43 protein-coding genes and 1 riboswitch (1 of these 44 running past the window's edge) are annotated in these 57,671 nt (G+C 71.7%); of the genes, 23 read left to right on the top strand and 20 right to left on the bottom strand.

What is annotated here, in order from left to right; genetic code table 11:
- Positions 1-1,531, bottom strand: partial view of a hypothetical protein gene (locus KUM44_RS27915; protein WP_254390207.1) — the 5' portion only. Its footprint begins 326 nt before the window's first position; 1,531 of the gene's 1,857 nt are visible here — the first part of the coding sequence; the start codon lies at positions 1,529-1,531; its stop codon lies beyond the left edge, outside the window.
- Between the two features lie 260 nt (positions 1,532-1,791).
- Between KUM44_RS27915 and KUM44_RS27910 the strand changes: the two genes are divergently transcribed.
- The 4 genes from KUM44_RS27910 to KUM44_RS27895 are packed head-to-tail and all read left to right on the top strand — an operon-like array spanning position 1,792 to position 8,625.
- The gene (locus KUM44_RS27910; protein WP_217212236.1) at positions 1,792-2,178 is read left to right on the top strand and encodes a CU044_2847 family protein; all 387 of its coding nucleotides are present in this window, start codon (positions 1,792-1,794) and stop codon (positions 2,176-2,178) included.
- A gap of 2 nt (positions 2,179-2,180) precedes the next feature.
- Positions 2,181-4,331: a trypsin-like peptidase domain-containing protein gene (locus KUM44_RS27905; protein ID WP_217212234.1), complete on the top strand. Its 2,151-nt coding sequence runs from the start codon at positions 2,181-2,183 to the stop codon at positions 4,329-4,331.
- A complete protein-coding gene (locus KUM44_RS27900) occupies positions 4,328-5,278 on the top strand; it encodes a MoxR family ATPase (protein WP_217212233.1) in 951 nt (316 codons plus the stop codon). Before KUM44_RS27905 ends, KUM44_RS27900 begins: the two co-directional genes overlap by 4 nt.
- Positions 5,279-5,280: 2 nt before the next feature.
- Positions 5,281-8,625, top strand: a complete 3,345-nt coding sequence (locus tag KUM44_RS27895) for an SAV_2336 N-terminal domain-related protein (RefSeq protein ID WP_217212231.1) — start codon at positions 5,281-5,283, stop codon at positions 8,623-8,625.
- A gap of 96 nt (positions 8,626-8,721) precedes the next feature.
- Here KUM44_RS27895 and KUM44_RS27890 read toward each other — a convergent pair whose 3' ends face one another.
- The 5 genes from KUM44_RS27890 to KUM44_RS27870 all read right to left on the bottom strand — a co-directional run bounded on the left by KUM44_RS27890 (position 8,722) and on the right by KUM44_RS27870 (position 13,780).
- The gene (locus tag KUM44_RS27890) at positions 8,722-9,711 is read right to left on the bottom strand and encodes a malate dehydrogenase (protein WP_217212229.1); all 990 of its coding nucleotides are present in this window, start codon (positions 9,709-9,711) and stop codon (positions 8,722-8,724) included.
- A 454-nt stretch (positions 9,712-10,165) separates the two neighbouring features.
- Positions 10,166-11,377, bottom strand: a complete 1,212-nt coding sequence (locus KUM44_RS27885) for an XRE family transcriptional regulator (protein WP_217212227.1) — start codon at positions 11,375-11,377, stop codon at positions 10,166-10,168.
- A 421-nt stretch (positions 11,378-11,798) separates the two neighbouring features.
- A complete protein-coding gene (locus KUM44_RS27880) occupies positions 11,799-12,308 on the bottom strand; it encodes a helix-turn-helix transcriptional regulator (RefSeq protein ID WP_217212225.1) in 510 nt (169 codons plus the stop codon).
- A 142-nt stretch (positions 12,309-12,450) separates the two neighbouring features.
- Positions 12,451-12,936: a DUF3017 domain-containing protein gene (locus KUM44_RS27875; protein ID WP_308402739.1), complete on the bottom strand. Its 486-nt coding sequence runs from the start codon at positions 12,934-12,936 to the stop codon at positions 12,451-12,453.
- Positions 12,926-13,780, bottom strand: coding sequence for a bifunctional methylenetetrahydrofolate dehydrogenase/methenyltetrahydrofolate cyclohydrolase (locus KUM44_RS27870; RefSeq protein WP_217212223.1), 855 nt, complete (start codon positions 13,778-13,780; stop codon positions 12,926-12,928). Before KUM44_RS27870 ends, KUM44_RS27875 begins: the two co-directional genes overlap by 11 nt.
- A gap of 286 nt (positions 13,781-14,066) precedes the next feature.
- Here KUM44_RS27870 and KUM44_RS27865 point away from each other — a divergent pair, with 286 nt between their 5' ends.
- From KUM44_RS27865 to KUM44_RS27845, 5 genes are all read left to right on the top strand, one after another.
- A complete protein-coding gene (locus KUM44_RS27865) occupies positions 14,067-14,678 on the top strand; it encodes a hypothetical protein (protein ID WP_217212221.1) in 612 nt (203 codons plus the stop codon).
- 153 nt (positions 14,679-14,831) lie between these two features.
- Positions 14,832-15,605 carry an FHA domain-containing protein gene (locus tag KUM44_RS27860; protein WP_217212219.1) on the top strand — a complete coding sequence of 258 codons (774 nt, stop codon included), beginning with the start codon at positions 14,832-14,834 and terminating at the stop codon, positions 15,603-15,605.
- Entirely contained in the window at positions 15,602-17,221 is a 1,620-nt protein-coding gene (locus tag KUM44_RS27855; protein WP_217212217.1) for a protein kinase, read from the top strand. Before KUM44_RS27860 ends, KUM44_RS27855 begins: the two co-directional genes overlap by 4 nt.
- 217 nt (positions 17,222-17,438) lie before the next feature.
- Positions 17,439-18,185, top strand: coding sequence for an FHA domain-containing protein (locus tag KUM44_RS27850; protein ID WP_217212215.1), 747 nt, complete (start codon positions 17,439-17,441; stop codon positions 18,183-18,185).
- Positions 18,182-19,525, top strand: a complete 1,344-nt coding sequence (locus KUM44_RS27845; protein ID WP_217212212.1) for a serine/threonine-protein kinase — start codon at positions 18,182-18,184, stop codon at positions 19,523-19,525. Before KUM44_RS27850 ends, KUM44_RS27845 begins: the two co-directional genes overlap by 4 nt.
- Here the strand turns inward: KUM44_RS27845 and KUM44_RS27840 are convergent.
- On the bottom strand, positions 19,522-20,211 hold the full coding sequence (locus KUM44_RS27840; RefSeq protein WP_217212210.1) for a hypothetical protein: 690 nt from the start codon (positions 20,209-20,211) through the stop codon (positions 19,522-19,524). The two genes, KUM44_RS27845 and KUM44_RS27840, sit on opposite strands and share 4 nt — an antisense overlap.
- Before the next feature lie 178 nt (positions 20,212-20,389).
- Between KUM44_RS27840 and KUM44_RS27835 the strand changes: the two genes are divergently transcribed.
- Positions 20,390-20,977 (top strand): ALF repeat-containing protein, encoded by a 588-nt coding sequence (locus KUM44_RS27835; RefSeq protein ID WP_217212208.1) that lies wholly within the window; start codon positions 20,390-20,392, stop codon positions 20,975-20,977.
- A gap of 45 nt (positions 20,978-21,022) precedes the next feature.
- Entirely contained in the window at positions 21,023-21,460 is a 438-nt protein-coding gene (locus KUM44_RS27830) for a hypothetical protein (RefSeq protein ID WP_217212206.1), read from the top strand.
- A gap of 21 nt (positions 21,461-21,481) precedes the next feature.
- Here the strand turns inward: KUM44_RS27830 and KUM44_RS27825 are convergent, their stop codons facing one another.
- Positions 21,482-21,988, bottom strand: coding sequence for a peptidoglycan-binding protein (locus KUM44_RS27825; protein ID WP_217212204.1), 507 nt, complete (start codon positions 21,986-21,988; stop codon positions 21,482-21,484).
- 145 nt (positions 21,989-22,133) lie between these two features.
- Here KUM44_RS27825 and KUM44_RS27820 point away from each other — a divergent pair, with 145 nt between their 5' ends.
- From KUM44_RS27820 to KUM44_RS27800, 5 genes are all read left to right on the top strand, one after another.
- A complete protein-coding gene (locus KUM44_RS27820) occupies positions 22,134-24,320 on the top strand; it encodes a glycoside hydrolase domain-containing protein (RefSeq protein WP_217212202.1) in 2,187 nt (728 codons plus the stop codon).
- 11 nt (positions 24,321-24,331) lie between these two features.
- Complete coding sequence (locus KUM44_RS27815) at positions 24,332-24,898, top strand: hypothetical protein (protein ID WP_217212200.1); 567 nt, start codon at positions 24,332-24,334, stop codon at positions 24,896-24,898.
- On the top strand, positions 24,895-25,206 hold the full coding sequence (locus tag KUM44_RS27810) for an ATP-binding protein (protein WP_374202083.1): 312 nt from the start codon (positions 24,895-24,897) through the stop codon (positions 25,204-25,206). The genes KUM44_RS27815 and KUM44_RS27810 overlap by 4 nt, the downstream gene beginning before the upstream one ends.
- A 50-nt stretch (positions 25,207-25,256) precedes the next feature.
- Positions 25,257-25,721, top strand: a complete 465-nt coding sequence (locus tag KUM44_RS27805; RefSeq protein WP_217212198.1) for a peptidoglycan-binding protein — start codon at positions 25,257-25,259, stop codon at positions 25,719-25,721.
- 472 nt (positions 25,722-26,193) lie between these two features.
- Complete coding sequence (locus tag KUM44_RS27800; RefSeq protein WP_217212196.1) at positions 26,194-27,990, top strand: serine/threonine-protein kinase; 1,797 nt, start codon at positions 26,194-26,196, stop codon at positions 27,988-27,990.
- Positions 27,991-28,054: 64 nt separating this feature from the next.
- On the opposite strand, the gene purH is transcribed toward KUM44_RS27800, so the two are convergent.
- Both purH and purN read right to left on the bottom strand, forming a co-directional pair.
- Positions 28,055-29,620 (bottom strand): bifunctional phosphoribosylaminoimidazolecarboxamide formyltransferase/IMP cyclohydrolase, encoded by a 1,566-nt coding sequence (purH, locus tag KUM44_RS27795; protein ID WP_217212194.1) that lies wholly within the window; start codon positions 29,618-29,620, stop codon positions 28,055-28,057.
- Positions 29,617-30,231, bottom strand: coding sequence for a phosphoribosylglycinamide formyltransferase (gene purN, locus KUM44_RS27790; protein WP_217212192.1), 615 nt, complete (start codon positions 30,229-30,231; stop codon positions 29,617-29,619). The genes purH and purN overlap by 4 nt, the downstream gene beginning before the upstream one ends.
- 273 nt (positions 30,232-30,504) lie before the next feature.
- On the opposite strand from purN, the gene KUM44_RS27785 reads away from it, so the two are divergent.
- Positions 30,505-31,296, top strand: coding sequence for a hypothetical protein (locus KUM44_RS27785; RefSeq protein WP_217212191.1), 792 nt, complete (start codon positions 30,505-30,507; stop codon positions 31,294-31,296).
- Between the two features lie 29 nt (positions 31,297-31,325).
- On the opposite strand, the gene KUM44_RS27780 is transcribed toward KUM44_RS27785, so the two are convergent.
- Positions 31,326-33,221: a DUF6350 family protein gene (locus tag KUM44_RS27780; protein ID WP_217212189.1), complete on the bottom strand. Its 1,896-nt coding sequence runs from the start codon at positions 33,219-33,221 to the stop codon at positions 31,326-31,328.
- 148 nt (positions 33,222-33,369) lie between these two features.
- Between KUM44_RS27780 and KUM44_RS27775 the strand changes: the two genes are divergently transcribed.
- On the top strand, positions 33,370-34,233 hold the full coding sequence (locus tag KUM44_RS27775) for a sigma factor-like helix-turn-helix DNA-binding protein (RefSeq protein WP_374202082.1): 864 nt from the start codon (positions 33,370-33,372) through the stop codon (positions 34,231-34,233).
- Between the two features lie 261 nt (positions 34,234-34,494).
- Here the strand turns inward: KUM44_RS27775 and sucD are convergent, their stop codons facing one another.
- The 7 genes from sucD to KUM44_RS27740 all read right to left on the bottom strand — a co-directional run bounded on the left by sucD (position 34,495) and on the right by KUM44_RS27740 (position 46,055).
- Entirely contained in the window at positions 34,495-35,379 is an 885-nt protein-coding gene (sucD, locus tag KUM44_RS27770; protein ID WP_217212187.1) for a succinate--CoA ligase subunit alpha, read from the bottom strand.
- 27 nt (positions 35,380-35,406) lie between these two features.
- Positions 35,407-36,585 carry an ADP-forming succinate--CoA ligase subunit beta gene (sucC, locus tag KUM44_RS27765; protein ID WP_217212185.1) on the bottom strand — a complete coding sequence of 393 codons (1,179 nt, stop codon included), beginning with the start codon at positions 36,583-36,585 and terminating at the stop codon, positions 35,407-35,409.
- 525 nt (positions 36,586-37,110) lie between these two features.
- Positions 37,111-39,171: a hypothetical protein gene (locus KUM44_RS27760; protein ID WP_217212183.1), complete on the bottom strand. Its 2,061-nt coding sequence runs from the start codon at positions 39,169-39,171 to the stop codon at positions 37,111-37,113.
- 280 nt (positions 39,172-39,451) lie between these two features.
- Positions 39,452-40,480 carry a hypothetical protein gene (locus tag KUM44_RS27755; protein ID WP_217212182.1) on the bottom strand — a complete coding sequence of 343 codons (1,029 nt, stop codon included), beginning with the start codon at positions 40,478-40,480 and terminating at the stop codon, positions 39,452-39,454.
- 259 nt (positions 40,481-40,739) lie between these two features.
- On the bottom strand, positions 40,740-41,903 hold the full coding sequence (locus KUM44_RS27750; RefSeq protein WP_217212180.1) for a VWA domain-containing protein: 1,164 nt from the start codon (positions 41,901-41,903) through the stop codon (positions 40,740-40,742).
- A gap of 148 nt (positions 41,904-42,051) precedes the next feature.
- Positions 42,052-44,727, bottom strand: coding sequence for a DUF5682 family protein (locus tag KUM44_RS27745; RefSeq protein WP_254390210.1), 2,676 nt, complete (start codon positions 44,725-44,727; stop codon positions 42,052-42,054).
- 197 nt (positions 44,728-44,924) lie between these two features.
- The gene (locus KUM44_RS27740; protein ID WP_217212178.1) at positions 44,925-46,055 is read right to left on the bottom strand and encodes an AAA family ATPase; all 1,131 of its coding nucleotides are present in this window, start codon (positions 46,053-46,055) and stop codon (positions 44,925-44,927) included.
- 157 nt (positions 46,056-46,212) lie between these two features.
- Here KUM44_RS27740 and KUM44_RS27735 point away from each other — a divergent pair, with 157 nt between their 5' ends.
- Entirely contained in the window at positions 46,213-47,568 is a 1,356-nt protein-coding gene (locus KUM44_RS27735; RefSeq protein ID WP_217212176.1) for an SWIM zinc finger domain-containing protein, read from the top strand.
- 44 nt (positions 47,569-47,612) lie between these two features.
- Entirely contained in the window at positions 47,613-49,271 is a 1,659-nt protein-coding gene (locus KUM44_RS27730) for a DUF5691 domain-containing protein (protein ID WP_374202081.1), read from the top strand.
- 109 nt (positions 49,272-49,380) lie between these two features.
- Here KUM44_RS27730 and KUM44_RS27725 read toward each other — a convergent pair whose 3' ends face one another.
- Positions 49,381-49,803 (bottom strand): cobalamin B12-binding domain-containing protein, encoded by a 423-nt coding sequence (locus KUM44_RS27725; RefSeq protein WP_217212260.1) that lies wholly within the window; start codon positions 49,801-49,803, stop codon positions 49,381-49,383.
- A gap of 643 nt (positions 49,804-50,446) precedes the next feature.
- Between KUM44_RS27725 and KUM44_RS27720 the strand changes: the two genes are divergently transcribed.
- Entirely contained in the window at positions 50,447-51,307 is an 861-nt protein-coding gene (locus KUM44_RS27720) for an alpha/beta fold hydrolase (RefSeq protein ID WP_217212174.1), read from the top strand.
- 267 nt (positions 51,308-51,574) lie between these two features.
- A complete protein-coding gene (locus tag KUM44_RS27715) occupies positions 51,575-53,083 on the top strand; it encodes a M23 family metallopeptidase (protein WP_374202080.1) in 1,509 nt (502 codons plus the stop codon).
- Between the two features lie 106 nt (positions 53,084-53,189).
- Here KUM44_RS27715 and pcrA read toward each other — a convergent pair whose 3' ends face one another.
- The gene (gene pcrA, locus KUM44_RS27710) at positions 53,190-55,673 is read right to left on the bottom strand and encodes a DNA helicase PcrA (protein WP_217212170.1); all 2,484 of its coding nucleotides are present in this window, start codon (positions 55,671-55,673) and stop codon (positions 53,190-53,192) included.
- A 304-nt stretch (positions 55,674-55,977) separates the two neighbouring features.
- A riboswitch (cyclic di-AMP (ydaO/yuaA leader) is annotated at positions 55,978-56,136 on the top strand.
- Positions 56,137-56,144: 8 nt separating this feature from the next.
- Here pcrA and KUM44_RS27705 point away from each other — a divergent pair.
- Positions 56,145-57,311 (top strand): C40 family peptidase, encoded by a 1,167-nt coding sequence (locus KUM44_RS27705; protein WP_217212168.1) that lies wholly within the window; start codon positions 56,145-56,147, stop codon positions 57,309-57,311.
- Positions 57,312-57,671 lie beyond the last annotated feature (360 nt).

Raw genomic sequence — 57,671 nt, 5'->3', positions numbered from 1 at the left:
GCGTGTCCGCGTGGACGCCGGTGAGCTGCCGCCACTGCTGGGCGAGGGCGCGGACCAGGACACGCAGGGCGTCGCCGGTCACGGCCGGGATGCGCAGCAGGGCGAAGACGTAGCGGCCGAAGCCGCCGCGGTGCAGATGCTCGTGCGCCTTCCTGTCGGCGGTCCCGAACAGCGGGTTGACCGGCGGCAGTACGTGCGGCGCGACCTCGAGCATCAGCATCCCGCCCTGGGTGTGGACGCGGACGAACACGGTGACGACGATCTCCTCGTCCCAGCCGCCGACGCGCACCCGCAGGAAGTGCCGTCGCTGCTCGCCGCCCTCCTCCACGGCGTCGGCACGGTGCATCGCGTACGTGTACGGCGTGTACGGGAAGGCCATCCGGCCCGGCAGCCCCTCCGCGGGCAGGAACACGCACTCGTCCACGACGAGTTCGCGCAGCCGGTCGAGCACGCTGTCGGCCGCCTGGGGGGAGCTGCGCGCCGACGGCTCCCGCAACTGCTCCAGCAGCGGTTTGATCTTCTCCAGCACTGTGGCGTTGTCGAGCGGCTCCGCGGGCGTGGGCGCCGCCCCGGGCTTGGCGAGGGCATCGAGCGGCGAGTCGTCGTGGCCCGTCGCTCGGGGGCGGAGTTCGATCGAGAGGGACCACGGCTCGAACGGCAGCCCCGCGCCGCGGAACGGGTCGGACTTCGCGTAGAGGACCAGCGGCGCGTGCTGCTCCTGGCGGATGCGCCGGCTCAGTTCCAGCAACCGGTGGCCGGGCGCCTCCTCGGCCGGGTCGGCGGTGATGTCCGGGAAACGCTTCTTGGACAGTTCACCCGCGATCGTGCGCGCGAACTGGCCGCGCTGCCACACGCTGAGCAGCGCGAGCAGCAACGGCAGCGCGAGCAGGCACACGGCGGTGAAGCGGTCGGCCTCCGCGACGCTCGCGTCGAGCAGGCCGAAGGGGCCTTCGAGGGCGTCGCCGTCCGACGAGTCGAGGAAGCTGTCACCGGAATCGCCGTAGTAGTCGGAGGCGTACTCGTCGGACTCCTCGGGACCGGCGATGAGCACCCGGAACTGGAAGAGGTACACCCCGACCAGGGTGAGACGGCCGTACCAGCGCAGCACGAACGCGAGAGCGCGCCGGAGCAGGGCGAACTGCCGGAACTGTGCGTCGATGCCGAGGCTGCCGCCCAGCCGGCGGCCCAGCGCGATCAGCAGGATGGGCCAGATCACCATCGTGATCTGCCACTTGGTGAGCGCCGCCACGACCACCCACAGGCCGATCATGCCGGCGGCCCACGCCACTTCCTGTCGGCGGGCGCGCAGGGCGTGGGCGAGGACGCGGGCCGCGTCGAAGCCGTAGGAGGGCGCGGCGAACCGCTCGCGGTGCACGTACAGTTCGTCGATCACCGCGTCCCGGTAGCCGACGTGCAGATACGTCCCCGCGCACAGCAGTCGGCAGGCCTCGCTTCGCGAGGGATCGACCGGACGGCGTGGTCCGGGTCTCGGCACTTCCGCCCGTTGGGACGGAAGCTCGGGCTGGGTCATGGATCGTCCCCCGATGCAGGAACCAGGCATGGCAGATGCGAAAGGTCCTGACGCGGACAACTAGCCTCAGCAGAAGGGGAGTTGGCCCTGGCCAGGATCGACCACCATAGCACTCGTGTGACGTGAGTCACTCACCGTTACGGCCTCGCCCCATCCGCTCACGCTTCCTGCGCAACACCCGCACACCGGCCGGGCTTCTTCGGAACGTCCTGCTCGGTGAACTCTCCCTCTCGCCACAGGAGTTCGGTCACAATGCTGCGGTGTCCACCTTTTTGGAATCAGAGTTCGACGACGGTACGCCCGTAAGGTTCCTGCTCGCTCCCGCGGCGGCCCCGGAGCACCTTCCCCCCGCCCAGGACGACGACCTCCCCGGGGGAATGGGGAGGGCCGTCCCTGTCGCCACGGGCGGCCGGGCGGCGGTCGCCAGCCTCGCGGCCGCCACCCTGCGCGGAGCGCTCAAGCCGCTCGGGCCGCTGCTGCGGGAAGTGCATGACGTCGCCTCGGCCGTACCGGATCCTCCGAGCGAGCTCAGTGTGACGTTCGGCCTCCAGGTCGGCCAGGACCTCAAGTTCGGCATCGTCGGCGGCAACGGACAGGCGCACCTCACCGTCACCGCCAGTTGGAAGCCCGCGCCCGGCGCGGAGTGACCGTGGGGTGGTTCAGACCGGTCGAGGCGGTGCCGGGCGACGAGGCGAGACCCCGCGTCGCGTCCGTGCGCAGGACGGCTGACGGCAAGCCGGCGGGTGCGGGGGTCCTCCTCGACGTCGACGCCGTGCTGACCTGCGCGCATGTCGTCAACGACGCTCTGGGCAGAGCGGTGTTCGAGACCCGGCCGCCCGGCCTCGGCGAGCTGTTCGTCGAGGTGAAGGGGGCACGGAAGACGGAACGGTACCCCGCGCGTGTGGCGCACTGGATCCCCCCGCGCAGGAGCGATGGCACGCCCGTGCGGAACGGCGACGGGGAGTGGCTCGGCGATCTGGCGGTGCTGCGGATCGACGCGCCGCTCGTCGGGTTGCCCGCACCCGATCGCCGTGCGGCCATGGTTCCCGGCCAGAAAGTGCGGGCGTGGCACGGCAGCGGGCGCGGCGCGACGTTCGCCGACCTGCGGGTCGCCGCCCTCGACGGCCCCGTCGCTTACCTCGACGGCAAGGGCACGGGCATGGCGGTGGGACCCGGCTACAGCGGCGGTCCGCTGTGGTGCGAGGAGGATGAAGCCGTCGTAGGACTCGTCGCCGCGCACTTCATGCCGCCGTGCGATCCCGGTGGGGCCGCGCTGCCGCACAGCCCGCAGCACATGATCCGGCGCAGCTGGGCGATTCCCTGGCAGCGGATCGAGGCCGAGCTGCGGCCCCTCGGCGTCCTCGCCGAGAAGGACGGCGAGCCGGACGACCCGGACGACCCCGCCTTCGGCATGCTCGTCACCGCGATCGGGAACGCCCTGCCGTCGCCGTACTCGCTCGGCGACGCCGCCCGCCAGCTGGCGCTAGCGTGCGGCGTCGGACAGGGCAGTCCCGTGAGCCCGCCCTCCATCGAGGAGTTCGCGGCCTTTCTGCTGCACGACCGCCGCGCCGTGGCGGCCTTCACCGAGCTTCTGCGCCCCAGGGACCCGAGGGCGGCCGACCGCGTGCTGGTCGCCGGGCGGCTGTCGGAGATTCCCCTGCTGCTCTCGCCGCGCGAACACCGTCGGCTGCACCAGCTGCTGCGCACCGTCGACCGGTCGGTGCTGGAACGGTTCCCCGAGGTGGTGCGCGAGGCCACCAAGCGGGTCGCCGCCCTGGCCGACGGCGCCTCCCTGGACGTGCTGCTGGACACACTGGAGAAGCTGCCCGGAGACGGCCACTCGGACGACGGCGAGGTACGGGTACCGGCCTTGCTGCGGGTCGTGGAGTACGTCGCCGCGCTGTGCCCGGCGCCCCGGCAGGCGGAGCTGCGGCTGTGGTCGGACAGCGTGGCGGGACGGCTCGGCATCCCGGGCGCGGCCCTCAGGGAGCGGCGCTCGGACGCCCAGGACTGGTTGCGCATGCTGCGCGGCACGGCCCGGCGCAAACGGGTTCTGGTCCAGCTGGGGCGGGCCGGGCAGGGGCGGCACCGGCTGCGCATCTGGTGCGACGAGGGCACCGGGCCCCGGCAGGTGTCGGTGGACAGCGACGTCTCGTACACGGGATCCCAGGCGGCGCGTGAACTGCTGCGCGTCCTTGAGTCCCTCACCCCCTCGGACCGGGACGGCGGGCGGCCGCTGGTGGAGGTGCTCGTGGACCGCGCCGACCTGAACCTGCCGGTCGACGAATGGGCCGCCCAGGTACCCGGCGAAGTCGTGCCGGGAGTGCTCGGCGTGGAGTTCCCGCTGGTCGTGCACTGCCCGGAACTCCTGCGCCGGCACGAGCGTTTCCTTCCCGACTGGCGTGAACGGTGGAAGCACCTCGACTCCGGGGAGACTCTCGTCGTCACCGACCCGTCGCAGGACCCGCATCAGATCTACTACGAGCTGATGGGCCGGCTCGACACGGTCCGGGTGTCCATCGACGTGCCGCCGCGGCCGCGCGACGCGATCGTTCAGATCTGTCTCGCCGTGGGCATACCGGTGGTGGTGTGGGACCGCGGTCGGGACACCCCCTCGCACGTCACCAAGCACATGGCGGATGTCGCCACCCGTGAACTGCCCGACGGGGTACGGGTCTACCGGGCCAACGCCCGGGGCACCCGCGCCCCCGAGTTCCCCGGCCGCCCGGTGCTCGCCTGGGCGGACGCCGACCGTACCGTGCCCCGACTGCATCTGAGCGAACCACAGGAGAGCGCATGACCTCCGCTACCGAGGCCGACTGGCGTCTCTTCCGAGGCGACGGCGTCCCACGCGCCGTCACCCTTCCCTCGGCACCGCCCTGGCGCCGGTTCAGCCCGGCCTCGGCCGGCCGGCCCGAACTGCCGTACCTGATCCAGCCGGAGCACGCCGACGTCGTCAACGCCGCCCTGCATCTGCGCCGTCCGCTGCTGGTCACCGGACCGGCAGGTACCGGCAAGTCGTCGCTGGCCCGGGCGGTCGCCCACGAGCTGCGGCTCGGCGAGCTGCTGCGTTGGTCCATCAACAGCCGGTCGACCGTGCGGGAGGCGCTCTACCAGTACGACGCGATCGGACGTCTGCGCGAAACCACGCTCAGCCGCGACCGGGGCGAACACGAACCATCGATCGGGACGTTCATCCGGCTCGGCCCTCTGGGCACGGCCCTGGTGCCGTCGGCCACCCCGCGGGCGCTGCTCATCGACGAGATGGACAAGGGCGACGTCGACCTGCCCAACGACCTGCTCACCGTCTTCGAGGAGGGCTACTTCGACATCCCCGAACTGACCCGGCTCCCCGAGGACATGGCGGACATCGAGGTGCAGACCGCCGACCACCGCGGCTCGGTGACGGTCCACCAGGGCAGGATGCAGTGCGCCGAGTTCCCGGTCGTCGTCATCACCAGCAACGGTGAGCGCGAGTTTCCGCCGGCCTTCCTGCGCCGCTGTGTGCGCCTCGCCCTGCCGGTCCCCGACGAGGCCCGCTTGCGCGCCATCGTCACGGCGCACCTCGGCGAGGAGGCCCTGCGCGACGCGGACGAGCTCATCGAAGCGTTCCTGCGCCGTCGCGCTCCCGGCGAACTCGCCACCGACCAGCTCCTGAACGCGGTGTTCCTGCGCACCGGCGGCGTCGACCTGGACGCGGAGGGCCTGCTGGACGCCGTACTGCACCAGCTGACCGGGGCATTGTGACGGTGAGTGGTGCGCGTCTCGTCGAGGCACTGCGGGTCCTGGCAGCCTCCGGGGAGGAGCTGGACGCCGATCAGGTGCTCGACGTGCTGTGGCTGGCCCGGCGGCTGCCGAGCGGGGACGGCATGCCACTCGACCGGCCCGCCCGCGCCGCCCAGCCGGCGCAGCAGCCGCCTGCCACCGCCGAGCCGGACGAGACCACGCCCTCCCGGCACACCGAGAAGCCCGATCCCGACGACCCGGAACTGCCCGACCTCACCGCCCCGTCCCTCTTCGCGGCCGCACGGCAGGCACCGCCGGTCATCCCCGGGATACGGCTGCGGCAGGACCCCGAGCCGGGCAAGGCACTGCCCGTACGGGTCCCGGAGGACAAAGCCCTGACCGGCGAGCTCGAACTGGGTCGCGCGCTACGGCCGTTGCGTCGCCGTCAGCCCAGTCCGCACCGGCTGGAGATCGACGAGGAAGGCACCGCCGCCGAACTCGCCGAAACCCTGCTGCCGGACGTGGTGCTGCGGCCCGTGCAGGAGCGCTGGCTCCATCTGGCGCTGCTCGTCGACGACGGCCTGTCGATGCTGCTGTGGCACCGGCTCGGTGCCGAACTGCGCACCCTGCTCGAACGGCTGGGCGCGTTCGCCACCACCCGTGTCCTCGGCCTCGACGCCCGCAGCGTCTCCGAACCCCGCCTGCACGCCCGCCCGTTCCAGCCGGACAGCACCCCGGTCCCGCTGAGCGCGGTGGGCGACCCGTCGGGCCGCACCCTCGTCCTCGTCGTCAGCGACGGCATGGGCGGTTCCTGGCGCAGCGGTGCCCTGCACGACCTGTTGTCCTTCTGGGCCTCCCGCGGTCCGGCCGCCCTGCTGCACACCCTGCCGCACGGCTTGTGGGAGGGGTCGGGCGTCCACGCGGAGCGGTGGCAGGCAACGACGCGGCGGATCGGGGGCGCCAACACCTCCTGGGAGATCACCGACCCCGTACTGCCGCCCGACCTGGCCCGCTTCGACGGTGTGCCGGTGCCGGTCCTGGAGCCGACGGCCGCCTCGCTGCGGGACTGGGCCCACCTCCTCGCCTCGCCCGGCGCCACGGTCGAGCTGCCCCTGCTGGCCCGCCCGCTCCGGTCCCACGCGGTCACCGCACCCCCCGCCGCGGGCAACTTGCAGCACTTCCGGGACGCGGCCACGCCTGAGGCCTACCGGCTCGCCGCCCACCTGGCGGCCGTGTCGCCGCTCACCGTGCCGGTCATGCGGCTCGTCCAGGCGGCCGTCCCGTGGCAGGCGCGCACCTCCCACCTCGCGGAAGTCTTCCTCGGCGGCCTCATGCAGCCGCATCCCGCACCGGTCCCGGGGCCGCTTCCCGCCAAGCACCAGGTGTTCGACTTCTCCGACACCTCGCGTGCGACGCTCCTCGACGCGGTCCCGCAGTCCGAACTCCTGCGGACCAGCCGCAGCATCGGGCGGCGCCTGGAGCGACTCGCGGGCAGCTCGCCCGACTTCCCGGCCTGGCTCGCCCACCCGGACGGCTCCGCCCAACTACCCGGCTCGCACCGTCCCTTCACCAGCGTGGAGCGCAGGCTGCTGACCCGGTTCGGGGTGTCGTTCGACCCAGGGGTGCACGGACTGGAGCGGGAGCCGGGGCAGAGCACCACCACTGCGGACGGCTGGCAGCCGCTGACCGACGACGACCCCCGGGAGCTGGGCCCTTACCGGCTCCACGCCCGACGGCGGCTGCGGCGGACGGTGGAGTACGACGGCACCAACAAGAAGCGCCGCCCGGCCATGGTCCGCATCGCGCGACCCGACCTCGACTTCGACACGTCCGAACTGATCGCGTTGGAGCTTCAGGCGCTGCGCCGGCTGGACGGGCAGTACGCACCCGCCGTGCGCGGCAACGGGTTCGACGCCCGCACCGGACAGGCCTGGCTGGCGACGGACCCGATCCGGTACGAACCCGGGCCGTCCTCGCCGCCACGGCTCTCGGAGATCTTCAACGAGGCCCACACGACGGGCACCGCCCCGTTCGACAAGCTCACCGCGCTGCTCATCGGATGGCATCTGGCCAGTGCCCTGGCGCTGTGCCATCTCCATGAGATCGTCCCCGTGGATTTCAGCGCCGAGAACATCTTCGTGCAGCGGCGCACCGTGCTGCTCGGTGACCTGTCCGACTGCGCCGTGGCGGGCCGGTACGTGGGCACGGGCCCCGTGCCGACGCCCAAGGACAATGTGCGGGCGCTGGGCGATCTCCTCCAGCTGATCAGCAGCAAAGCGGGCCGGGAGCTGCACCGGCAGGTGCCCGGCGGTGCCGAGGGCATGCACATGTGGCAGGGCGACACCTGGGCGCCATTGCGGCAGGTCGTGTTGCGCTGCTTCGATGCGGACCCGGCCGAGCGTCCCACCGCCGGTGAGGTCGCGGACGTCCTGGCCAACTACATCGCGCGCTCGCGCGCCGAGCGGGCCCCCGCACAGCAGCCCGACGCGGGCGTCCGGCCGGTGGTGCGGGTGCCCCTCACCCTGCCGCGGCCCCTCGACGCGCACCCCGCCGACCCTCCGATCCGCCCGCCCCGGTTGCCCGCCGCCCGCCGTGAGCGGGCGGCCCGGCTGGCACGGCTGCGCAGGCCGCTCGACCACGCCCGCCGCATCACCCTGCTCGGGACCTATCACTACAGCGGTCGGGCAACCACGACGATCACGCTCGGCTCACTGCTCGCCGCCGTCCGGGGAGAGCCGGTGCTGGCGCTCGACGGAGCGGCCGGCGAGGGCGCGCTCGGCGCCTTCCTCACCCGGCGCAACCCGGCCACGGTGCGCGATCTGGCCGACCTGCCGGCCGACGCGTCGTACGACGAGGTACGCGCCCGCACCACGCGCCTGAGCTCCGGGCTGGAAGTGGCCGCGCACCCTCCGGGCCACGTCCCGCCGAACCTCGCCCACACCCAGGCCTACGCACAAGCGCTGGCGCGCACCGCGCCGTACTACTCGTTCGTACTGACCGACTGGGCCCCACTGCGGCTCGACCGGTCGGCCGACACCGTCCTCGATCTGACCGACCGGCTGATCCTGTGCTGTGGCAGCGCCGGCTGGTTCCTCGACGCCACATGGCGGGTGCTCGACCGGCTGCGCGGCAGCGGGCGCCGACGGCTGGCCGACGAGGCGATCGTCGTGGTGACCCAGGTGGAGGGGCTCTCCGGCCGACCGGTCCCGGACGGCCTGCCCGCGCGCTTCGGCATCGGTGCGGACCAGGTGGTGGCCGTCCCCTTCGACAAGTCGCTGCACTCCCCGGGCTTCCGCGAACTGGACCAGTTGCGGACGCCGACGCTGAACGCGTTCTTGGACCTGGCCGAGTTGGTCGTACGGCAGTGAGGCGGCGTTCGTGAAACGCACCGGTCCCCGGGGGCCGAGGCCGCCCGGGGACCGGTGGTGAGAATCGACTCGGGATCCGTCAGATCAGGCCGTCCGTCAGATCAGGCCGAGGGAACGGACCGCCTCGCGCTCCTCCTCGAGCTCCTTGACGGAGGCGTCGATACGGGCGCGGGAGAACTCGTTGATCTCCAGGCCCTGGACGATCTCGTACTTGCCGTCCTTGGTGGTGACGGGGAAGGAGGAGATGAGCCCCTCCGGAACGCCGTAGGAACCGTCGGACGGGATACCCATCGACACCCAGTCGCCGTCGGCCGTGCCGTTGACCCAGGTGTGGACGTGGTCGATGGCGGCGTTGGCGGCGGAGGCCGCGGAGGAGGCGCCGCGGGCCTCGATGATCGCCGCACCGCGCTTGGCGACGGTCGGGATGAAGTCCTCGGCGAGCCACTTCTCGTCGTTCACGACCTCGGCGGCGTTCTTGCCGGCGACGGTGGCGTGGAAGATGTCCGGGTACTGGGTGGCGGAGTGGTTGCCCCAGATCGTCAGGCGCTTGATGTCGGCGACCGTGGAGCCCGTCTTCTTCGCGAGCTGGGTCAGCGCGCGGTTGTGGTCCAGACGGGTCATGGCCGTGAACCGCTCGGCCGGTACGTCGGGCGCGGCGGCCTGCGCGATGAGCGCGTTGGTGTTGGCCGGGTTGCCGACGACCAGGACCTTGATGTCGTCCGCGGCGTGGGCGTTGATGGCCTGGCCCTGCGGCTTGAAGATGCCGCCGTTGGCCTCCAGGAGGTCACCGCGCTCCATGCCCTTGGTGCGGGGGCGGGCGCCGACGAGGAGCGCGACGTTCGCCCCGTCGAAGGCGACGTTCGGGTCGTCGCTGATGTCGATGCCCGCGAGGAGCGGGAACGCGCAGTCGTCGAGCTCCATGGCGGTGCCCTCGGCGGCCTTGAGCGCGGGCGTGATCTCCAGGAGGCGCAGCTTGACCGGCACGTCCGCGCCGAGCAGCTGGCCGGAGGCGATGCGGAAGAGCAGGGCGTAACCGATCTGGCCGGCCGCGCCGGTGACGGTGACGTTCACGGGAGTGCGGGTCATGGCGTTCTCCGTATGACAGCTGGCGGTGAGGGCATCCCCGCCCCGGGGTGCGGGACGTAGAGATGATCGATCTCTTGGCGTCGAGAGATCCACCGGCCAGGCTATCGCGCATCCGGGATCTCGCACGGCCGGGTCCGTGTGGCCCGTCCCACAGAATGACCATGACTGTGGAAGAAGGCGGCCGCCCTGTCCGGGAGAGGGGGACGTGGGCGGCCGCCGGGTGGGGGTACCGGTTGCCGGACTCCCGTGGGGGTACGGTGCGCGTGCCCACAATCCCGGCGGCCATGCCTCCCACCCAGTTTTTTCTCGCCCCCGCCGCCCCTACCCGTCCCGTCCCTGGGGGCTGCTGCCCCCGGACCCCCACATCGGCCCTCCGGGCCTCGTCCTCGAACGCCGGACGGGCTGAAATACCCAGCCCCCACCGGCCCGCACCCGAAAGACAACCTGAACGGCGTTACTGCGTGCACCCCTCCTGCCCAGCGGCCAGCGTCACGCAGGCCTTTGCCTCTCCCGCGTCCTTCACGGCCACCATCGGCGTGTAGGCGATCGTGTCGCCGGCGACGGTGATCGTGCCGGTCTGCTTTGCCTTGCCGACCGTCACCACCACCTCGTCGCCCTGCGTGGCCTGCGTGACACGTCCCCAGGCCGCGCCGCACGCCTCGCTGTAGCGGACCTCGACCACGGACGTGCCGACGGTCGCGGTCTTGGCGGTGGTCACGAGGTCACCGCTGCATCCCATGGTCTCGGCGTCCTTGCCGGTGCAGGAGTCACCGCTGCACTTGACGCCGGCCGGCAGATCGGGGTCGGTGCTCGCGGACGGCGAGGGCGACTGCACGGCGTCCTCGTTCTTCTTGCCGCCGCCGTCCGTGAGGAAGAAGACCGCGGCGATCACCACCAGCACCCCGACGACCCCCGCGAGGAACATCGTCAGCCGCCGCTTGCCGTTCCCCCCGCCGGAGGAGCCGTCTCCCGGCAAAGGCCCCCGCGGAGGCTCGCCGTACGGACTGGGCATGCCCGACGCACCCGGCACCGCGCCAGGCGTACCGGACGGACGGACGGCACCCGTCGGCGCCGGTCCCCGGTACCCCGCCAGCCCCCACGAGTTGGCCCCGGAGGATTCGCCGTCCCGTACCGGGGCATCCCGTACCGCCGAATCCCGTACCGCTGAGTCCCGTACCTCCGGAGCCGTCGGCTGGGCCGGCACCGGTGGCACGGTCGGGGCCACGCCCGCCGGCCCCGCCACACCGGGCGTCGCCGTCGCGCTCCCGCTCTTGCGACCGGCCTTGGCCGCCTTCGTGCTGCTCTTGGCGTTCGCCGGCGGCGCACCGAACTCGCTCAGGGCCGCGCGGGCCTGGGAGATCCGGATCGCCTCCATGGTCATGTCGTGGCGCATCTCCGAACGGCTCCACGCCCGTTCGGCGAGCTCCCACATCGTCGTCAGGTGAACGGGATTGGTGCCCGTGACCTCAGCGAGGGCCACGATCGCGCCCTTCGGCGCGAGCAGCCGCCCGTTCAGGTACCGCTCCCAGGACGTCTTGCTGTAGCCCGTCCGGTCGGCCAGCGCCGCGATGCTCAGACCACTACGGTCCACGAGCCGACGCAGCTGGCTCGCGAACTCCCTGACCTGCGGATCGAGTTCATCCGGCAAGGCCCTCCAACGAGGCATTGCTTCCCCCCTCTTCCCCCCGGTTCGTGCTGGTGTTTCTCGCGTTCCCCCGCGCGTGACGCCCTCTGCCGAGTCCCCGTTCTGGCTACCCACAGGGATGCGCCCGACAAGGATCTCAGTTCCCGGGGTGGGGGCGCACGGGAGCAGGGGGACCGTGGCCATGCACCGTTGCACGCCCATCGGACCGCGTCCAGTGTTCCACCGGCCCCCCTCGCCGGCCGACACAACCCCGACAGTAAGCCCTTACAGAACAGTTGGGACGCCCCGGACGTCCCGATCGACCACGCTAGCCCGCTTACCGAACGACTTCCTTGCAAATCCGCGAACTTGTCAACACATCGACACACGGAAAGCACAGATAAGAACACTCAGGTCGCACATGCCATATTCGGGCGACTCGGACACTTCCGCCCCGCCGTGCTCAGCCCAGCACAACGGCCCCGATCACCGCCGCCAGCACCAGCGCCACGGCGAGCACCACGGCGACGACCAGCAGCCGCCCCGTGGGCGGCCCGGACCTGCTGGGCGGCGCCTCCCACCACGGCAGCGTGGGATCGTCCTCGTACTCCTCGCCGATGCCCTCGCCCACGCCCACGCCCTCGGCGTCCCCTTCCGGCTTCGCCGGCCCCGGCCCCGGCCCCGTCACCGTCACCGGCTTCGGCCAGGCCTGCACCGCCAGTTCCCACCGCACCCCGAAGCGCTCCGCCTCGTCCCTGCCGACGTCCGCGACCCGGCACAGGGCGACGACCGCCTGCCGGGGCGGGGGCTGGGTGGCGTTGAGGTAGCGCTGCCAGGAGGACTTGCTGTACGCGGTACGCGCGCCCAGCGCGACCAGACTCAGGCCCGTACGGTCCTTGAGCTGCCGCAACTGCTCCACGAAATGCCGCACCTCCGGCGGCAGATCGTCGGGCAGCGGCTGCCAGGCACCCATCGCTCACCTCCGAACCAGATCCGATCAGGTGACGACCCGGGACGGCGCATTGGTTCCCGGAGGGCGGACGCGAAACGGCGGTCCGTCCTTCCTCGGGGGAGAGGACGGGCCGCCGTCACACACGGGGCCGAGGGCCCGGGCGTCAGCTGTCCACCGTGAAATGCAGCGCGTCCTTCAGGAACGGGACCGTCAGCCACGGCTTCGGCTGCGCCATCAACGCCAGCAACACGATCGAGAGACCCAGCACGCCGTACGTCACGATGTCCGTGAAGCGGGAGCGTACGGCGAGCATGCCGACGCTCGGCAGGAACCATCGCAGCACCGCACCGACCAGCAGCGCGCTGCCGATCACCAGCGTGCCGACGCGGAACTCGTCGAGCGCGGTGATCAGCAGGCCCACTGCGACCATGCCGAGGACCAGCAGGACCGGCCACTGCCGGGCGGGCGCCGGGGCGTCACCCGGCGCGGCGCGGCCGCCGCCCTCGGGGCGGGCCGTGTCCCTGGTGAACAGCGGGAAGCGCCGGGTGGTGCGCCGGGGCACGCCCTGCGCGTCCGGGGCGCTCACCGGGTCCCGGACCTCGATCTCCTCGATCTCCTCCGCCTTGCCGGAGCCCGCCTCAGCCGGCACTGCGCTCCGCCGCCTCGACCACGTTGACCAGCAGCTGCGCCCGCGTCATCGGGCCCACGCCACCGGGGTTCGGGGAGATGAAGCCGGCCACCTCGGCGACACCGGGGTGGACGTCGCCCACGATCTTGCCCTCGGCGTTGCGCGAGACACCGACGTCGAGGACGGCCGCGCCGGGCTTGACGTCCTCGGGGCGGATCAGGTGGGCGGAGCCCGCGGCGGCGACGATGATGTCGGCGCGGCGCAGGTGCGAGGCCAGGTCACGGGTGCCGGTGTGGCACTGGGTCACCGTCGCGTTCTCGCTGCGCCGGGTCAGCAGCAGCGGCATCGGACGGCCGATGGTGACACCGCGGCCGACGACCACGACCTCGGCGCCCTTGATCTCCACGCCGTACTGACGCAGGAGCGTAAGGACGCCGTTCGGCGTGCAGGGCAGCGGGGCGGGCTCGTTCAGCACGAGCCGTCCCAGGTTCATGGGGTGCAGCCCGTCGGCGTCCTTGTCCGGGTCCATCAGCTCCAGGATCCGGTTCTCGTCGATGCCCTTGGGCAGCGGCAGCTGGACGATGTAACCGGTGCAGGCGGGGTCCTCGTTCAGTTCGCGGACGACCGCCTCGATCTCCTCCTGCGTCGCCGTCTCAGGCAGTTCACGCTGGATGGAGGCGATGCCGACCTGGGCGCAGTCGCGGTGCTTGCCGGCGACGTACTTCTGGCTGCCGGGGTCGCTCCCGACGAGGATCGTGCCGAGGCCGGGCGTGACGCCCTTCTCCTTCAGCGCCGCCACGCGGGCGGTCAGATCGGACTTGATCGCGGCTGCGGTGGCCTTGCCATCGAGAATCTGGGCGGTCATGCCCCCCATCCTCGCGGATGACGCCCTCCCGGTTCCAATCCGGGTCTCCCGCGATCCCCCACGACCCGCGCCGCCGCATCTCCTCCCGTATCCGCCCATGATCAGTGATGTTGCACTTGCACAACACATAGGGAATGCCGCTGGACAAGCAAGAGGCGGCTGAAGAACGATGAGACGCTGGTGCCGCGGGCAGTACCGGGGGGACGAACCGCATCCGTAGAACTTCCTCCGAGCCGTGCCACGCGTCGTCCCCGCACTTGATCAAAAACGGAGGAAGGACCGCCCGATGAGCTTCGGCGACCCGAACAACCCCTACGGCCCGCCCCAGGGCCAGCAGCAGCCCGGCTACCCGCCGCAGCAGCCCCCTGCCCAGCAGGGCTACGGCTACCCGCAGGGCGCCCCTCAGCAGCAGCCCGGTTACGGCTACCCGCAGGCTCCGCCTGTCCAGCAGGCCTACGGTGCCGGCGCCCCCATGACGGCGATGCCCGGCTCGGTGAGCGCGGCCCGCATCATGCTGTGGGTCATCGTCGGCCTCCAGGCCATCGGCGTGGTGCTGATGGCACTCGGCGCGGCGGCGGCGAAGGACCTCCAGGACAGCGCGACGGCGCAGGAGAGCTCCGCCCTCCAGGACGCGTTGGGCGACTCGCAGGGCGTGCTGTGGGGCTACGCGGCGTTCGGCGTCGCGTGGGCGATCTTCGCCGTCGTGCTGGCCACGAAGTTCAAGTCCGGCGGCAACGGCGCGCGCGTCACCATCCTGGTCTTCGCCATCATCACCGCCGTCCTCGGCATCTACCCGTTCATCCTCGTCGGCCTGGCCCACACGGTGCTGGCCATCCTGGTCGCCGTGTTCGTCGGCAACGCCAACGGCAAGGCGTGGTTCAACCGCGCGCGTTACTGAACGCTTCACCGAACGCACCGAACATTCACGCGTGACTGAAGAGTTCGCGCCATTTAACAGCCGGGGCCGTGTCTCACTCGTACGAGGGGGGCACGGCCCCGCTGCGTCCCCCTAATCTGACGTGGGTAGCCGTCAGGCACGGGGAGACGCACCTTGTACAGCATCATCGTGGTACCTCCGCCGACCACGGAGGACGAGACCGACCGCGCCCAGCTCCGGCTGGCGCCCGGCGAGCGGCTCGGCTTCGGCCGTTCCGCCGGCGACAACGACCTGACCATCGCGCACGACGGGGTGTCCCGCAGAGCGGGCGAGATCACCGCGCAGGGTGCCTTCTGGATACTGAGCAACCTCAGCCGGGAACAGACGTACGTCGTGGAGAACCCGGAGGGGGCAGGGGAGCACATCAAGGTCGGGCCGGGGCGTCTGGACGCGCCGGTCCCCTTCGAGTTCTCGCGGATCGTGCTGCCCGCGGCCGGCGACCTGCTGGCGATCGAGGTGTGGGCGCCGCGCCATGACTACCTCAGCTCCGACGGCGGCCTGGACGGCGCGACCACCGCGCCCGCCTTCTCCGTCGACCGCACCAAGCGCTACTTCGCGGTCCTGGCCGCGCTGTGCGAACCCCGGCTGCGCGGCGAACCGCACGCCCCGCTGCCCACGGTGGACCAGGTGGTGGACCGGCTGCGTCCCCACTGGCCGGCCGCGTCCCGTACGTCCGTGCAGTGGAACATCGACTACCTCGCCGTGAAGCTGCGGCTCAAGCCCGGCCCGGAGACGGCGGACACGGGTCCGCGGCTCAACGGCAAGAAGGAGTCGCTGGTCTCGCTGGCGCTGCGGTTCGACCTGGTGCGCGAGGACGACCTCGTCGTGCTGCGGGAGTCGTCGCGAGAGCCTTCGTCCGCCTCGGCTTCCGGTCGGCCGGCCCGGTGACCGAGCCGTACGCCGTGCCGGTGCCGAAGGGGTACCGAGTGGGCGCGTGGGAGGTGCGGGAGCCGATCGCCACGGGGGCGTTCGGGAGTGTGTACGAGGGCCGGCGCGTCGCGTCCGAGGAGGATCTGCCGGGCCTGCCGAAGTCGGCGGCCCTGAAGTTCCTGCCCACCGGCACCGGCACCCCGCGCCAACTCACCCACCTGCGCGAACTCATCCAGCGCGAGGTCGAGTTGTACCGCCGGCTGAAGCAGCCGCGGCTGATCCGGATGTACGAGACCCTGACCGTCGACGACCCGGCGAGCCCCGCCCTCGACGGCGCCACCATCCTCGTACTGGAGCGGGCGGAGGGCTCCCTGTCGGCGCTGCTCGCGGCGGAGCCCCGCCCCGGTGCCGGGCCCGTGCTGCTCGCGCAGATCTGTGAAGGGCTGGCGCAGCTGCATCACGCGGGGTGGGTGCACGGGGATCTGAAGCCGGCCAACGTGCTGCTGATGGCGGACGGTTCGGCCCGGCTCGCCGACTTCAACATGGCGGCGGAGCTGGAGGGCACGCACGCGTACACGCCCGCCTTCTCGACGCCCGACTACACCCCGCCCGAGCTGCTGTGGTCCGAGATCGGCGAACGGGGCCGTCGCATCCGTCCGTCGGCGGACGTGTGGGCGTTCGGGGTGCTGGCCCATCTGGTCCTCACCGACTCCTTCCCTCTGCCCGGCGGGACCCCGACGGCCCGTCGGGGCGCGGCCGCCGCCTACGCCCGCGGCGCCGACGAACTGCGGCTGTCGCCCGAACTCCCGGACGCCTGGCGGGAGATCGTCCGGGACTGTCTCGCCCGGACGCATGCCGACCGGGTTCCCACGAACGACCTGCTGCGCAGGGTCGAGGCGGCGGCGGGCACCGGTCGTTCGCCCCGGCTGCCCCGCAGGCTGCTGCCGCGCCGCCGTTCCCGTCGTACGCGGATCCTGGCCACGGCGATCGCCGTCGTCGCCGCCTCGGTCCTCGGCTACGGCGTCAGCAAGTGGGCGGACGTCGGCGGCCCGGGGAGTTCGGGCGGGGAGAGCGAGAAGGTGACGCCCGCGAGCTACGGCGCCGACGAGCTCCGTACGGACAAGGGCATCCCGGCAGCCTACCGCCGGCTGATCGTCGACTCCGCTCACGACTGTGTCCAGCCGGAGGTCACGCCCGCGCTGATCGCGGCGCTGCTGAAGGCCGAGAGCGACTTCGACCCGGATCTCTCCGATCCCGACAAGGACGAGTACGGCATCGCCCGCTGGACGCCGGAAGTACTGCGCTGGTGGATCCGGGACGACGGCGTGCCCGCGAAGGAGACGCCCCGACCGCCCATCACGCCCTCCGAGTCCATTCCGGCCGTGGGCCGCTATCTCTGCTTCATCGAGCCCCGGCTGCGCGACAACCTGTCGGGTGACCGCCGGGTGCTGCTCGCCACCGCGTACCGGACGTCGTACAAGAAGGTGAACGACGCGGGCGGTGTTCCCCCGAACACCGGCTCCTACGCCACCCGTGTCGCCCACTTCCTCAAGGAGTACACACCGCAGGACCGCGACTACACCGCCCGGGTCGCTCACTACCTCGAGGAGTACACGCCGCCGCGGAAGACGTGACCCTGAGAGTTCTCAGGTACCGCGCGCCGGGTGTCCGGCGTCATCGTTGTCCTGTCACCGACGGGTGGCACACCCGCGTCGCGGCTTCCGGCTCCCTCGGGGGAGGGCCGGACGCCGCGACGCGCCATGCTGTCCCAAAGCTTCGCTCCCGCAATCGGGTCTCCCTTACCCTTTCCCTGTTGAACGTTGAACTGGGGATCTTGAGGGGGACGGGTCCATGTACAGCGTCATCGTCGTGCCGCCGGACAGCGGCAGTGTGGACGGCCAGGTGCGGATCGCCGCAGGTGAGCGGCTCTCGTTCGGCAGGGCCACGCAGGACGGCGGACTGACCATCGCGCACGAGGGGGTGCCCCGGGTCGCCGGGGAGATCACGGCCCACCGGTCCTTCTGGCTGCTGAGCAACCTCAGCGAGGACCAGACCTACGTGGTGGAGAACCCCGAGGGCGCCGGAGAGCACCTCAAGATCGCGCCGGGTCGTCTGGAGGCGCCCGTGCCGTTCGAGTTCGCGCGGGTGGTCCTGCCCGCCGCGGGTGACCTGCTCACCTTCGACGTCTGGGCCCCGCGCCACGCCTTCCGCAGCGCCGACCGCCAGGGCCTGCCCGGTCCCGTCACGGCCCCGGCGTTTGCCCTGGACCGCACCAGCAGGTACTTCGCGGTGCTGGCCGCCCTGTGCGAGCCCCGGCTGCGCGGCGAGCCGCACGCGCCGCTGCCCGCGGTGGAGCAGCTGGTGGAGCGGTTGCGGGGCGTCTGGCCGACGGTCAGCCGGTCCGCCGTGTACTGGAACATCGACTACCTCGCGCTCAAGCTCCGGCTGCGGCCCGGCCCCGACACCGCCGCGTCCGGCCAGCGCGTCAACGGCAAGAAGGAGTCCCTGGTCTCCCTCGCGCTCCGCTTCGACCTGGTCCGCGAGGACGACCTGGCGGTGCTGACGGCACCGGCCCCCGTCGCCGAGGTGCTGCGGTGACCGGCCGGTCCTGCGCCGTCGCCGTCCCGAAGGGCTACCGGGTCGGGGCGTGGGAGGTACGGGAGCGCCTCGCGTCCGGCGCTTTCGCCACGGTGTACGCGGCGCGGCTCACCGAGGAAGGGGGCCTGGAGCTGCCTGCCCGGGCCGCCCTGAAGTTCCTGCCCACCGGCACCCGCACGCCCCGCCAGCTACGGCACCTGCGGGAACTGGCCGAGCGCGAGGTCGAGTTGCTCGGCCGTCTGCGCGCGCCCCGCCTGATCCGCATGTACGACACCCTGACCGTCGACGACCCCGAACACCCGGAGCTGGACGGCGCCACCGTACTGGTCCTGGAGCTGGCCGAGGGGTCCCTGGACGCCGTACTGGAACACGACCCGACACCGGAGTCGGCTCCGGCGCTGATGGCCCAGATCTGCGAGGGCCTGCACCAGCTGCACCACGCGGGCTGGGTGCACGGTGACCTGAAACCGGCCAATGTGCTGCTGCTGAAGGGCGGTTCGGTACGGCTGGCCGACTTCAACATGGCCGCGGAACTGGAGGGCACGCACGCGTACGCCCCCGCCTTCGCGACGCCCGACTACACCCCGCCCGAGCTGCTGTGGCCCGAGGTCGACGAACGCGGCACGCGCATCCGTCCGACCGCCGACGTCTGGGCCTTCGGCGTCCTCGCGCATGTCGCCCTCACCGGTTCCTTCCCGCTGCCGGGCGGCAGCACGGAGGCCCGCACGGACGCGGCGACGCGGTACGCGCGCGGCACCGAGGAGCTGCGCCTGTCGCCCCGGCTCCCGGACGCCTGGCGGGAGATCGTCCAGGATTGTCTGGCCCCCACGCACGCGGCGCGCGTCGCCCGCGTCCCCGACACCGAAGCCCTGCTGCGCCGCGTCGAGGAGGCCGCGGGCGCCTCCCCCTCCGCCCGGCTGCCGAGGCTACGGCCCCGGCGGTGGCGGCGTCCGGTGCTGGTCGCGGCCCTCGCGGCGACGGCGGTGCTGGGGGCGACGGCGGTGACATACGGGCTCCGCGACGAGACCCGTGTCGCCGCGGCACCGGCCTCCTGCGAGAAGCCCGCGGTGTACGAGGACGACAAGCACGGCCGTGGCTACACCGCCGGCTGGAACAGAACCTGGGACTTCATGCTCAAACAGGGTGAAAGCGGCAGCCAGGTGCACGAGGCCCAGTGCCTGCTCCGGTACCTGCACGGCATCACCGAAGTCGGCGAGGCGGACGGGATTTTCGGCCCGATGACGCACGACGCGGTGGTGATCTTCCAGAAGCGGGCGGGGCTGGACGCGGACGGGGTGGTGGGGCCGCAGACATGGAGCGCGCTGCGTAAGGCGCGCTAGGAGCCGGACGGGGCGGTGTGAATGCCGGCGAGCAGGTCCGCGTAAGCCTCCCACGAAGGATCGGTGCGGTGAGGCCCCTTCTCTCCCGCCACGATGGATTCAGCGCACCCCGTCTCGCCCCTCACGGTGCCCCGGCGGACCACGTCGCCGGTGCGCGCCTCGACCACGGTGACGGTGTAGACGCCCTGGGAGAACTCGACGGACTGACCGCCCACCCCCAGACCGTTCACGCTGTACGCGCAGCTGACCTCCGTGCCCGGCACCGACCCGGCCGGCTCCCTGCACGCCACCAACTGCACTGTGTCCGGAGCCGGTTCATCGTCCGGCCACACCGGATCCTCCGTCTCCGTGCCCTTGGAGGCGTACGCGCTGTTCCCGTTCTCTATCGCCACCCACGGATGCGGCCCGGCCCCCGGCTCGTAAGCGGCCGCCCGCGGGAACGGATCTCCAGTGCGGTCGTCCTCACAGATGCGCGCGAAGTCCCACAGGTTGCGCGGCTTGTCGCCGAGGACGATGTCGTTGACCGGTGGCAGCAGCATCAGCCCCCACGACACCAGGCCGAGCACCGCCGTCGTGCCGACGAGACGCAGTGCGAACCGCCACAGCCCCGCCGTCCCGTACCTCAGGACCCGGCGCACAACGACCGCCGCGGCCGCCAGCACACCCCCGATGATCAGCCAGGACATACCGGTCCCCCTCCCACCGTCATGGCGGCGAATCTACGGCCGGAGAACGGGACCCCTCCCGAGGCCTGCAACGCACGTGCAGAAATGCACAGTTGAAACTCCTTGTTCCGGCAATGAACTCCCGCGCACCATGAGGGAACATACGTTCACCGTTGAACCTGGGAAGAAAGGCTCACACGTGAGACCGACCCGCGCCGCCCTGGCCCTCGTGGCAACCGCGCTGACCCCGGCACTCCTGCTGGCCACCCCGGCCTTCGCTGCCGCGCCCGCGACCACCGTGGCAACGTCCCCCACCACGACCGGCGTTGACGACATGTCGGACGACGACGTCCGCGTAGCGATCATGCGCATCATCGCCGACCCGAACACGGGCAAGGCGGTCTACGCCGCCGCGCAGGCCGCCATGGACGGCACCATCGAGGACCAGCGGTACTTCCTGGAGACGGGCCGCTGGACAGCCCAGGCCGAGGACGACCGCGTCGCCATCGCCCGCATCCTGGCCTCCGCCGACCCGAAGACCGACAGGGGGGTCATCCGGGAGGCCAACGAGGCCCTCGACGCCAACACCCCGCAGGCCCTGCGCGCCTTCCTGAAGACCGGCTACCGCCTGGCCGTCGCCGAGGACGACCGCGTCCGCGTCGCCCGCATCCTCGCCGACCCGACGATCAGTGACGCGCTGCGGGCCGCAGCGGAGGACGTGATCGACGGGACGCCGGAGGAGTTGCGGCACTTCATCGAGGTGGGGCAGTACGAGGTGGACGGCTGAGCCGTTGCCGGAGCCGACCGGTCCTGGTAGAGGTGGAGAGAGCGCTTGCCGAACCGGGGGGATGCCGTGCTGCGCTACTGGGCGTTGTTCTGCGCGGTCGGCGCCGCCGTCTCGGCTCTGGTCTCGTTTCCCAAGGCACAGCGCGAGCGCCGGCTGAACAAGCACGGCCGGACCGCGACCGGTATCTGCCGAGGGCACCTCAACCCCAAGGCGGAAGGCGAGCCGATGCGGGTCCGCTGCGGCATCCGGACCCATCCGGAGCAGAAGGGCGAGATCTGGGTCGTCGTCCGGACACACGACCGTATCCCCCAGGTGGGCGAGCAGTTCACGGTCGTCTACGACCCGGAGGATCCCCTCCACGCGGAGAGCCTGGACGTGATCCGGGAGTCCCGGACGTGGGGCTACGGCGATCTCGTCTCCCTGCCCATCTGGGCCTCGATCTTCCTGGTCTACGGCGGCTGCATGGCGGCCGCCTCCGACTGACCCCGCGTCAGAGTCCCTGCGCTACGCACAGATGGCGGCGTCGGCCGACGTGTACGAGGCATAGCCGCCGGCGTCGCCCGACGCCGGTTCGTAGTAGCGGCCTTGGGAGTCCCGGCGCATCTTGCCGATATCACGCACACTGCCGTCGTACTTGATCTGGTCGCCGTCCCAGTAGAGGTGGTCGTCGGCCCTGCCGAACGTCAGCGGACCCACGATCCCGTCGTCGATCAGCCCGCGGTCCTTCTGCCACTTCTTGGTCGCCGCCTCGGTGGCCGGCCCGAACCAGCAGTCGCGGTCACTGTTGGTCAGGTAGCCGTCGGCGTAGAGCACGCCCTGCCACACGAGGACCACGTTGCTGTGGTTGTTGGCCACCCGGGACAGCGGCCCCTCGTCCCCCCAGTCGTCATTGATGCCACCGGTACCGACGATGTATCCCTGCACGACGCTCGCACTGGAGGGGGCGGCGGTCAGCAGTCCTGCGGTCAGCGCCGAGACGACGGCGATGGCCGCCTTGGTCCGTGCACGCACAACGGTCCCCTTCTGTCGGTGAGCTGCTGCGAATCGCACGTCAGTCTCCGGCTGCCCGGCCACCCGGTGTACCTGCAACGTTCGAGGTACCCCTGTGGTCCGTCCATGACCACGGTGGACCCCCACCTCCGGAAGGGGACGTCACGTGGCAGACGAGATGGTCCGCAGGGCCCAGAGATTCGTGAACACCGTCTATGGCGAAGACAAGATCGGCATGAAGGTCGACGAGGACGGCAACACGGGCTGGGACCTGATGTACGCCCTGACCCGAGCCCTCCAGTACGAGCTCGGTATCACCGCTCTGTCGAACAACTTCGGTCCGACGACGTTGTCCAGGCTCCAGTCGAAATGGCCGAGCATCGGCCATCTCGACACCCCGGCCAACGTCACCATGATCATCCAGTCCGCGCTCTACGCCAAGGGCTACGACGGCAGCAACATCAACGGCGTCTACGACGACCGGACCGCCGCCGCGATCACCCTCATGAAGCAGCGGATGGGCGTCGCCGGTGCCTTCCCCGGGTCGGACCTCGTCCCCAAGGTCTTCAAGGCCCTGCTGACGATGGACGCCTATGTGGTGGTGAACAACGGATCCGAGACGGTCCGCGACATCCAGCGGTGGCTCAACGGCCGCTACGTCAAGCGCCGCGACTTCTTCGTCATGCCGTGCGACGGCCACTTCTCCCGTGCCGTCGCCAAGTCCATGATCTACGCCGTCCAGTACGAGATGGGCATGTCCGACGGCGTCGCGGACGGCTGGTTCGGCAACGACACGGAAGCCGGGCTTCAGGAACACGTCCTGTCCGTCGGATCCACGGGAAACTGGGTACGCCTCTTCTCCGCGGCGATGCTCTTCAACCAGCGCTTCAACGCGTTCACCGCGGCCTTCGAGAGCACCCTGTCCACCGCCGTCAGCAGTTTCCAGCGGTTCGCGGCACTTCCCGTCACCGGGAAGGGAGACGTCCAGACCTGGGCATCACTGCTGGTCTCCTACGGTGACCAGGACCGCAAGGGAGCCGCCTGCGACGGCGTCACCAGGATCACCAACGCCCGCGCCGCGACCCTGAAGTCCGAGGGCGTCGAGATCGTCGGCCGCTATCTCAACCCGGGCGGAAGCGAGCTGCCGGAGAAACAGATCCAGCCCGGCGAGCTCGACACCATCGCCGTCAACGGCCTGCGCTGTTTCCCGATCTACCAGACGTGGAACCGCGTCGTCGACGACTTCTCCTACGGTGCGGGTGTGCACGCCGCGCTCGCGGCCATCGACTGGGCGAAGTTCCACGGCTTCAAGGACGGCACCACCATCTACTTCGCCGTCGACTACGACGCCGTCGACCGGGAGGTCACCGACTACATCATCCCGCACTTCAAGGGGGTCTTCCGGACCGTCGGCGAGAACTCCTCCTACAACGTGGGCATTTACGGTCCTCGCAATGTCTGTCAGCGCGTCGCGAACCAGGGTTACGCCGTCACGAGCTTCGTCTCCGACATGTCGAGCGGGTTCTCCGGCAACCTCGGTTACCCCCTTCCCGCCAACTGGGCCTTCGACCAGATCGTCACCAAGTGGATCGGCTCAGGTGACGGCAGGATCGAGGTCGACGTCAACATCGTCTCCGGCCGCGACCGGGGCCAGAAGTCCTTCGACCAGGGCCTGGATCCCACCGGCCTCGACAAGGACTTCGACGACTCCTACCACGACGCCGCTCTGAAGGACGTCCAGGACTACCTGGTGTCGATCGGGGTGCCCGAGACCGGCGGCGACAACTGGAACGACAACGACTGGGCCACCATCGGCGGTATCTCCACCACCGAGGCGTTCGACGCCGTCATCGGCATGGACTGGCTGTTCACCGACCTCGCCAGGGTGCTGCGACTGCGCAAGGCCCTGGTGCAGGCCCCTGTCCTGTGGGAGCTGCGCAAGTGGAACCCGCTGGACAAGTTCGCCGACGACGCGGTCAAGGACGGTGACCGGGACGATTCCAGCACCGGCTGGGGGCAGATCTTCGCCTGGGTGGCCATCGAGGCCCGCAACTACTGCATGGACCAGGGAATCATCAACGGCTCCCGCCTCACCGACGCCGACAAGACGTCCGTGTGGAACCGTCTGCACGACGACCCGTCGTACAACATCAGCACCGCGGCCTATCTCACGATCTACAACGCGCATCAGATCGGCGTCACGCGTCCCGGCCTCAACACGAGCGACGCCGACTCGCAGGACATCCTCGCCCGCTACAACGGCACAGGCGACGGGGCCGAGAAGTACGGGGGCGAACTGATCGGCCTGTACCAGGTCCTGGAGCAGTACAACCGGACCATCCGGACCAGCTGAGAGGCTTCGCCATGAGCACGCACCCCAACCGCCGCTCCGTCCTGGCCGTGGGCACCGCCGCCACGGCCGCGTATCTCCTTCCGAGCGGCACCGCCACGGCGGCCGACCGCACCGCGCCGGCGTCCCGCCCCCGGCCGACGAAGATCCCCCTGTCACAGAACGGCTGGGAGATCCAGAACCGGACCAACCACGCTTCTACGGTCCTGACCCGCTCGGTCTCCGGAACCGGGCTCCGCGTCGACGTTCGGATCGGCCTTCCGGAACTGCTGCTCCTCGACATAGCGCGCCGCTTCCACTACGAGGTCCAGGAACTTCGCGCGGGCGACCTGCAAGGCTGGAGCAGAATCGGCCGCACGCCGCTGACCAGCCCCGCCTCCAACCTGTCCTCGGGCACGGCCCTGCGGATCGTCCCCGGCGCGAGGGCCTCCGGCAGTTACTTCCCGCGGCAGGTCGAGAGAATCCGGGCGATCGTCGCGGACTGCGCGGGGGCGGTCCGCTGGGGCGGTGACGACGACAGCGCGGACCTATCGCTCTACTACCTCACCGCCGGGCCGTCTCCGAAGCCCAGCTCTGCGTGAGCGAGTTGCTGACGAACGTGATCGAGCACGTCGGCGAGGCCACCCCGGTGACCGTCCGTCTGTTCCGCACTCCCGACGGCCGTACCCGCCTGGAGGTCACGGATCCGGACCCGCACGCCTGGCTCATCGCGCGTCACCCGGGCGAGGACGACGAGACGGGCCGCGGCCTGCTCCTGCTCGACGCGGTCGCCCGACGCTGGGGCGTATGGCTGACACCTGGAGGCAAGACGGTGTGGTGCGAGGTGAGCCTCTCCCCTGGCGACCCTGAAACATTTCAGGTTCCCCACCCCTTCCCCCCCCAACCATGATTGCGGCGCGGACAGGTCAGAAGAGAGCCGCACAGCATAGGGAGAGCCACATGTTCCAGAACCGCCCGCTCCTCCGCACCAGGGCAGCCGTTTCCGCAGGAGTCCTCACGGCGAGCCTCCTGGGCGGCATGATCGCCGCCGCACCGTCCACGTTCGCCGCCTCGTATCCGACGTGCAACGGCGTCAAGTCCGTGAAGGCCGGCGGGACTGACACCGTCAATCAGCCGTACTACAAGGGGAACGGCACCAGGGACTGCATCCTGAAGTACGGCAACCAGAGCTCGGCCGTCAAGGAACTTCAGTTCAACCTGAACCACTGCCACGGCCTGAGCACCGGCGGGTTCGACGGCATCTACGGGGACAAGACACGTGAGGCCGTCAAGGCGGTGCAAAGGGACGCGAGGATCGAGGTGGACGGGATCTACGGCCCCGACACCCGCAAGGCGATGGACTGGTACTTCTACCGGAACGGCGACCCCGGGCGCAGCTGCCTGCCCGGTAGCTTCATCGGCTGACCAGGATCCACGAGATCAAGTGGGGTGAGGTCCTGAGCCCGACGACCCTGTAACTATCCAGGTACCGCGCTCCCCTCACGTCCGCCACGATGGCACCGTGCCGCCCCGGGGGGAGTCGGCACAGCCGATGGAGGAGACCGCGAACAGGGGTGCGCGGTCGAGTCCGGGCGCACAGCCGCGGTGAGCGTCACCTTTCCACGCTCACCGCGGCTGTCCCGCCCCCCTCCTCCCCGCCCTGCCGCAGTGGAGACTCCCGCCCGTGCATCCCGCAGCCCGCGTCTTCCAGTTCCTGTTCCTGCTCGGATGGCCGGCGACTCAGCCGGCTCCTGCCTCCGTCGCACGGTCCTACGGCGCCCCCGCCCCGTTCCCGCCGCGTCCGGGACACTTCCCGGCGGCGGGACGATAGCCTCTCATCAGCCAACTGGCGTGGCACGAGAGCACGTTGCGAAGGAAAGAGCAGGTCGGGGGACCCATGACAGACCAGCCACCCGGGTCGCCGTACACCCCGGTGTACGGCGGCACCGCGCTGCCGCAGGCGGGCGCCACCCCGCTGCGCCCCGCCGACCCCGGCCGCATCGGCCCCTACCTGCCCCTCGGCCTCCTCGGCAGCGGCGGCATGGGCCGGGTGTATCTGGCCCGTCCCGCCGACGGAACCCCCGGCCTCGCAGCCGTCAAGGTGATCCGTCCCGAGTACGCCGAGGACCCCCGCTTCCGCCGGCGCTTCGAGCGGGAGGCGTCCCTGCACGCCCGGGTGCGTTCGGCGCAGGCGCCGCAGTTGCTCGGTACCGGGTTCGACGACTCGCTGCTGTGGATGGCGACGCAGTATCTGCCCGGCTTCAACCTGGCCGACGCCGTCCGCGAGTGCGGCACGCTCGCATGCCAGGGGGTCTGGCGGCTGGTCGGCGATCTCGGACAGGCCCTGTCGGCGCTGGCCGTCGCCGGCGTCGTACACCGGGATCTCAAGCCGTCCAACGTGATCCTGTCCCAACAGGGCGCGCACGTCATCGACTTCGGCATCGCGCAGGCCGCCGACAGCAGCGCGATCACCTCCACCGGCAGCAGGGTCGGTACGCCCGCCTTCATGGCGCCCGAGTATCTGCGCGAGGGCCGCTGCGACACCGCCTCCGACGTCTTCTCACTCGCCGGGAGTCTGATCTACGCCGCCACCGGGCACGCCCCGTTCGGCGACGGGACGGGCGTCGACGTGATGCACCGGGTCGCGTTCGAGGAGCCCAAGGCCGACGTCATGGCCGGACTCGCGGCACGGGACGCGGAGCTGGCCGCGCTGCTGTCGGCCTGCCTCTCCAAGGACCCCGCCGGCCGTCCCACCCCGGGCCGGCTGACGGAGGCCGCGGTGGCCGCCGGTCACGGCCGCGTCCCCTCCTGGGACGAGCCGCTGGCCGGCCGGCTGCTGGCCCGACGGCAGGCCTGTGACGTACTCGAACGGGTCCCCGTCCAGCGGCTCGTGCAGGACCAGCAGGGCGCGCACGAGACCGTCCAGTTGCGTACGCGTGCGGGGCACTCGGTCTCGCCGGCCCCCGGCGCCACGCAGGCGTCCACGCTCGGCGACGGCGGCGGACGGAAGCGGCGCAAGGCCTACCTCGCCGCCACGGCCGGTCTCGCCGTGTGCGCCCTCGCCGCGGGCGCCTTCTTCCTCACCCGCCCTGCCGCCGACAACACGGCCCCGGCCGCGGCGACGGCCGCCGAGAGCACCGCCCCCGGCGACGCCTCGTCCTCCCCTTCCCCGACCACCTCGCCCTCCGGCGACAAGGGCAAGGAGAAGGGGGACGGGAAGGGGGACGGGAAGGGGGACGGGAAGGTAAGCGGGAAGGACACCGGCTCGGCTGCGGAGGAGACCGCCGACCCGGACGCGTCCACCGGCGGGACGGACGGCGGAACGCAGGCCGCTCCCACCGACGAGACCTCCGCCCCGTCCGACGGCGGCACCAGCGGCAGCGGAGGCGGCGGCAACGCCCCGTCCCCCACCCCCACCAAGACCGCCACCACACCCGCCACCCCGCCCTGGCTCTCCGACTGCACCCACTACTCCGGCACCGAACTCACCGACCGGGGCGACAGGGGGCAGCGCGTCCTCCAGGTGCAGTGCATGCTCACCAAGCGCGGCTACAGCGTCGGCGGGTCCGGAGTGGACGGCGAGTTCGGGGCGGACACGGAGTCGGCGGTCAGGCTGTTCCAGAGCGACAAGGGGCTGGCCGTCGACGGCGAGGTCGGGCCCGACACCTGGGCGGCGCTGCGCCGTTCGTCATGACGGCGACCTGAACGGGCGAGGGCCCGCCGGTCACCGACCGGCGGGCCCCACAAGCAGGTGCGGCTCAGTGGAAGAAGTGCCGCGTCCCCGTGAAGTACATCGTGATGCCGGCCTTCTGCGCCGCCTCCACGACCAGCTCGTCGCGGACCGAACCGCCGGGCTGGACGATGGCCTTGACACCGGCCTCGCCCAGGACGTCGATGTTGTCCGGGAACGGGAAGAACGCGTCCGAGGCGACGTACGAGCCCCGGGCCCGCTCGGCCCCGGCCCGCTCGACCGCCAGCTTGCAGGAGTCGACCCGGTTGACCTGGCCCATGCCGACGCCGACGGACGCGCCGTCCTTGGCGAGCAGGATGGCGTTGGACTTGACGGCCCGGCACGCCTTCCAGGCGAAGGCGAGCTCGGCGAGCTCGTCGGCGGAGAGGGCCTCGCCGGTCGCGAGGGTCCAGTTGGCGGGGTCGTCGCCGTCGGCCTGGAAGGTGTCGGTGATCTGGGCGAGCCCGCCGCCGTCGATCGGCTTGAACTCCGCGACCAGCTCGGGTGCTTCGGGGCAGCGCAGGACGCGGATGTTCTTCTTCTTCGCGAGGGCGTCGAGCGCGCCCGGCTCGTAGTCGGGGGCGACGATGACCTCGGTGAAGATCTCGGCGACCTGCTCCGCCATCTCCTTGCTGACCGGCCGGTTGACCGCGATCACGCCGCCGAACGCGGACAGCGGGTCACAGGCGTGCGCCTTGCGATGCGCCTCGGCGACGTCCGCGCCGATCGCGATGCCGCACGGGTTGGCGTGCTTGATGATCGCGACGCAGGGCTCGTCGTGGTCGTACGCGGCACGGCGGGCGGCGTCCGTGTCGGTGTAGTTGTTGTACGACATCTCCTTGCCGTGCAGCTGCTCGGCCTGGGCCAGACCGCCGCAGCCGCCTGTGTAGAGGGCGGCGGGCTGGTGCGGGTTCTCGCCGTAGCGCAGGACCTGCTTGCGCTGGTACGTCACGCCGAGGAACTCGGGGAACTCCGCGCCGTCGCCCGCGTAGTCCGCGGCGAACCATGCGGCAACCGCCACGTCGTACTCGGCGGTGTGCCGGAACGCCTCGGCGGCGAGCTTCTTGCGGGCACCCAGGTCGAACCCGCCGGAGGCGACCGCGGTGAGCACGTCGGCGTAACGGTCGGGGCTGGTCACGACCGCCACCGAGGGGTGGTTCTTGGCGGCGGCACGGACCATCGACGGACCGCCGATGTCGATCTGCTCGACGCACTCGTCGGGCGAGGCACCGGAGGCGACGGTCGCCTCGAACGGGTAGAGGTTGACCACGACGAGGTCGAACGGCTCGACACCCAGCTCGGCCAGCTGCCGCTGGTGGTCCTCCAGGCGCAGGTCGGCGAGGATGCCGGCGTGCACGCGCGGGTGCAGGGTCTTGACCCGGCCGTCCAGGCACTCGGGGAAGCCGGTGAGCTCCTCGACCTTGGTGACCGGGACACCGGCCGCGGCGATCTTGGCGGCCGTGGAGCCGGTCGAGACGAGCTCGACGCCCGCCTCGTGCAGGCCGCGCGCGAGGTCTTCCAGACCGGTCTTGTCGTAGACGCTGACGAGCGCCCGGCGAATGGCCCGCTTGTTGCTCTCGGCGGTGGCGGTCACTGGATAACTACCTTTCGTCCCTCAATGCGATAGCCGTTACGGGCGAGCCGCCCCACGACCTCGACGAGCAGCCTTCGCTCGACTTCCTTGATGCGCTCGTGCAGAGCGCTCTCGTCGTCCTCGTCCCGGATCTCCACCACGCCCTGGGCGATGATCGGTCCGGTGTCGACGCCGTCGTCGACGAAGTGGACGGTGCAGCCGGTGACCCGGGCGCCGTACGCGAGGGCGTCGCGGACGCCGTGGGCGCCGGGAAAACTGGGGAGCAGGGCCGGGTGGGTGTTGACGAACCGGCCGCCGAAGCGCGCGAGGAACTCCTTCCCCACGATCTTCATGAACCCGGCGGAGACCACGAGGTCGGGCTCGTGGGCGGAGACGGCGTCGGCGAGCGCCGCGTCCCACTCCTCACGGCTGCCGTAGTCCTTGACCTTCCGCACGAAGGTGGGCAGTCCGGCACGCTCGGCCCGCGCGAGCCCCTCGATGTTCTCGCGGTCCGCGCCGACGGCCACGATCTCGGCGCCGTACGCCTCGGGACCGACGGCGGCGATCTCGTCGAGCAGCGCCTGAAGGTTGGTGCCGGATCCGGAGACCAGCACGACGAGGCGCTTGGCCACGGTGGAGCCCTTTCTCGGTGAGCGTCTTTGTATGGTCGTACGAATGCTTCGCGCCCTCGGATACGGGGAAGTCTACGAAGCGGCCGACCGTCAGCAACGATACCGGCACTCCCGACGCCCCCCACGGGACGGGGGCCTGGCCGGAAGGTAGCGTCTGGGGGGAGCCGGACCCGGGAACGCCGTGGTGGTGTGGTGCGTTCACGAGGTGACAGCTCATGTCGGATCAGTCGTTCACCAAGATCAGTCGTTCACCAAGGGGAAGACGCTCACTTGATGTCGGACCGCAGCCTGCGACTCCTCACCCTCCCTCCGCAGTCAGCGCAGGGAGGGAAGCGTGACGCCGTCCTGCTGCGCGAGCGGCCCGCCTCGCCGCCCGACGCGCCCTCGGACAAGCCGTCCGGCGACGAACCGAGCAGTGGCACCCAGGACGACAACAACCCCTTCGCCCCGCCGCCGGAGGGCACGCCCGACCGCCCCTGGCAGCCGCGGCGCCCGTCCGGCGAGGACGGCTCACAGGGGTCCGACCAGGGCGGCGGCCACTCGCCCTGGGGCAACCAGTGGAGCGACCGCCAGCCGGGCCGCTCCCCCAGCGGCTTCGGCGACCACCCCCGAGGCACCGGCCAGGACGGCCCCGGGAACGGCACCCCGGGCACCGGCATGCGCTGGGACCCCACCGACCCCGCCCAGCGCCGCGCTCGTTACGCCCTGCTCTCCGGCATGTGGGCCTTCTTCTTCGCCCTGTTCAGCTGGCCGTACGTGGCTCTGCTCCTGGGCGCGCTGGCCCTGTACTGGGGCATCAGCAGCCTCCGCACCAAGCCCCGCACCCCCGACCCGGACACCCCGGCCGCGCCCCGGCCCACCGGCCGCCCCCAGACGACGGCGGCGGTGAGCGGCCTGGTCACGGCGTCCCTGGCCATCGCGGTGGTGGCCGCCGGGTTCACGGCGCAGATGGTGTACAGCGACTACTACACGTGCACGAACGACGCGCTGACCAACGAGGCCAAGCAGTCGTGCGACGAGCATTTGCCTGAGGAGCTGCGGGGGGTTCTGGGCACAGGGGACTGACGGGTTCCACCGCTGTCCGCCGACCTGGGTCATTGCGAGGCCGGTGCCTCAGGAGTCTCCGGGGTGTCAGGTACCTCGGCGGCCTCCCCGGGCTCCGGCGGTTCCTGTGGATCCGATGCCTCCTTCATCGCCGCCCAGCGCGCCGCGCGTGCGTCCTCGTCGTGCCAGGGCGAGGGCGGTGACTCCGGTGACGGATCCGGTGAGGGCACGGGTGAACGCCCGGGTGAGGGCTCGGCGGGCGGGAAGCCGTCCGGTTCGAAGGTCGTGTCGTGGTCGTACGCCCCGTACGGGACCTCCTGGGCACCCGCCTCGTACGGCCCGTCCTCGTCGTACGCCGCCGCGGACCCGGCCTCCTGGTCCTTGCCCTGCGGGCCGGCCTGGTCCTGTGCCAACGCCGTGAAGGGCCCTTCCTCGCCGTAGGCGGAGTGGTGCGTCTCCGAGTCCGTCGACGCACCTTTGCCGTTCGCCGGCTTCCTGGGCTTCTGCGACTTCTCCGATTTCGCCTCCTCGACGCGGGGCTTACCGATGAGAGCCTCCCGCGCCCCCGTCCCCGTCTCGCTCACTCGAGTCGTCCCCGGCGCCCAACCCGTCCGGCACCGCCACCCGCGCACCACCACCGCCACGGGAACCGCCACCACCGCGACCCACGCCAGCGTCGCCGCCCCCACCTGCCACCACACCGGCCCGAACTGCGCCAGCACCCCGCGCCCCAGCGGTCCGCCCGACAGCGCGGCCAGCACCGCGACCACGGCCGCGCAGAACACGGCCGCCAGCAGCGCGACCCCGGCGGTCCGCCCCGGCGCCCAGGCCACGGCGGGCGCACGCCCGGCCCGGGACCCCGCCGTCGTGGAAGTCCGCCGCTCCTCGTACCCGCCGCCCCACCCCGCCGCGAACGACCCCACCACCGCACCCGCCGCCACCGGCACCGCTCCCACAGCCCACTGCAACGGCCAGCCCGCCCCCGCCCCCGGCACCGCCTCCAGCAACGGCAGCGGCGGCAGCAGCGGCGCGGGCGCCGAGGACAGCGGACCCACGACATGCCCCGCGCCGAGCACGAACCCGGGTCCGAGGGCGTACGAGGCCGCCCACACCGCCGCGTTCGGCACGAGGGCCGCGCACAGCAGCAGTACCGCGAACCGCCCCGACCAGCCCGCCGTCAGCTCCAGGAACGACGCCCGTGCCGCCCCGCCGTGCCACACCAGGGAGCCGCACACCAGCACCGCCCCGCCGCCGACGAGCGCCGCCGCCCCGGCCCCGGCCGCCCGGGCCGCCGCGCCGAGACGGGCGGGCGCCTCCGCGCCGGGCACCAGCCGCCGTACTTGCGTCGGCATCACGCCGAGCACACCGTCGGCGGCCTCCGGCCGGCGCTCACACGCCGTCCACACCCCCACGCCCGCCGCCGCCATCGTGACCAGGGGCACGCACAGCGCGGTCCAGAACCACGCAGGCCGCAGCTCACCCCCGGTGGCGTAGGCCGCGGCCGCCGCCCCGACGCCGAGGTAGCCGAGCACGACACCCGTCCACGCCGTACGCCCCGACACCAACGGCGCCCCGTCGCCGCCGTCCGCCGCCGCGTCTCGGGCCGCCCGGTGCACCAGCCACACCGGCAGCATCAGCAGCAGCAGTGGTGTGACGCCGACCGGGGCGGGGACGCCGGAGAGGGTATCGGCGCGGACCAGTTCGGCGCCGTGCGCCAGGAGCCACAGCACGGCGGCGACCTGGAGCGCGCCGCCCGGCCCGCTGTCCGGGTAGGGCGAGCTGATCCACAGCGCGATCACCAGTACGGCGAGCACGCCGAGCCCCAACCCGGCGGCCACGGCGCCGTTCAGCAGGCTGGCGCCCAGTCCGGGCATTCGGTAGCGGATGCGAGTGAGCAGGGACGACAGGGGCGTTCGACGAGCGGTCATCTCGATCACGAGCGCCATGCTCCCAACGACACGCGCTTTCCCGTCGTAACAGGCGAACCTCCGATGTGTCGCTCAATATATGTTTATGTACCTTTTCAACCGAAGGGGCGTACGGTGACGCAATTGACGCAGGATCAGGGCTCGGGAAGCCGCAGGGGAACCTGAGGTGACGGCGCGTCAGCGGTCCGAGGACCAACATCTGCCCCCGACCCCGGAACCCCGCCCGGAACACCCCCTCACCCCCGCCCAGGCCTTCGACGCGCTCTACGCCTTCTGCGCACCCGCCCTCGTACGGCAGACGTACCTGCTCACCGGGCGCCGTGAACTCGCCCGCGAATCGGTCGAGCGGGCCTTCCAGGTCGCCTGGCAGCGTTGGCCCGAGGTGGCGCGCGACCGGGATCCGGCGGGCTGGGTGCGGGCGACGGCGTACGACTTCGCGCTCTCCCCCTGGCACCGGTTCCGTCCCCGCTACCGGCACCCCGAACCCCCGCCGTCCGACGCGTCCGACCGTGCCCTGCTGGACGTACTGCTCAAACTCCCGCCGCCCCAGCGCCGCACGCTGCTCCTGTACGACGGGGTGGGCCTCGACCTGCCCGAGACGGCGGCGGAGACCGAGGCGACCACACCGGCGGCCGCGAACCGTCTCCTGCACGCCCGCGCCTCGGTCGCCGACCGCCTTCCGGGCCTGTCCGACCCCGCCGAACTCCACGAGCGCCTGGCCGAACTGGCCTCCACGGAGCGGCTGCGCGCGCCCAAGCCGGCGACGGTGCGCGACGGCAGCGAACGCCGGGCCCGTTTCTGGACGCGTGCCGCCATCGCGTTCACGGTGGCCCTCATCGGCACGACGGCGCTCACCCTGCGGACGGCTCCGACCCAGTACGAGCCCCCTGTGCCACCGGGGGCGACGGTGCGGGGGGTGCCGCCCAGGGTGGCGCCGGGGCCCCTGTCGGAGAAGGAGCTGAAGCTGAGGGCGAAGCTGCGCGAGGAGATGCAGAACGGCCCGGAGCGCCTGTTTCCTGCCGGAAGCTGAGCAACTCGCCGTTGCCGCTGCGGCCGTCCTCCGGCTGCGGGCCCGTCGTGGCTGGTCGCGCCCACGCGGCGGAGCCGCACATCAATACAGCCCCGCGCCCCTGGGGCGTTGCAGTCCGCCTGGCCTGCGGGGCAGTCGCGCCGCTGGGGCGGCACGGGTGGGCGCAGGCGGCACCCCGTCAGCGCGGCGAGCGTGAACGCCGGTGGGCCCGCCCCCACGCAGGGAACGGGCCCACCGACATCAGCTGAGTGCCGTGAAGCTTCAGCCGCCCAGGATCTCGCGGGCGAGCTTGGCCGTCTCGGTCGGGGTCTTGCCGACCTTGACGCCCGCGGCCTCCAGGGCCTCCTTCTTCGCCTGGGCGGTGCCGGAGGAACCGGAGACGATGGCACCGGCGTGGCCCATGGTCTTGCCCTCGGGGGCGGTGAAGCCCGCGACGTAGCCGACGACCGGCTTGGTCACGTTCTTCGCGATGAAGTCCGCGGCCCGCTCCTCGGCGTCGCCACCGATCTCGCCGATCATCACGATCAGGTCGGTGTCGGCGTCGGCCTCGAACGCGGCGAGCGCGTCGATGTGCGTGGTGCCGATGATCGGGTCGCCACCGATGCCGACGGCGGTCGAGAAGCCGATGTCGCGCAGCTCGTACATCATCTGGTACGTCAGCGTGCCCGACTTCGAGACCAGACCGATACGGCCCGGCTTGGTGATGTCGCCCGGGATGATGCCGACGTTCGACTGGCCCGGCGTGATGATGCCGGGGCAGTTCGGGCCGATGATGCGGGTCTTGTTGCCCTTCTTGCCCGCGTACGCCCAGAACGCCGCCGAGTCGTGCACGGCGATGCCCTCGGTGATCACGACGGCCAGGGGGATCTCGGCGTCGATGGCCTCGACGACGGCGTCCTTGGTGAACTTCTCCGGCACGAAGATGACGGAGACGTTGGCGCCGGTCTTCTCGATGGCCTCCTTGACGGTGCCGAAGACCGGTACCTCGGTGCCGTCGAAGTCCACGGAGGTGCCCGCCTTGCGCGGGTTCACGCCGCCCACGACCTCGGTGCCGTCACCGAGCATGAGCTTGGTGTGCTTCATGCCGGTGGCGCCGGTCATGCCCTGGACGATGACCTTGCTGTCCTTGTTGAGCCAGATAGCCATGGTGTGTTCTGTCCTCGTCCTGAGTGCTTACTTGGCGGCGTGGGCCAGCTCGGCGGCCTTGTCGGCCGCGCCGTCCATGGTGTCGACGCGCTGGACCAGCGGGTGGTTGGCGTCGGTGAGGATCTGCCGGCCGAGCTCGGCGTTGTTGCCGTCGAGACGGACGACGAGCGGCTTGGTGACCTCCTCGCCGCGGTCCTCCAGCAGCTTCAGGGCCTGGACGATGCCGTTGGCGACCTCGTCACAGGCGGTGATGCCACCGAAGACGTTGACGAAGACGGACTTGACGTCCGGGTCGCCGAGGATGATCTCCAGACCGTTGGCCATGACCTGGGCGGAGGCGCCACCGCCGATGTCCAGGAAGTTGGCCGGCTTGACGTTGCCGTGGTTCTCACCGGCGTACGCGACGACGTCCAGCGTCGACATGACCAGACCGGCACCGTTGCCGATGATGCCGACCTCGCCGTCGAGCTTGACGTAGTTGAGGTTCTTCTCCTTAGCGGCGGCCTCGAGCGGGTTGGCCGCGGCCTTGTCGTGCAGCTCGTCCCAGTCGTGACGGAACTCGGCGTTGTCGTCGAGCGACACCTTGCCGTCCAGGGCGAGGACGTCACCGGAGGCGACCTTCGCGAGCGGGTTGACCTCGACGAGGAGGGCGTCCGACTTGATGAAGGTGTCCCACAGCGTGATGAGGACGTTCACGACCTTGTCCGCGACCTCGGCCGGGAACTTGGCGGCCTCGACGATCTCGCGGGCCTTGGCCTCGTCCACGCCGTCGATGGCGTCGATCGCGATCTTGGCGACGGCCTCCGGACGGGTGGCCGCCACCTCCTCGATCTCCATGCCGCCCTCGACGGAGGCGATGGAGAGGAAGGTGCGGTTGGCACGGTCGAGGAGGAAGGAGACGTAGTACTCCTCCAGGATCTCCGGGGCCGTCTCGGCGATCATCACCTTGTGGACCGTGTGGCCCTTGATGTCCATGCCGAGGATGTCCGTCGCGCGGGCGACGGCCTCGTCCGGGGTGGCGGCGAGCTTCACGCCACCGGCCTTGCCACGGCCTCCGACCTTCACCTGTGCCTTGACGACGGACTTGCCACCGAGGCGCTCAGTGGCTGCGCGGGCCGCCTCAGGCGTGTCGATGACTTCACCGGCCAGCACCGGTACATCGTGCTTGGCGAAGAGGTCCCTCGCCTGGTACTCGAACAGGTCCACGCGCTTCCGTCCCTATCAGTGATCTCGCGGTTCGTTGGATGCGTGGGCGTGCCGCGAAGGGCAACGTGACGTCCGCCGTCTGTCACAAGGGAGGCGCACACGGTGTCCGAGCGCGCGGCATGTCCGTCTCGCAGGTTATCGCTGGTTGCGGAGGGCCCCTAAATCGAGGGTCACACATGAGCGGTGATACCTGTCACATGATGCCGCGAGCAGCGAAGATCTCTGGCACGGCGTGCCGACTGTGAGCTAACGGGAACCTGCCGGGCACACACCGCGGAAGGACCACACCGACGCGGAAGGACCACACCGGATACAGGGAAGGACCTCACCGGGTTGGGGTTGACCCGGTGAGGTCCCTTGAACAGCCCGAAGGGGCACGAATGGGCCGCCCCTGTGGGCTCTGGCCGGGATGACCCCCACCCCAATGGGGACCACCCCGGCCGGTCCGCGGGGTTCCGGTCGGACAGGCCGACGGTTTTCGGCCGTCCGGGTCCATCCGCCCCGCGGAGTCGGTCGGTCACCCCATCAGATGCGGTACGCGCCGCCGTCTCCGTAGAGGTCCTGCTGGAGGTCATGCTGGAGGTCATGCGCGTAACCCGGCGTGGCGGACTGGACCGTCCGCTGCACGCCGGTGACCGCGTTGCCGGCCAGCGGTCCGGCCGAGCCCTGGACCGTGCCGTTCAGGCCCTCGGCGAAGGGCGCGACCTGCCCGGCGACCCCGTACGCGAACGGGTCCGCCTCGCCGGCCAAGCCGTACGCCAGCGTCGTGGCGCTGCCGCCGACGCCCTGCACGACCGGCTGGACGGCGTCCACGACGGTCTCGACGACGGGCTGCACAGTCCCGGTGACGCCCTCTGCGAAGGGGACGGCCTGTCCGGCCACGCCGTGCGCGAAGGGGTCGACCTCGCCGACGACGCCGTACGCGAAGGGCCGCACGTCGCCGACCACTCCGTGGCCGAGCGCCCCGGCGTCCGCGACGGCCTGCCCGGCGACCGGCACGACACCGTGCACGGCGGTGTCGGCGACGGGCGGCAGGACGGTACCGGTGACGTCTCCGGTGACGTGACCGGCCAGACCGGTGGCGTACGGGGGTACGTCGGTGGCGACGCCCTGCACGACCGGCTGGACGTCGTGGACGGCGCCGTGGGCGACGGGCCGGACGTCGGCGGCGGTGCCGTGGGCGAGGTGCTGGGCGTCGCCGACCGCGCCGTGGGCCACCGGCTGTACGTCCTGGACGACCCCGCCGACGACAGGCTGGACGCCCGCGACGGCCTGGCCGGCCACGGGCTGGACGTCGGCGACGACGCCGTACGCCAGGGCGGTCGCGGCATCGACCGTGTGCCCGGCGGTCCGGGCGACCCCGTCCACCGCGCCCCCGGCGACCGGAACGACGCCGTCCACCGCCTGGCCGACGACCGGCCGCACGCCGGTCACCGCGCCGGTGGCCACGGACCGGACACCGTCGACCGCGCTCACGGCGACCGGGGCCACCCCGGCGACGGCGTGGTCGGCGGTGGGAACGACGCCCCCGACGGCGTACCCCGCGATGGGCACGACGCCGTACACGGCCTGGCCGGCGATCGGCGGGACGACCGCGTCGGCGGTCTGCTCGACGACCGGGGTGACCGTGCCGGGGACCGCGCCGACCGTGCCGACGACGCGCTGCTCCACGCCGCCGACCGTGCCGGTGACGTGGCCCGGGACCGCGGAGACGGAGGTCTCGGCGGCCGTCCTGACGGCGTTGGCCTCGCCGGTGGCGGTGGACGCGACGGCCGCCACCGCGCCCTGGGTCCTGCCGTCGATGTGAGCGACAGTGGCCTGCCCGACGCCCTGCACGCCCGCGACGGTGCGGCCCGCGCCGGCGACGGCGTACTGCGCCTTCGTCCGTACGACACCCTCGACGCCCCGCACCTGCGAACGGGCCGCCGCCTGCGTGCCCAGCAGCCGCGTCTGCGCCGCGGCGAGCGCCTGCTCCAGCTCAGGGGCGAAGGCGGCGAGCGGGCCGAAGAGGTAGTCGACGGTGCCGGGGACGTTCGGGGCGTCCTGGGGCGCGTTCCGGAGGTCGGTGACGGCAGCGGAGGCGGCAGCGGAGCCGCGTGCCGAGACATCGGCCTCGGCCTGCGCCGCCGCCTTGTCCGCGCGGGCGGCCTTGGCGCCCTGGATGACCTGGGCGGCGCGCTTCGCCTTGGCCGCGGTGGAGGAGGTCGTGGACGTGGTGGAGGTCGCGGCCTGGGCGGACGGGACCGTGACCTTGGCGTCGACGTAGCGGCGGGACTGCTCGACGGCGTCCGCGGACACGGTCGAGGCCGTACCGGCGGTGCCGGTTGCCGTGCCGACGGCGCCGTCGGTGACGCCCGAGACGGTGTCGGTCACGCCGGAGACGACGCCGTTGACGGTGCCGGTGACCCCGCCGAGCAGGCCGGAGGCATCGGCGTTGTCAGCGGCGTCGGCCGAGTCGGTGGTCGTGTCCGGTACGGACAGGGTGGAGGCGGACAGCTCGTCCGCGCCGGCGGCGGCCGAACCGAGCGCCCATGCGCCGGTGACCCCGGCGGCTATGACGATCGAACGGCGGATGTTCTTGTTCATACTGCGTCGGATCCCTAGATCTTGGGCTCCGAAGGCCCCGGAGCTACGCAACGGCGAGGAACTCCGGGACTTCGGACGGTTTGGGGACATTCGGCGCCGTTTCCGGTCGCGGTCCGGGCAGCTGCGGAGCTGGGACCAGCGGGACCGGGTACGGCTCCGGAGGCTTCCGTCCGGGGGATGTCGGGGGACATCCGGGAACTGGGGAGTGTCCGGACGGGCGGGCAGACCTGTTTCCGCCCCCGCGCGGCAGGTCTACGGCGGGGAGGGCAGGCCCGCGGGCCTAGGCGGGGGAAACCGGAATGTCCCGGTGCCTGTCCTGGATCTCGTCCGCTTCGACGCGGGCGGCGGCGCCGGGCGCCAGCCGCAACGGCGCCCTCGGGTTCAGCGACACGGCGTGCGCGTCCCCGTGCCGCGAGGTGCTGTTGTCGCCCGCCGAACGGTTGCCCAGCACACCACCCGGGTGATCGACCGGCGCGTGCTGTACAGGGATGTACCCGGCCGACGCGACACTGCGCGCACCGTCGGCCGCCGGGACATGGGTCCCGGTGTCGTCGGCGAGGGCCACGAACCTGGGCCCGTAGGCCACGGCCGCTTCCTCGCCGGTACGCCCCTCGTCGTCGTCCCGTCCGTCCACGGACCCGGGCGCCTGTGCCTCCGGCTGCGAAGCCCCGGCGCCGATCGCCGGCAGCGTCTTCGCCGGCACGGCAGGCACACCGGGAAGCGCCGGAATGTCAGCGCCGGGGAGACCCGGGAACTCCGGCAAGTCCAGCCCCGGCCAACTCGGCCACGCCGGCGACTCGGGAGCCTCCGGCATCGAGGGCGGGGGGAGCAGGGAGGGCAGGGAGGGCAGGGGGGTGAGGGAGGGGAGGGAGGGCGAGGCTGGGAGAACTGGCGCGGAGGAGAAGGCGGGTGCGGAGGGGAAAGCGGGTGCGGGGCGGATGGCTTGAGCCTCGCTCTCGCCCTCGCCGTACTGGGGAGCCCCCGGCTTGGAAGCCACCGTCGACTCGTCGCGCACGCCGGGCTTGGCCGGAACGCTCAAGACCCGCTCGGCCCTTTCGCCCCGCTCGGCCTCGCTTCCCGCCGACGCCCGCAGATCGGCGGACGACGTGGACGAAGTGCCCACCGACACCCCGCTCGCCGACACCGCCGACACCCCGCTCGCCGGCACCGCCGACACCCCGTCCGCCGCAGACGCCTGCCCTCCGCAGAGCAACCCGATCGCGAACAGACCGCCCAGCAACAGCACCAGCTCCAGCGCACGCCGCCCAGCCGCGATACGCAGAACGCGCAGAGCGGCAGCTGGTGACATGGCCGGCCAGGTCAAGACGGGGCAGTCCTCCGTGTGGTGGAACGAAGTGCACAAGTACACGTACCGAGCGACGAGTCAGCTGGACGCGATACGGACGAGCGGCGCGCGGCGCGCCGCTGATGAGGCGTCGATCCTCGCACGCCCCTCCCGAGGTCGCGCAAGCCCCCCGCTACCGATGGGCACGCATGTCCGTTTTGCTGGCCGAAGTCGGTAGTCACCGGGTCGACAAATCACCGGTAATTCCGCGCCATCCCCCTCCTCACGCCGCGTCCGGAACCGGAATCGGCCGCTTCTCGATGGCCGCCGCCATCACCTCCGGGAACAGGTCGGGCGTACATGCGAAGGCCGGTGCGCCCAGCGCGGCGAGCGCGGCCGCATGGTCCCGGTCGTATGCGGGCGCCCCCTCGTCCGACAGCGCCAACAACGCCACGAACTGCACGCCCGACGCCTTCATCGCGGCGACCCGCTTGAGCATCTCGTTGCGTATGCCTCCCTCGTACAGGTCGCTGATCAGCACGACGACCGTCTCCGCGGGGCGGGTGATCTGCGACTGGCAGTACGCGAGCGCCCGGTTGATGTCGGTGCCCCCGCCGAGCTGTGTGCCGAAGAGGACGTCGACCGGGTCGTCGAGCTGGTCCGTGAGGTCGACAACGGTGGTGTCGAAGACAACGAGCCTCGTGTGGATGGACCGCATGGACGCCAGCACGGCCCCGAACACCGACGCGTACACCACCGACGCCGCCATCGACCCCGACTGGTCGATGCAGAGGACGACCTCCTTCTTCACGGACTGCGACGCCCGCCCGTACCCGATGAGCCGCTCCGGCACGATCGTCCGGTACTCCGGGAGGTAGTGCTTGAGGTTGGCCGCGATCGTGCGGTTCCAGTCGATGTCGTGGTGGCGTGGGCGGTTGACCCGGGCACTGCGGTCGAGCGCACCGGTGAGGGTGGCCCGGGTGCGGGTGGCGAGCCGCTTCTCCAGATCCTCGACGACCTTGCGCACCACGGCCCGCGCCGTCTCCTTCGTGGTCTCCGGCATCGCCCGGTTGAGCGAGAGCAGCGTGCCCACGAGGTGCACGTCCGCCTCCACCGCCTCCAGCATCTCCGGCTCCAGCAGCAGCGTGGACAGCCCGAGCCGGTCGATGGCGTCCCGCTGCATGACCTGGACGACGGACGACGGGAAGTACGTCCGGATGTCCCCGAGCCACCGCGCCACGGACGGCGCCGAGGCCCCGAGCCCCGCCGAACGGTCCTTCCCCGACTGCCCCTTGTCCTCCTTGCCGTAGAGAGCGGCGAGCGCCCCGTCCATGGCCGCGTCCCGCCCGGAGAGCGCGCACCCGGTGCCGTCGGCGCTGTCCCCGCCCAGCACCATCCGCCACCGCCGCAGCCGCTCCTGGGCCGGCTCCATCGCCTCGATCGTCATCGGCACGCTCCTTCACGAGGCCGCTCCCACAGCGGGATCACCGGCACGGTCGTCGTCATCGGCCGCCCCTGCGCCACGAACCCGCGCGACCGCCGCACGGCGCCCACCGCTCCGGCCGGCTCCCTCGACTCCTTCACTCCACCAACCGTCATCCCGTCGCCCCCACAAGGCCGTTGTCCGCGAGGCCGCCCCCGGCGTCCTCTCCCCTGTCCACCTGGTCCCTGTCCACCTGGCCCATGTCCACCTGGTCCCTGTCCACCTGGTCCCTGTGCACCTGGTCCCTGTGCACCTGGCCCATGTCCACCTGGTCCAGGCCCAGCAGCAGTCGCACCACCGGAACCACCGCATCCGCCCGCTCGATGTCGAGCTCGGCCGCGAAACCGGGTATGCCGGAACCGCCGCCGACCGCCGCACGCCCCCGCTCCCCCGGCCCACGCCGAACCAGCTCCCCCAAGGTCCGCCGCACCCCCGGCTCATACGCCGAGAACGTCCGCCGCAGCAGCGGCAACACGTCCGTGAACGCCTCCGCCGACACCCCCGTCAGCCACGTGTCGACCAGCCCGAGCAGCCGCTCGTCGTGCACGAGGAGCATCCCGCCGCCGGATCCGCCACCGACGAACCCCTCGATCCACGCGGCCGCATCCCCGGGCGGCGTCCCCGGCGAGAGAGCCAGCCCCATCAACCGAGCCGCTTCCTCCTGCCCCAACTCCCCGTCGTCCAGCAGCAGCCGTACGGCCCGCCCTCTGATGACGCCGGGCACGGTGTCCCGCACGGACAGCACCCGAAGCACCGTGTGCCACCGCGCCCGAAGGCCGCCGTGCCCGGCGACGACGGCCGGGCTTTGGGCGCCCTGCCCTGAAGCGGAACTCTCGGCGCCCCGCCCCGACGCGGACGCCTCACCCGGTGCCCCCCGCCCCGAGGCCACCGCATCACCCAGCAACCCCACCGCTCCGTGCACCGCGTCGACATGACCGCGCATCTCCTCGGCGGCGTCCGCGTCCAGCGCGGCGCACGCCGGGGGCAGGCCCACGAAGACGCGCTCGGCGAGCCCCGCGGCGACCTCCGTGAGCGCCGCGGTGTCCGTGCCGCGCACATCGCCGTATCTCAGGGAACGGACCAGCGCCGGAAGGGCCTGGGCCAGATGGCCGACATCGGCGTCGAGGGCGGCCCGGTCGGCGAGGACCTGCATCACGGTGGGCAGCGCGTCCGGCAGTTCGGCCAGCAGACAGCGCTCGGCGAGAGCGGTGATGTCGGCGAGGGCCTGCGCGGCGACGGCGTCCGCCTCCGCCTTGGCCGTCGCCGCGGCGAACACGGTCGTTCCCCACACCCCGGCCTCGGCGACCCGCACCGACAACTCGGGCTCCCACCGCAAACGCCACGTCTCCCGGAACGTCCCGGTACTGCCCCGCGAGGCGACCGGCTCACCCCACCCCACGCCGAGCAGCCGCAGCCGGTGCAGCAGCCTGCTGCGCTCGGTGTCGTTCTCCTTGCGCAGGTCGAGCTCCAACTCCCGCTCCAGCGCCTCCGGTTTGAGCCGCAGCCGACGCTGGATCCGGTCGAGGTCCCGCTGCAACGGCACCGCCGGCGCCGACCGCGGCACCTCCCCCAGCACGTCCCCCACGACCAGCCGGTCCCGCACCAGCGCCAACGGCACGTCCGAGCCGTCACACATCACCGCCCGCACCGCGTCGGTGGTCTCACCGAGCCCCGGCAACGGACGCCCGCGCATCGCCGCGAGCGTCTCCGCGAGCCGCACCGCCTCGATGACATGTGCCGAGGACACGATGCGGTCCTCGTCCCGCAGCAGCCCTGCCACCTTGGTCATCCACCGCTCGACGGGCCGGTCCGGCGCGCTGAAGAGGTGCCCGTACCACCCCGGTGAGTCGATCCCCGCCCCGTACCCGCTGGCCCGGGCCAGCCGACGGTGGGTCCACGGCACCCAGGTCATGTCGGCCTTGACCTTGGGCAGCCCCTTCAGCAGTGCCTTGTCGGCGGCCACGGTGGTCTTCTGCCGCAGCGCGGGCACATGCCACGCCCCGCACACGACGGCCACCTCGTCCCCGAACTCCCGCTGGGCGGCCCGCACTTGGAGCCGCATGTGCGCCTCCCGCACGAGATCCCGCTCATGCCCCCCGCTGCCGTACGCCTCCCGCAACGCCCCCATGGCCTCCTCGAGCCCGAGAAACGGCGCGAACGCGTCCCCGTCCCGCGTCCCCCGGTGCTCGACGACGTCCTCCCACCACCGCTCGGGATCCTCGTATCCAGCGACCTCGGCGAGAACGGCGAGTGGGTCGACCCGGACGTCGGCGGTCGCGTCAAGGCCGGGGGCCGGGCCGGCGTCGGGGCCGTTCCCGTCGGCCGGACCCGCCTCGCCGTCCTTGCCGGCTGGCACCCGCTCCGCGTCCTCCCCCCACGCCAGCGTGTGCGTGGCCGGCAGGTCGATGAAGCGGGCCGGGACCTCGTGCTCCAGGGCCCAGCGGATCGCGACCCACTCCGGGGAGAACTCGGCCAGCGGCCAGAAGGCCGAGCGGCCGGGCTCGTCCACGGCGTGGGCGAGGAGGGCGACCGGCGGCCGCATGGCCTCGTCGGCGGCGAGCGCGATCAGGGCGTCGGCCTCCGGTGGCCCTTCGATCAGCACGGTGCGCGGCCGGGCCGCTTCCAACGCCGTCCGAACGGCCCGTGCCGACCCCGGCCCGTGATGCCGCACGCCGAGCAGCAGCGGCCCGGCGCCCCGGCCTTCGCTCCCGAAACTGTCCACGCCGGTCACACCGTCCCCCCTCGATCCCCGACCGTCCGGCGGCGCCACCGCCCCCGCCCCGCACATCGCCCAGCACACCGAAGCGCTCCCCTCTGCGGCCGGCGCACCACGTCACCCCTCATCACGGCGCACCCCTCCTGTGCACCCTCCTGTGCACCCTCCTGCGCAGCCACCGGACGACGCGCCGAACGCGCCCCTCCCCGCCACGGACCCGCCCTTCGTCGAACCGCCGCTCGGGCGCCCCCATCCGAGGTCGTCGTCGTTCACACGCTCACCTCCCGGCACGCCCGGTAGAAGTCCGTCCAGCCGTCCCGCTCGCGCACGACCGCCTCCAGGTACTCCTGCCAGACGGTCCGGTCGGCCGCCGGATCGCGGACGACGGCGCCGAGGATGCCCGCGGCGACATCGCCGGGTCGCAGTACTCCATCGCCGAAGTGGGCGGCCAGCGCGAGGCCGCCCGTGACCACGGAGATCGCCTCCGCCGTCGACAGCGTGCCGCTCGGCGACTTCAGCTTGGTGCGGCCGTCGGCGGTGACGCCGTCGCGCAGCTCGCGGAAGACGGTCACGACGCGACGGATCTCGTCGATGCCGTCGGGCGCGGCCGGCAGGTCGAGCGAGCGACCGATCTGGTCGACGCGGCGGGAGACGATGTCCACCTCGGCCTCGACGCTCTCCGGCAGGGGCAGCACGACCGTGTTGAAGCGGCGGCGCAGGGCGCTGGAGAGATCGTTGACCCCACGGTCGCGGTCGTTGGCCGTGGCGATGAGGTTGAAGCCGCGGACCGCCTGCACCTCCTGCCCCAGCTCCGGTATCGGCAGCGTCTTCTCCGACAGGATCGTGATCAGCGTGTCCTGCACATCGGCCGGAATCCGGGTCAGCTCCTCGACCCGCGCCGTCATCCCCTCCGCCATGGCCCGCATGACGGGGCTGGGCACGAGGGCGTCCCGGCTCGGCCCGTGCGCGAGCAGCTGCGCGTAGTTCCAGCCGTACCGGATCGCCTCCTCCGGTGTGCCCGCCGTGCCCTGGACCAGCAGCGTCGAGTCGCCGCTGACCGCCGCGGCCAGATGCTCGGAGACCCAGGTCTTCGCGGTGCCGGGCACACCGAGCAGGAGCAGGGCGCGGTCGGTGGCGAGCGTGGTGACGGCGACCTCGACCAGGCGGCGCGGGCCCACGTACTTCGGTGTGATCACCGTGCCGTCCGGCAGCGTGCCGCCCTGCAAATACGTGGCCACGGCCCACGGCGACAGCTTCCAGCGGGCCGGGCGCGGACGGTCGTCCTGTGCGGCCAGCGCGGCCAGTTCATGGGCGAAGGCGTCCTCGGCATGCGGTCGCAACGCCTGGGCCGATTCCGCCTCCCCCGCTTCGACGGACGTCGGCTCAACGGACACGGTCATGGCAAAGTCCCCCTCCAGCTCGGCCGGTTCGGATCTGCCACCAACGTTGCACCACGCCACTGACAATGCGTTCCGACCTGCGAAAACACGCCTGCGAGGCCGATCGCGAGCCATCGGCCCCGGCCGATTGTCAGTGGTGGGATCTACCTTCGGTGGCATGACTCAGCAGGGGGTGCGCTGGACCGCGGACCAGGTATTGGCACTGGCTCCTGACGCCGCGTCACGCAAAGCGGGAAGCAAACTCGGCGCGGCAGGGCCGTGGTCCGAGGCGGGGAGTTCCGACGAGGGGACGGTGTGGGGGCTGTGCAAGGGCAGTGGCAGCAAGCCGTATCAGACGGTCATCGACATCGCGGACGCCGCCGGGCCCGCGTACAAGTGCAGTTGCCCGAGCCGGAAGTTCCCGTGCAAACACGCCCTCGGGCTGCTGCTGCTCTGGGCGGACGGGGAAGGCGCGGTGCCGCCGGCGCAGGCGCCGGACTGGGCGGAGCAGTGGATAAAGGGGAGGAGGCAGCACGCGGAGGAGAAGCGGACGGCGGGCGCGTCCGGCTCCTCATCGGCGCCCGCTGATCCGGAGGCGGCGCGGCGCCGTGCGGAGCGGCGCGCCGTACGGGTCACCGCGGGGGCGACGGAACTGGAGCAGCGCCTGGCGGACCTGCTGCGCGGCGGCCTGGCCGGCGCGGAACAGGCCGGGTACGGGATGTGGGAGGAGACGGCCGCCCGCATGGTCGACGCCCAGGCCCCCGGACTGGCCGCGCGGGTGCGGGAACTGGGGGCGATCCCGGCGTCCGGCCCCGGCTGGCCGGTGCGCCTGCTGGAGGAGTGCGCCCTGCTCCATCTCCTCGACCAGGGCTGGCTGCGCCGCGAGGGGCTGCCCGACGCCCTGTCGGACACCGTCCGCTCCCGCGTCGGCCTGCCCGCCTCGGCGGACGGCCCACCGATCCGGGACCGCTGGCTGGTCCTCGCCCAGTACGACACGGCGGACGTGAAGCTGACGACGCGCCGGACATGGCTCCACGGCGCCGACTCGGGCCGCACCGCGCTGCTCCTCTCCTACGGCGCCGTCGGCCGTGCGCCGGAGCCGGCGCTGCCGGTCGGGCTGGTCCTGGACGCGGACGTGGCGGCGTACCCGGGTGCCGGGCAGCTGCGTGCGTCCTTGGGCGAGCAGTTCGCCCCGCCCGCGCCCGCGTCGATACGGCCGCCGGGGGTGACGACGGCCGAGGCGGCCGCTCGTTACGGAGAGGCGCTCCGCGACGACCCGTGGCTGGACTCCGTCCCGGTCACCCTGGACCGGGTCGTACCGGCCCCGGACGGCGACTCGTGGCAGCTGGCGGACGCCGACGCGGACACGGCCCTGCCCCTGGCCCCGGCCGCCCGGGCCCGCCCGGGCCTGTGGCGGCTGGTCTCACTGTCGGGCGGCAGACCGGTCAAGGTGTTCGGCGAGTGCGGCCACCGCGGCTTCACCCCGCTGACGGCCTGGCCGGAGGGCGAGGGAGAGGCGGTACGGCTGTGCTGACCGGCGCCTCGCAGACACCAAGGCCGAGTGGAAGGCAGACAGGCATGAGCCTCATGAACAGTTCCGTTCCTGTGGACTCGTCGGCACCGGACGCCTGGGAGGCACTCGTCACGGCGGCCCTCCTCGGAACGGACCGGCGTACACCCCCGGGCTGCGTGCCGGGCCGGGAGGCGCCGGTGACGCTGCTGGACACGGCGGCCGTGGAGACCGTACGGCGGCGGGCCGGGCTGAAGCCGGCCCGGGCGGCGCAGCGGCCCCATCCGACACCCGAGGACCCCCGCCCGGTGCTGCCGCCGGCGGCGGCGCGCAGGCTGGCGATGCTGCTGGCCGACCGTCCCGGCGCGGGCGGCGGACGCAGAGGCACGGCACCGGACCTCATGGAGCTGCTGCCCCAGTGGCTCGCGACGGCGAACGACCGCGGTTTCGCGCCACCCCCGGAGACGCTGCCCGCGCTGCTGGACGCGGCGCGGGGCCGTACGGATCTGCGGCCCTCGGCGCTGACCTTCGCCGGCCCGCGGGCGGTGTGGCTCGCCCGGCTGAACCCTGACTGGCGGTTCGCCCTGCGTGCGACTCCGGGCGGAGGCGCGGCGCTGCCGCACCTCGACGACCCGGCCGAGGTCCAACAGCTGTGGCAGGAAGGGCTGTTCGCCGAGCGGGTCGGCCTGCTCTCGGCGCTCCGCGCCCGTGAGCCCGCCGCCGCGCGCGAGCTGCTGACCACGACGTGGCCGACGGAGCGGGCCGAGGACCGGTTGATGTTCCTCGACTCGCTGCGGTCCGGTCTTGGCCCGCAGGACGAGCCGTTCCTGGAGCAGGCGCTGGCCGACCGGAGCCGTAACGTCCGGGCGACGGCCGCGGAGCTGTTGTCGGCGCTGCCGGCCTCGGCGCTCGCCGCGCGGATGGCGGTGCGGGCCGGGGCCTGCGTGGCACTGGACCACACCCGGGACACGCCGACGATCAGCGTGGAGGCGCCGCACGAGTGCGACGCGGGCATGGAGCGCGACGGAGTCGTGGCCAAGGCTCCGGCGGGCCGTGGTGAACGGTCCTGGTGGTTCGGTCAGTTGGTGGAGGCGGCGCCGCTGGGCACCTGGCCGGGTCGGCTCGGAGGCCGTACGCCTGGCGAGATCGTGGCGTTGCCGGTGACGGACGACTGGCAGGGCGAGCTGCACGCGGCGTGGTGCCGGGCGGCGGTACGGCAGCGGGACGGCGAGTGGGCGAGGGCACTGCTCGGGTCGCCGTCCGCCCCGGAAGCCGGCGGTCCGGGGGCGGTGTCCCTGGCCGAGCGCGCGAAGCTCCTCGGCACGCTGGGCTCCGCCGAACGGGCCCAGTGGGTCGCCGGGTTCATCGCGACACACGGCCTGTCCGAGGCGTTTCAGCTGCTCGGAGTGTGCACGGTGCCGTGGAGCGGGCCGCTCGGGCGAGCGGTGGTCGACGCACTCAACATCGCGCGGGACGCGGGGAGTTATCCATGGAGCTTCAGTGGAGTGATGGGCCTGGCCGAGCGCTGCCTCGACCCGGCCGAGGCGAGCCGCCTCGACGGCCTGCTCGCCATACCGGACGAGCCGGAGGACGCGTCGCCAGGAGCTGGGGGGTACTGGGCGGAGGCGTTCCAGCGACTGGTCACGACATTACGCCTGCGGGCGGCCATGATCGAGGAGCTGGAACCACCCAGCCCGTCTGGGGGCACCCCCTCTGGGGGAGTTTGAGGACGAGGCCCTTCGGGCCGAAGCGGGGGTCTGGGGGCGGCAGCTCCCAGGGACCGCCACCCCCACCCACCCGCACCAAAGGTCGGCCAAGCCGCCGCAGGCAATCCGCTCAGCCGCCGGAGGCAGCCGGCTGATGCACGTTCGCCCGTACCCAGTCCACGATCGCCTGAGTCGTCGCACCCGGCGTGAAGATCTCGGCGACGCCCCTCTCCTTCAGCGGCGCGATGTCCGCCTCCGGGATGATTCCGCCACCGAAGACCAGGATGTCCTCCGCCTCGCGTTCCTTGAGGAGGTCGATCACGGCGGCGAACAGGGTGTTGTGGGCGCCGGACAGAATGGACAGACCGATCGCGTCGGCGTCCTCCTGGATCGCGGTGTCGACGATCTGCTCGGGCGTCTGGTGAAGCCCGGTGTAGATGACCTCCATACCGGCGTCGCGCAGCGCCCGCGCGATCACCTTGGCCCCCCGATCGTGGCCGTCGAGCCCAGGCTTGGCCACCACCACGCGGATCGGACCGGCTGCCACACCCATCACTGCCTCCATGAAGCGACTACATCCATCCGTACCGACAGGCACCGCTCATATCTGAGTTATGCCGCACTCGCCGCACACGTCATACATGGTGCGCCATCGCACTCCTCCGTCGCCCATCGCTCCGGACGCGCCCTCACGGCACGGACGCCCCGGGCCACATCGCCCAAGGAAGTGAACGAACGTTATCGCCAGCATCCCGCAACCGGCAGTTTCGCGGTGCAGACCGAGGGGGAAATCACACGGTGGGACACGTTCGCCGCGCACCGTTCCCATCACTGCGGCACACGGGCCGCAGAAGTCTGCGGTGCACGCGTCGCAGCGGGACCACGCGCAAAGGGAGCCGCAACGAGGTCGTCGCACCACCGCGCCGCCGACCGCGCGCCGTGGCGATGCGGCATCGACGGTGGCACGAAGGGCACGTAGGGCAGGTAAGGCACGACAAGCGGGGAGCCTCGTCGCCACACCGGCAGGGAGCCCCGTCAGGCCATCGGCGCGCCATCGCCGACCCGGCCGACGCACAGCACGCGCCTCGCTCACCCCATGCGCCTTCCTCATGCTCCGCCGGCCACCTCCGCCGCGACTTCCACGAGGGCACACGGGGGCCAAAGCCGTCCTCCCGCGTGCCACAAGGAGGTCGGCCATGAAGGTCACCGGGGCAGCACTCCCCTTTCTTCCGCTCTGCCGACGCCTGCTCCCGAGCAGACTCACCGGCCTCTCCCTCGCCCTGCTGAAGGCGACGGCCCTGGAGATCGCGATCCTCGCCGGTCACGTACTGCTGTATCCGTCCGGCATCGCCCAGGAGCGCCGTACGCCCCCCACGCTTCCCGCTCGGGACACCGCCCCGCTGCCGACCCGGACCCGACCGCCCGTAGTCCTGCTGCACGGCTTCATCGACAACCGCTCGGTCTTCGTCCTGCTGCGCCGCAGCCTCGCCCAGCACGGCAGGCACCAGATCGAGTCGCTCAACTACTCCCCGCTGACCTGTGACATCCGCGCCGCCGCCGAACTGCTCGGCCGGCACATAGAGGGGATATGCGAGCGCACCGGCAGCAGCCAGGTGGACGTCGTCGGACACAGCCTCGGCGGGCTGATAGCGCGCTACTACGTGCAGTGCCTCGGCGGCGACCTCAGGGTCCGCACGCTGGTCACGCTCGGCACACCGCACTCCGGCACCCGCGTGGTCCCACTGGCGAACGCGCACCCGATCGTGCGTCAGATGCGCCCCGGCTCACCGGTCCTGGAGGAACTGTCCCGGCCCGCGCCCGGCTGCCGTACCCACTTCGTGAGCTTCTGGAGCGACCTCGACCATCTGATGGACCCGCTGGAGACGGCCTGCATCGACCACCCGGACCTGCTGGCGCAGAACGTCCGCGTGAGCGGCATCGGCCATCTCGCCCTCCCGGTGCACCCCGCCGTGGCGGCCGGGATACGACAGGCGCTCGACACCGCACGGCCAGGGACCGAAGCCACCCCGCAGGCCGACGGCCTGACCGTGGCGTAATCACCCGCGACTCGCCCTCGGCCCAGCCCCGACCCACCCGCGACTCCCCCTCGGCCCACACCCGACACACAGCCCCGGAACACCCGACCGACATCGAACAACCTTCGAACGCAAGGCCAAACTCGCGCCCGCAGTCCGCCAAAACACGGCCGAATGCCCGTTTCCTGCGCGCGCGAAACCTGCCGAAGATTGTCGTGCCCGCGTACCGCCGGGTACAGTCGCCGCACTGCTCTGGCAGCCCCTGTTGTCGAGGCGAGAGAGAAGTTGGTGAACGATCGTCACCCGTCGGGGACCATGACCTCCCCGGCCACGGCTTCCGACGCCGCCTCGGCGCACTACGCGTCCTATGGCGCCCAGGAAGCCCAGTACGGTGACTCCACCGCGTACGGCACCTACGACGCCACCGGATTCGGCGCCGGCCAGGCCACCACCACCTTCGACGCGGACCCCCTGTTCGGCAGCCTCCCCGGTGAGACCACGGGCGGGTACGACGCCACGCAGTGGTCCACGGGCAACCACCACACCGTGAACTACGACGCCTATGCGGCCCAGCACCACGCCGCCTACGACACCGGCGCGTACGACACCACCGCATGGACGGCCGAGCACGAGCGACTGCCCTTCGTCCCGCAGCAGGCCAACGGCCACGACACCTCCGGTCAGTGGGATGCGACCGCCTGGGTCCAGCCCGACCAGTCCGGCTTGCCGGCCGACCAGACCCAGCAGTGGGAATGGGGCACGCAGACCTTCGACACCGGGGCGTACGACGCCACGCAGTGGAACTCCGACGGCGCCACCACACAGGCGACGGGCGAGTACCAACAGCCAGCAGAATCCTTCGACCAGCAGGAGACCGCGCACTTCGAGCAGATCGAGCACGTCGACCCCACGGGACATGTCGACCCCACGGCGTACGACGATCCGGCCCAGCCCGACGCCGAGTCGACCGCCACCGGCGAACTCCCCGCCGCGGCCCCGCTCCTCGACGACCAGGAGGAGGCCGCTCCGGCCCCCTCCCCGCGCGCGGCGTCCCGCAGCGGCTCGCGCTCCCGCCGTCGTACGCCCCCCAAGCGCTCCGCGCTGCTGACGGTTGCCGTGCCCTCCGCGTGTGTGATGGGCGTCGCCGGGATCGCCGCCGCCTCCGTCGGCACTCTGACCGACGACAAGGACGCGTCCACGCTCGCCTCGGACAGCGAGGCCGTGAAGCCGTCCGCCGCGAACAACAAGCTGGACACCCAGCTCGAGAGCCTCTCCGCCGGCGCCGACGACTTCGCCGACCGCGCCAGCCGTACGCAGGAGCGCATCGACCTCAAGGCGCAGCAGGCGGCCGAGAAGCGCAGGGCCGCCGAGGAAGCGGCCCGCAAGGAGCGGCTGCGCCCGAAGTTCGCGATCCCGGTCGCGAACCACGGCCTCAGCGCCTACTTCGGCCAGTCCGGCATCAACTGGATGTCCGTGCACACCGGCATCGACTTCCCCGTCTCGTACGGCACGACGGTGATGGCCGCGACCGACGGCACCGTGCGGACGCAGTGGAACAGCGCCTACGGCAACATGATGATCGTGACCGCGAAGGACGGCACGGAGACGTGGTACTGCCACCTCTCCAGCTACCGCGTCGCCTCCGGTACGACGGTCAAGGCCGGCGACCCGATCGCGTACTCCGGCAACTCCGGCAACTCGACCGGCCCGCACCTGCACTTCGAGGTACGCCCGGGCGGCGGCTCGGCCATAGACCCGCTGGCATGGCTGCGCAGCCACGGTCTGGACCCGACGTAACCGAACGATCGTCAGCAGGCGTCGCCGACCGCCGGACCGATCACAAGCCGACTCCCTCGCACGCCGCACGCCCCCGCCCGTCAGCGGGGGCGCACGCTCGCCGGTCCTACAACTTCTCCACCGGCGCGTACCGCAACAGCAACCGCTTCGGCTTGGTGTCCCCGAAGTCGATCGTCGCCTCGGCGTTCGCGCCCGTGCCCTTCACGGCCATCACGGTGCCGAGCCCGAACTGGTCGTGCGTGACCCGGTCCCCGACGGCCAGCTGGACGACGGGCTTCTCCGACGTACGGCGCGTGGCGAAACCGGACGCGCCCGAGGCGGAGGAGCGCGAGCGGGACGAGGACAGCGAGGCGGCCACCCCGGACGCGGGCCCGGAGGACACCGGCGAGGTCGCCCCCGTCCGCTTCCAGTCCACGTGCTGGGCGGGGATCTCCTCCAGGAACCGGGACGGCGGGTTGTACGACGGCTGGCCCCAGGCGCTGCGCATCGCCGACCGCGTGAGATACAGCCGCTCACGCGCACGGGTGATGCCGACGTAGGCGAGCCGCCGCTCCTCCTCCAGTTCCTTGGTCTGGCCGAGGGCACGCATGTGCGGGAAGACGCCGTCCTCCATGCCGGTGAGGAAGACGACCGGGAACTCCAGGCCCTTGGCGGTGTGGAGGGTCATCAGGGTGATGACGCCGGAGCCGTCCTCGTCCTCGTCGGGGATCTGGTCGGAGTCGGCGACGAGCGCGACCCGCTCCAGGAACTCCGCGAGACCGCCGGAGGCTTCGCCCTCACCCGACTCCTGCTCGAACTCCAGGGCGACGGCCGCGAGTTCCTGAAGGTTCTCGATGCGGGTCTCGTCCTGAGGATCCGTGGAAGCCTGCAACTCGGCGAGATAGCCGGTCCTTTCAAGGACCGCCTCCAGGATGGTGGCCGGTCCGGCCCCGGACTCCACGACCGTACGGAGCTCCTCCATCAGCGTGTTGAACCGCTTGACGGCGTTGGTCGACCGCGCGGCCATGCCGTAGGCCTCGTCCACCCGCCGCAGCGCCTGCGGAAAGCTGATCCTCTCCCGCTGCGAGAGGGCGTCGATCATCGCCTCGGCACGGTCGCCGATGCCTCGCTTGGGCACGTTCAGAATCCGCCGCAGCGGCACGGAGTCCTCGGGGTTGGCCAGCACCCGCAGGTAGGCCAGCACATCGCGGACCTCCTTGCGCTCGTAGAACCGCACCCCGCCGACGACCTTGTAGGGCAGCCCGACGCGGATGAAGACTTCTTCGAAGACACGGGACTGGGCGTTCGTCCGGTAGAAGACGGCGACGTCGCCGGCCTTGGCATCCCCCGCGTCCGTCAGTCGGTCTATCTCGTCGGCGACGAACTGCGCCTCGTCGTGCTCGGTGTCCGCGACATAACCAGTGATACGGGCGCCGGCGCCCGCATTGGTCCACAGGTTCTTGGGGCGGCGGGACTCATTGCGCTCGATGACGGCGTTCGCGGCGGTCAGGATCGTCTGCGTCGACCGGTAGTTCTGCTCGAGCAGGATCGTCGTCGCGTCCGGGTAGTCCTCCTCGAACTGGAGGATGTTGCGGATGGTGGCGCCCCGGAAGGCGTAGATCGACTGGTCGGCGTCACCCACCACACACAGCTCGGCGGGCGGGAGGTCGTACTCGCTGGGCGGCACGTCCACGGGGTGCTCGCTGGTCCCGACGAGCTCACGCACCAGCGCGTACTGCGCGTGGTTGGTGTCCTGGTACTCGTCCACCAGCACATGGCGAAAACGCCGGCGGTAGTGCTCGGCGACGTCCGGGAAGGCGCGCAGCAGATTGACCGTGGTCATGATCAGGTCGTCGAAGTCGAGGGCGTTGGCCTCCCGCAACCGCGACTGGTACAGGGCATACGCCTGGGCCAGCGTCTTCTCGAAGCCGTCCGTCGCCTGGGCGGCGAAGTCCTCCTCGTCGATCAGCTCGTTCTTCAGGTTGCTGATCTTGGCGCTGAAGGACTTGGGCGGAAAACGCTTGGGATCGAGATCCAGATCCCGGCACACCAGCGCCATCAGCCGCTTGCTGTCGGCGGCGTCATAGATCGAGAACGACGACGTGAAGCCGAGCTTCTTGCTCTCCCTCCGCAAAATGCGGACGCACGAGCTGTGGAAGGTCATCACCCACATCGCGTTCGCCCGCGGCCCCACGAGCTGCTCGACGCGCTCCTTCATCTCGCCCGCGGCCTTGTTGGTGAAGGTGATCGCGAGGATCTGCCCCGGATGCACATTCCGCTCGGCCAGCAGATGGGCGATGCGATGGGTGAGCACCCGCGTCTTGCCGGACCCGGCACCGGCCACGATGAGCAGCGGGCTGCCGGAGTGGACGACGGCCGCACGCTGGTTCTCGTTCAACCCCTCCAGCAGCGCGGCGGCGTCGAGGGCCGGGCGCGGGGCGCCGTCGCGGTAGTAGGCGTCCCGGTCCGGCGGCACGTCGAACTTCCCGCCGAACAGATCGTCCGGAACCGGTTCCGGAGCGTGATCGTCCTCGGGCGGCGGCGGGTGCTCCTCGTGGGCCCGTGGGGCCTGGAGGTCCGCCAGGAAGCTGTCGTCAAAGAGGCTGCTCATCGCTCTCCGAGTCTAGGGCGCCCCACTGACAGCCCGCCGCCACCCCGAGAACCTCGCCCGATCCAATCCCCGACACCCCACCATCCCTCACCCTCCAGCACCCGACAATCACACTCCGCAACCAACGCGCCAACCCCCGCACCCCACCCCAAAGACCCCCAAAGCGACCCCCGCCCGCAATACACCACCCCAAGGTCACGAAAATGTATCGGGCATATCGAACATCAACCTTCACAGGGGCCACACGAGTTGGCTACCGTGCCGGGCAGGCCGTACGACCCCCACCGGCGAACGTCGCCGGGCCGCGCGGCCTCCGCCGAGTCCGGTACGCCCCACGGGGCCCGGAGCCGGGGACCCACCGAACTTGGGGTGAATCGGCCGGACTTCCGAGCCGTAGGGCAACCCTTCCGAACCACCCGCCCGAACCCGACAGCTAACTCGGTAGGCGGAGCACGGAAGGAGTCGCCTCCCTTGGCGTCGCACCGCAAGTCGCGTCCCGCAGGCACGCGCGTCGCAGGCATACGGACCCCCGCCCTCGCCACGGCGGCCCTCACCTCCGTGGCCCTGCTGTCCCAGACGGCCAACGCGAACCCGTCCACGGACGACAAGCCGAGCCTCGAAGAGGTCGAGAAGAAGGTCGACGACCTCTACCGCCAGGCGGAGTCGGCGACCGAGAAGTACAACGCGGTCAAGGAGAAGACCGCGAAGCAGCGCAAGCGCGTCGACACCCTCCTCGACGACGTCGCCAAGCGCACCCAGACCCTCAACGACGCCCGCGAGGAACTCGGCCGCAACGCCGCCGCCCAGTACCGCACAGGAGCGGCCGCCCCCGACACGGCGACCTTCCTCCTCGCGGACACCCCGCAGGACTACTTCGACCAGTCCCAGCTGATGGACCGCATGACAGGCCGTCAGAAGGAAGCCGTCGACGACTACTTCACCCAGCAGTCCGCGACGATGAAGAAGCGCCAGGAGGCCACCCAGAGCCTCGAAACGCTCACCGAGTCGCAGAACGACCTTCAGACCGCCAAGACCACCGTCCAGACGAAGCTCGCCGACGCCCGTGAACTCCTCTCGAAGCTGACGGCGGAGGAGAAGGCCCGCCTCGCCGCGATCGAGAAGCGCAAGCAGGAGGAGGCCGCCCGCAAAGCCGCGGAGCTGGCCCGGCAGCAGGCTGAGGCCGAGCGTCAGCGCCAAGAAGAGGCACAGCAGCAGGAGAGCAACGAGCCCCCGTCCAGCTCATCCTCCTCGGACTCGTCCTCCTCCGACTCCTCGTACGCCACCAAGGCCGAGAAGGCCCTGGCCTTCGCCCGCTCCCAGATAGGCAAGCCGTACGTCTGGGGCGCCACCGGCCCCGATTCCTACGACTGCTCCGGCCTCACCCAGGGCGCCTGGAAGGCCGCCGGCGTCGACATCCCCCGTGTCACCTACGACCAGGTCAACGCCGGCACCACGGTCCCCCTCTCCAGCGCCCAGCCCGGCGACCTGGTCTTCTTCTACGACGACGTCACCCACGTGGGCATCTACATCGGCAACGGCATGATGATCCACGCCCCCAAGCCCGGCGCGTACGTCCGCGAGGAGTCGATCTACTACGACGGAGAGTCATCGATCCACAGCGTGGTGCGCCCGGCCTGACACCCACCCCCGCGCACGGCGGCAAGGGGACACATCGGCCCGACCGAGGACGGACAGTCCCGCGGCGCCGCACCCGCGCACGGCACGAAGGGGCCGTGTCGGGGGGTGTCCGCCCGCAGCGGCGGGCGGACACCCAGAGCACATCTCGAACTCACCGAGCCGCCCGACCGAGGACGGACACCCCCCCGGCGCGGCCCCGACCCCCAACGCACCGCAAGGCGCTACGCGAACCCCACCGAACACCAGCAGGCCGCCGCAGGCATCCCGGCCCAACCGCCGGAGGCACCCGGCGTGCCCCACCCCCCAGCCCCTACCCCCCTCCTAGCATCAACCCATGCCCGCGCCCGCGCCCGCCACCAC

Source organism: Streptomyces sp. AC550_RSS872 (assembly GCF_019049285.1).
GTDB lineage: Bacteria > Actinomycetota > Actinomycetes > Streptomycetales > Streptomycetaceae > Streptomyces.
This window is presented reverse-complemented; position numbering and strand designations above follow the sequence as displayed.

What these genes read in the sequence shown, in the direction of transcription:
- KUM44_RS27900 (WP_217212233.1), top strand. Translation starts at nt 4,328, where the DNA reads ATGACCTCCGCTACCGAGGCCGACTGGCGTCTCTTCCGAGGCGACGGC.
- KUM44_RS27890 (WP_217212229.1), bottom strand. Translation starts at nt 9,711, where the DNA reads ATGACCCGCACTCCCGTGAACGTCACCGTCACCGGCGCGGCCGGCCAG.
- KUM44_RS27885 (WP_217212227.1), bottom strand. Translation starts at nt 11,377, where the DNA reads ATGCCTCGTTGGAGGGCCTTGCCGGATGAACTCGATCCGCAGGTCAGG.
- KUM44_RS27880 (WP_217212225.1), bottom strand. Translation starts at nt 12,308, where the DNA reads ATGGGTGCCTGGCAGCCGCTGCCCGACGATCTGCCGCCGGAGGTGCGG.
- KUM44_RS27870 (WP_217212223.1), bottom strand. Translation starts at nt 13,780, where the DNA reads ATGACCGCCCAGATTCTCGATGGCAAGGCCACCGCAGCCGCGATCAAG.
- KUM44_RS27865 (WP_217212221.1), top strand. Translation starts at nt 14,067, where the DNA reads ATGAGCTTCGGCGACCCGAACAACCCCTACGGCCCGCCCCAGGGCCAG.
- KUM44_RS27850 (WP_217212215.1), top strand. Translation starts at nt 17,439, where the DNA reads ATGTACAGCGTCATCGTCGTGCCGCCGGACAGCGGCAGTGTGGACGGC.
- KUM44_RS27840 (WP_217212210.1), bottom strand. Translation starts at nt 20,211, where the DNA reads ATGTCCTGGCTGATCATCGGGGGTGTGCTGGCGGCCGCGGCGGTCGTT.
- KUM44_RS27815 (WP_217212200.1), top strand. Translation starts at nt 24,332, where the DNA reads ATGAGCACGCACCCCAACCGCCGCTCCGTCCTGGCCGTGGGCACCGCC.
- KUM44_RS27805 (WP_217212198.1), top strand. Translation starts at nt 25,257, where the DNA reads ATGTTCCAGAACCGCCCGCTCCTCCGCACCAGGGCAGCCGTTTCCGCA.
- KUM44_RS27800 (WP_217212196.1), top strand. Translation starts at nt 26,194, where the DNA reads ATGACAGACCAGCCACCCGGGTCGCCGTACACCCCGGTGTACGGCGGC.
- KUM44_RS27785 (WP_217212191.1), top strand. Translation starts at nt 30,505, where the DNA reads ATGTCGGACCGCAGCCTGCGACTCCTCACCCTCCCTCCGCAGTCAGCG.
- KUM44_RS27780 (WP_217212189.1), bottom strand. Translation starts at nt 33,221, where the DNA reads ATGGCGCTCGTGATCGAGATGACCGCTCGTCGAACGCCCCTGTCGTCC.
- sucD (WP_217212187.1), bottom strand. Translation starts at nt 35,379, where the DNA reads ATGGCTATCTGGCTCAACAAGGACAGCAAGGTCATCGTCCAGGGCATG.
- KUM44_RS27760 (WP_217212183.1), bottom strand. Translation starts at nt 39,171, where the DNA reads ATGAACAAGAACATCCGCCGTTCGATCGTCATAGCCGCCGGGGTCACC.
- KUM44_RS27755 (WP_217212182.1), bottom strand. Translation starts at nt 40,480, where the DNA reads ATGTCACCAGCTGCCGCTCTGCGCGTTCTGCGTATCGCGGCTGGGCGG.
- KUM44_RS27750 (WP_217212180.1), bottom strand. Translation starts at nt 41,903, where the DNA reads ATGACGATCGAGGCGATGGAGCCGGCCCAGGAGCGGCTGCGGCGGTGG.
- KUM44_RS27745 (WP_254390210.1), bottom strand. Translation starts at nt 44,727, where the DNA reads ATGTGCGGGGCGGGGGCGGTGGCGCCGCCGGACGGTCGGGGATCGAGG.
- KUM44_RS27740 (WP_217212178.1), bottom strand. Translation starts at nt 46,055, where the DNA reads ATGACCGTGTCCGTTGAGCCGACGTCCGTCGAAGCGGGGGAGGCGGAA.
- KUM44_RS27735 (WP_217212176.1), top strand. Translation starts at nt 46,213, where the DNA reads ATGACTCAGCAGGGGGTGCGCTGGACCGCGGACCAGGTATTGGCACTG.
- KUM44_RS27730 (WP_374202081.1), top strand. Translation starts at nt 47,613, where the DNA reads ATGAGCCTCATGAACAGTTCCGTTCCTGTGGACTCGTCGGCACCGGAC.
- KUM44_RS27725 (WP_217212260.1), bottom strand. Translation starts at nt 49,803, where the DNA reads ATGGGTGTGGCAGCCGGTCCGATCCGCGTGGTGGTGGCCAAGCCTGGG.
- KUM44_RS27720 (WP_217212174.1), top strand. Translation starts at nt 50,447, where the DNA reads ATGAAGGTCACCGGGGCAGCACTCCCCTTTCTTCCGCTCTGCCGACGC.
- pcrA (WP_217212170.1), bottom strand. Translation starts at nt 55,673, where the DNA reads ATGAGCAGCCTCTTTGACGACAGCTTCCTGGCGGACCTCCAGGCCCCA.